This is a genomic window from Halovibrio sp. HP20-59, from assembly GCF_033052795.2.
Lineage (GTDB): Bacteria > Pseudomonadota > Gammaproteobacteria > Pseudomonadales > Halomonadaceae > Vreelandella.
The window spans coordinates 1-57,671 of the sequence record NZ_JAWJUW020000012.1 but is presented as its reverse complement, the minus strand read 5'-3'; the positions used below and the strand labels follow the sequence as shown (position 1 = coordinate 57,671).

55 protein-coding genes (1 of these 55 running past the window's edge) are annotated in these 57,671 nt (G+C 54.3%); 17 read left to right on the top strand and 38 right to left on the bottom strand.

Going from position 1 to position 57,671, the window contains the following annotated elements; translation table 11 throughout:
• Window positions 1-712, bottom strand: partial view of an MFS transporter gene (locus tag RZA33_RS13770; RefSeq protein ID WP_317508290.1) — the 5' portion only. The gene continues 668 nt to the left of window position 1, outside the view; 712 of the gene's 1,380 nt are visible here — the first part of the coding sequence; it begins with the start codon at window positions 710-712; its stop codon lies beyond the left edge, outside the window.
• A 196-nt stretch (window positions 713-908) separates the two neighbouring features.
• On the opposite strand from RZA33_RS13770, the gene uvrA reads away from it, so the two are divergent.
• A complete protein-coding gene (uvrA, locus tag RZA33_RS13765; RefSeq protein ID WP_317508289.1) occupies window positions 909-3,758 on the top strand; it encodes an excinuclease ABC subunit UvrA in 2,850 nt (949 codons plus the stop codon).
• A gap of 149 nt (window positions 3,759-3,907) precedes the next feature.
• Window positions 3,908-4,651: a Crp/Fnr family transcriptional regulator gene (locus tag RZA33_RS13760; RefSeq protein WP_317508288.1), complete on the top strand. Its 744-nt coding sequence runs from the start codon at window positions 3,908-3,910 to the stop codon at window positions 4,649-4,651.
• On the opposite strand, the gene RZA33_RS13755 is transcribed toward RZA33_RS13760, so the two are convergent.
• Complete coding sequence (locus RZA33_RS13755; RefSeq protein ID WP_317508287.1) at window positions 4,648-5,439, bottom strand: ribonucleoside-diphosphate reductase; 792 nt, start codon at window positions 5,437-5,439, stop codon at window positions 4,648-4,650. The two genes, RZA33_RS13760 and RZA33_RS13755, sit on opposite strands and share 4 nt — an antisense overlap.
• Before the next feature lie 67 nt (window positions 5,440-5,506).
• Window positions 5,507-7,618 (bottom strand): adenosylcobalamin-dependent ribonucleoside-diphosphate reductase, encoded by a 2,112-nt coding sequence (locus RZA33_RS13750; RefSeq protein ID WP_317508286.1) that lies wholly within the window; start codon window positions 7,616-7,618, stop codon window positions 5,507-5,509.
• Window positions 7,619-7,842: 224 nt separating this feature from the next.
• Between RZA33_RS13750 and RZA33_RS13745 the strand changes: the two genes are divergently transcribed.
• Window positions 7,843-8,376 (top strand): hypothetical protein, encoded by a 534-nt coding sequence (locus tag RZA33_RS13745; protein ID WP_317508285.1) that lies wholly within the window; start codon window positions 7,843-7,845, stop codon window positions 8,374-8,376.
• Window positions 8,377-8,387: 11 nt separating this feature from the next.
• Here the strand turns inward: RZA33_RS13745 and RZA33_RS13740 are convergent, their stop codons facing one another.
• From RZA33_RS13740 to RZA33_RS13615, 26 genes are all read right to left on the bottom strand, one after another.
• The gene (locus RZA33_RS13740; RefSeq protein WP_317508284.1) at window positions 8,388-9,059 is read right to left on the bottom strand and encodes an OmpA/MotB family protein; all 672 of its coding nucleotides are present in this window, start codon (window positions 9,057-9,059) and stop codon (window positions 8,388-8,390) included.
• 5 nt (window positions 9,060-9,064) lie between these two features.
• Complete coding sequence (locus RZA33_RS13735; RefSeq protein WP_317508283.1) at window positions 9,065-9,886, bottom strand: motility protein A; 822 nt, start codon at window positions 9,884-9,886, stop codon at window positions 9,065-9,067.
• Between the two features lie 37 nt (window positions 9,887-9,923).
• Window positions 9,924-10,628 (bottom strand): RNA polymerase sigma factor FliA, encoded by a 705-nt coding sequence (locus RZA33_RS13730; RefSeq protein WP_317508282.1) that lies wholly within the window; start codon window positions 10,626-10,628, stop codon window positions 9,924-9,926.
• A 26-nt stretch (window positions 10,629-10,654) separates the two neighbouring features.
• Window positions 10,655-11,062, bottom strand: a complete 408-nt coding sequence (locus tag RZA33_RS13725; protein WP_317508281.1) for a flagellar protein FlhE — start codon at window positions 11,060-11,062, stop codon at window positions 10,655-10,657.
• Window positions 11,063-11,087: 25 nt separating this feature from the next.
• Window positions 11,088-11,657, bottom strand: a complete 570-nt coding sequence (locus RZA33_RS13720) for a hypothetical protein (protein WP_317508280.1) — start codon at window positions 11,655-11,657, stop codon at window positions 11,088-11,090.
• Window positions 11,654-13,831 (bottom strand): flagellar biosynthesis protein FlhF, encoded by a 2,178-nt coding sequence (flhF, locus tag RZA33_RS13715; protein ID WP_317508279.1) that lies wholly within the window; start codon window positions 13,829-13,831, stop codon window positions 11,654-11,656. Before flhF ends, RZA33_RS13720 begins: the two co-directional genes overlap by 4 nt.
• Before the next feature lie 76 nt (window positions 13,832-13,907).
• Window positions 13,908-15,995, bottom strand: coding sequence for a flagellar biosynthesis protein FlhA (gene flhA / locus RZA33_RS13710; RefSeq protein WP_317508278.1), 2,088 nt, complete (start codon window positions 15,993-15,995; stop codon window positions 13,908-13,910).
• Window positions 15,992-17,158 carry a flagellar biosynthesis protein FlhB gene (flhB, locus tag RZA33_RS13705; RefSeq protein ID WP_317508277.1) on the bottom strand — a complete coding sequence of 389 codons (1,167 nt, stop codon included), beginning with the start codon at window positions 17,156-17,158 and terminating at the stop codon, window positions 15,992-15,994. The genes flhA and flhB overlap by 4 nt, the downstream gene beginning before the upstream one ends.
• A gap of 104 nt (window positions 17,159-17,262) precedes the next feature.
• Window positions 17,263-17,958 carry a protein phosphatase CheZ gene (gene cheZ, locus RZA33_RS13700; RefSeq protein ID WP_317508276.1) on the bottom strand — a complete coding sequence of 232 codons (696 nt, stop codon included), beginning with the start codon at window positions 17,956-17,958 and terminating at the stop codon, window positions 17,263-17,265.
• A gap of 42 nt (window positions 17,959-18,000) precedes the next feature.
• Window positions 18,001-18,390 carry a chemotaxis response regulator CheY gene (gene cheY / locus RZA33_RS13695; RefSeq protein ID WP_290951185.1) on the bottom strand — a complete coding sequence of 130 codons (390 nt, stop codon included), beginning with the start codon at window positions 18,388-18,390 and terminating at the stop codon, window positions 18,001-18,003.
• A 97-nt stretch (window positions 18,391-18,487) separates the two neighbouring features.
• A complete protein-coding gene (locus tag RZA33_RS13690) occupies window positions 18,488-20,185 on the bottom strand; it encodes a methyl-accepting chemotaxis protein (protein ID WP_317508275.1) in 1,698 nt (565 codons plus the stop codon).
• Between the two features lie 48 nt (window positions 20,186-20,233).
• A complete protein-coding gene (locus tag RZA33_RS13685; RefSeq protein ID WP_317508274.1) occupies window positions 20,234-21,295 on the bottom strand; it encodes a chemotaxis response regulator protein-glutamate methylesterase in 1,062 nt (353 codons plus the stop codon).
• 91 nt (window positions 21,296-21,386) lie between these two features.
• Window positions 21,387-22,259 (bottom strand): CheR family methyltransferase, encoded by an 873-nt coding sequence (locus tag RZA33_RS13680; protein WP_317508273.1) that lies wholly within the window; start codon window positions 22,257-22,259, stop codon window positions 21,387-21,389.
• Complete coding sequence (locus RZA33_RS13675) at window positions 22,256-24,427, bottom strand: methyl-accepting chemotaxis protein (protein ID WP_317508272.1); 2,172 nt, start codon at window positions 24,425-24,427, stop codon at window positions 22,256-22,258. Before RZA33_RS13675 ends, RZA33_RS13680 begins: the two co-directional genes overlap by 4 nt.
• 59 nt (window positions 24,428-24,486) lie before the next feature.
• On the bottom strand, window positions 24,487-25,767 hold the full coding sequence (locus tag RZA33_RS13670) for a methyl-accepting chemotaxis protein (RefSeq protein ID WP_317508359.1): 1,281 nt from the start codon (window positions 25,765-25,767) through the stop codon (window positions 24,487-24,489).
• A gap of 133 nt (window positions 25,768-25,900) precedes the next feature.
• Complete coding sequence (cheW, locus tag RZA33_RS13665; RefSeq protein ID WP_317508271.1) at window positions 25,901-26,398, bottom strand: chemotaxis protein CheW; 498 nt, start codon at window positions 26,396-26,398, stop codon at window positions 25,901-25,903.
• A complete protein-coding gene (gene cheA / locus RZA33_RS13660) occupies window positions 26,395-28,482 on the bottom strand; it encodes a chemotaxis protein CheA (protein ID WP_317508270.1) in 2,088 nt (695 codons plus the stop codon). Before cheA ends, cheW begins: the two co-directional genes overlap by 4 nt.
• A gap of 42 nt (window positions 28,483-28,524) precedes the next feature.
• Window positions 28,525-29,475: a flagellar motor protein MotB gene (motB, locus tag RZA33_RS13655; RefSeq protein ID WP_317508269.1), complete on the bottom strand. Its 951-nt coding sequence runs from the start codon at window positions 29,473-29,475 to the stop codon at window positions 28,525-28,527.
• Window positions 29,472-30,341 carry a flagellar motor stator protein MotA gene (motA, locus tag RZA33_RS13650; RefSeq protein ID WP_317508268.1) on the bottom strand — a complete coding sequence of 290 codons (870 nt, stop codon included), beginning with the start codon at window positions 30,339-30,341 and terminating at the stop codon, window positions 29,472-29,474. Before motA ends, motB begins: the two co-directional genes overlap by 4 nt.
• A 252-nt stretch (window positions 30,342-30,593) precedes the next feature.
• On the bottom strand, window positions 30,594-31,133 hold the full coding sequence (gene flhC / locus RZA33_RS13645; protein ID WP_317508267.1) for a flagellar transcriptional regulator FlhC: 540 nt from the start codon (window positions 31,131-31,133) through the stop codon (window positions 30,594-30,596).
• Window positions 31,130-31,462 (bottom strand): flagellar transcriptional regulator FlhD, encoded by a 333-nt coding sequence (gene flhD, locus RZA33_RS13640; protein ID WP_317508266.1) that lies wholly within the window; start codon window positions 31,460-31,462, stop codon window positions 31,130-31,132. Before flhD ends, flhC begins: the two co-directional genes overlap by 4 nt.
• Before the next feature lie 105 nt (window positions 31,463-31,567).
• Window positions 31,568-31,861 carry an EscU/YscU/HrcU family type III secretion system export apparatus switch protein gene (locus RZA33_RS13635; RefSeq protein ID WP_317508265.1) on the bottom strand — a complete coding sequence of 98 codons (294 nt, stop codon included), beginning with the start codon at window positions 31,859-31,861 and terminating at the stop codon, window positions 31,568-31,570.
• Complete coding sequence (locus RZA33_RS13630) at window positions 31,845-33,128, bottom strand: flagellar hook-length control protein FliK (protein WP_317508264.1); 1,284 nt, start codon at window positions 33,126-33,128, stop codon at window positions 31,845-31,847. The genes RZA33_RS13635 and RZA33_RS13630 overlap by 17 nt, the downstream gene beginning before the upstream one ends.
• On the bottom strand, window positions 33,125-33,520 hold the full coding sequence (locus RZA33_RS13625) for a flagellar protein FliT (RefSeq protein WP_317508263.1): 396 nt from the start codon (window positions 33,518-33,520) through the stop codon (window positions 33,125-33,127). The genes RZA33_RS13630 and RZA33_RS13625 overlap by 4 nt, the downstream gene beginning before the upstream one ends.
• A gap of 7 nt (window positions 33,521-33,527) precedes the next feature.
• Window positions 33,528-33,944: a flagellar export chaperone FliS gene (gene fliS / locus RZA33_RS13620; RefSeq protein WP_317508262.1), complete on the bottom strand. Its 417-nt coding sequence runs from the start codon at window positions 33,942-33,944 to the stop codon at window positions 33,528-33,530.
• A gap of 213 nt (window positions 33,945-34,157) precedes the next feature.
• Window positions 34,158-35,846, bottom strand: coding sequence for an HD domain-containing phosphohydrolase (locus RZA33_RS13615; protein WP_322976214.1), 1,689 nt, complete (start codon window positions 35,844-35,846; stop codon window positions 34,158-34,160).
• 322 nt (window positions 35,847-36,168) lie between these two features.
• Here RZA33_RS13615 and RZA33_RS13610 point away from each other — a divergent pair, with 322 nt between their 5' ends.
• Window positions 36,169-36,534 carry a flagellar protein FlaG gene (locus RZA33_RS13610; protein WP_317508260.1) on the top strand — a complete coding sequence of 122 codons (366 nt, stop codon included), beginning with the start codon at window positions 36,169-36,171 and terminating at the stop codon, window positions 36,532-36,534.
• Window positions 36,535-36,578: 44 nt separating this feature from the next.
• On the opposite strand, the gene fliE is transcribed toward RZA33_RS13610, so the two are convergent.
• On the bottom strand, window positions 36,579-36,911 hold the full coding sequence (gene fliE, locus RZA33_RS13605) for a flagellar hook-basal body complex protein FliE (protein ID WP_317508259.1): 333 nt from the start codon (window positions 36,909-36,911) through the stop codon (window positions 36,579-36,581).
• Between the two features lie 255 nt (window positions 36,912-37,166).
• Here fliE and fliF point away from each other — a divergent pair, with 255 nt between their 5' ends.
• The 13 genes from fliF to fliR all read left to right on the top strand — a co-directional run bounded on the left by fliF (window position 37,167) and on the right by fliR (window position 48,649).
• Window positions 37,167-38,930 (top strand): flagellar basal-body MS-ring/collar protein FliF, encoded by a 1,764-nt coding sequence (gene fliF, locus RZA33_RS13600; protein ID WP_317508258.1) that lies wholly within the window; start codon window positions 37,167-37,169, stop codon window positions 38,928-38,930.
• Window positions 38,923-39,930 (top strand): flagellar motor switch protein FliG, encoded by a 1,008-nt coding sequence (gene fliG / locus RZA33_RS13595; protein WP_317508257.1) that lies wholly within the window; start codon window positions 38,923-38,925, stop codon window positions 39,928-39,930. The genes fliF and fliG overlap by 8 nt, the downstream gene beginning before the upstream one ends.
• Entirely contained in the window at window positions 39,923-40,696 is a 774-nt protein-coding gene (locus RZA33_RS13590) for a flagellar assembly protein FliH (RefSeq protein ID WP_317508256.1), read from the top strand. Before fliG ends, RZA33_RS13590 begins: the two co-directional genes overlap by 8 nt.
• 10 nt (window positions 40,697-40,706) lie before the next feature.
• Window positions 40,707-42,101, top strand: coding sequence for a flagellar protein export ATPase FliI (gene fliI, locus RZA33_RS13585; RefSeq protein WP_317508255.1), 1,395 nt, complete (start codon window positions 40,707-40,709; stop codon window positions 42,099-42,101).
• Window positions 42,098-42,550, top strand: a complete 453-nt coding sequence (gene fliJ, locus RZA33_RS13580; RefSeq protein WP_317508254.1) for a flagellar export protein FliJ — start codon at window positions 42,098-42,100, stop codon at window positions 42,548-42,550. The genes fliI and fliJ overlap by 4 nt, the downstream gene beginning before the upstream one ends.
• A gap of 19 nt (window positions 42,551-42,569) precedes the next feature.
• Window positions 42,570-43,934: a flagellar hook-length control protein FliK gene (locus tag RZA33_RS13575; RefSeq protein WP_317508253.1), complete on the top strand. Its 1,365-nt coding sequence runs from the start codon at window positions 42,570-42,572 to the stop codon at window positions 43,932-43,934.
• Between the two features lie 161 nt (window positions 43,935-44,095).
• Window positions 44,096-44,572, top strand: a complete 477-nt coding sequence (gene fliL / locus RZA33_RS13570) for a flagellar basal body-associated protein FliL (RefSeq protein ID WP_317508252.1) — start codon at window positions 44,096-44,098, stop codon at window positions 44,570-44,572.
• Window positions 44,573-44,593: 21 nt separating this feature from the next.
• Entirely contained in the window at window positions 44,594-45,649 is a 1,056-nt protein-coding gene (gene fliM / locus RZA33_RS13565) for a flagellar motor switch protein FliM (protein WP_317508251.1), read from the top strand.
• Window positions 45,646-46,239 carry a flagellar motor switch protein FliN gene (gene fliN / locus RZA33_RS13560; protein ID WP_317508250.1) on the top strand — a complete coding sequence of 198 codons (594 nt, stop codon included), beginning with the start codon at window positions 45,646-45,648 and terminating at the stop codon, window positions 46,237-46,239. Before fliM ends, fliN begins: the two co-directional genes overlap by 4 nt.
• Window positions 46,236-46,679, top strand: a complete 444-nt coding sequence (fliO, locus tag RZA33_RS13555; protein ID WP_317508249.1) for a flagellar biosynthetic protein FliO — start codon at window positions 46,236-46,238, stop codon at window positions 46,677-46,679. Before fliN ends, fliO begins: the two co-directional genes overlap by 4 nt.
• 107 nt (window positions 46,680-46,786) lie before the next feature.
• The gene (gene fliP / locus RZA33_RS13550; RefSeq protein WP_416337871.1) at window positions 46,787-47,521 is read left to right on the top strand and encodes a flagellar type III secretion system pore protein FliP; all 735 of its coding nucleotides are present in this window, start codon (window positions 46,787-46,789) and stop codon (window positions 47,519-47,521) included.
• 62 nt (window positions 47,522-47,583) lie between these two features.
• Window positions 47,584-47,853 carry a flagellar biosynthesis protein FliQ gene (fliQ, locus tag RZA33_RS13545; protein ID WP_317508248.1) on the top strand — a complete coding sequence of 90 codons (270 nt, stop codon included), beginning with the start codon at window positions 47,584-47,586 and terminating at the stop codon, window positions 47,851-47,853.
• 4 nt (window positions 47,854-47,857) lie between these two features.
• On the top strand, window positions 47,858-48,649 hold the full coding sequence (gene fliR / locus RZA33_RS13540) for a flagellar biosynthetic protein FliR (protein ID WP_317508247.1): 792 nt from the start codon (window positions 47,858-47,860) through the stop codon (window positions 48,647-48,649).
• Between the two features lie 73 nt (window positions 48,650-48,722).
• On the opposite strand, the gene flgL is transcribed toward fliR, so the two are convergent.
• From flgL to RZA33_RS13500, 8 genes are all read right to left on the bottom strand, one after another.
• The gene (gene flgL, locus RZA33_RS13535) at window positions 48,723-50,030 is read right to left on the bottom strand and encodes a flagellar hook-associated protein FlgL (RefSeq protein ID WP_317508246.1); all 1,308 of its coding nucleotides are present in this window, start codon (window positions 50,028-50,030) and stop codon (window positions 48,723-48,725) included.
• 16 nt (window positions 50,031-50,046) lie between these two features.
• Window positions 50,047-52,029 (bottom strand): flagellar hook-associated protein FlgK, encoded by a 1,983-nt coding sequence (flgK, locus tag RZA33_RS13530; protein ID WP_317508245.1) that lies wholly within the window; start codon window positions 52,027-52,029, stop codon window positions 50,047-50,049.
• A 73-nt stretch (window positions 52,030-52,102) separates the two neighbouring features.
• Window positions 52,103-53,131, bottom strand: coding sequence for a flagellar assembly peptidoglycan hydrolase FlgJ (flgJ, locus tag RZA33_RS13525; RefSeq protein WP_317508244.1), 1,029 nt, complete (start codon window positions 53,129-53,131; stop codon window positions 52,103-52,105).
• Window positions 53,131-54,261, bottom strand: coding sequence for a flagellar basal body P-ring protein FlgI (locus RZA33_RS13520; protein WP_416337869.1), 1,131 nt, complete (start codon window positions 54,259-54,261; stop codon window positions 53,131-53,133). The genes flgJ and RZA33_RS13520 overlap by 1 nt, the downstream gene beginning before the upstream one ends.
• A 121-nt stretch (window positions 54,262-54,382) precedes the next feature.
• Window positions 54,383-55,072, bottom strand: a complete 690-nt coding sequence (locus tag RZA33_RS13515; RefSeq protein WP_317508243.1) for a flagellar basal body L-ring protein FlgH — start codon at window positions 55,070-55,072, stop codon at window positions 54,383-54,385.
• 35 nt (window positions 55,073-55,107) lie between these two features.
• Complete coding sequence (flgG, locus tag RZA33_RS13510; protein WP_317508242.1) at window positions 55,108-55,890, bottom strand: flagellar basal-body rod protein FlgG; 783 nt, start codon at window positions 55,888-55,890, stop codon at window positions 55,108-55,110.
• 48 nt (window positions 55,891-55,938) lie between these two features.
• Window positions 55,939-56,697, bottom strand: coding sequence for a flagellar basal-body rod protein FlgF (flgF, locus tag RZA33_RS13505; RefSeq protein WP_317508241.1), 759 nt, complete (start codon window positions 56,695-56,697; stop codon window positions 55,939-55,941).
• Between the two features lie 31 nt (window positions 56,698-56,728).
• The gene (locus RZA33_RS13500) at window positions 56,729-57,544 is read right to left on the bottom strand and encodes a flagellar hook-basal body complex protein (protein WP_317508356.1); all 816 of its coding nucleotides are present in this window, start codon (window positions 57,542-57,544) and stop codon (window positions 56,729-56,731) included.
• Window positions 57,545-57,671 lie beyond the last annotated feature (127 nt).

The following is a 57,671-nucleotide window of genomic DNA, read 5'->3' as shown; positions in this document are numbered from 1 at the left end:
GTACCGCCACGAAGATCGCCATCAGTACCAGGTGCAGGGCGAAAATCGAGACGTCCAGCCGCCATAAATCGGGGCGGGTTATCACGCTTTTGAACTGCTGGCGGTCCATGCCCACATCACGATGGCGTCGCCGCCGGGGCGCAGCTGGCACCCAGCGCCATAGCACCAGTAAACCCACCAGCGTCAACAGCGCGGTAAAGCCAAACACTCCGGCAAGCCCCGCCCAGGCAGCAAGCCATGGCCCCAGCACCATGGCGATGGCAAATGACATTCCAATAGAGAGCCCAATGGTGGCCATAGCGGCGGTGCGTACTTCCTCGCGGGTTTGATCCGCTAGCAACGCCATAATAGCCGCCGCGACGGCGCCCCCGCCTTGCAGCGCTCGTCCGGCTATCACGCCGGCAATAGTATCGGAGAGCGCCGCCACCACGCTGCCCAGGGCAAAAATCACCAGCCCCATGGCGATCACCCGCTTACGGCCAATGCGATCCGACAGTAAGCCGAAAGGAATTTGCAGCGTTGCCTGGGTTAATCCATAGATACCCAGCGCCACGCCCACCAATAGCGGGGTAGCGCCCTCAAGCGTGTCGGCATACAGCGCCAACACCGGCAGCACCATGAATAGCCCCAGCATGCGCGATGCATAAAGCCCGGCTAACCCGCTGATTGCACGACGTTCAGAGGCCAGCAAAAGTGCTAAAGCCTTGCGCATAATGCCCCTGTGTATGATGAAGAATAAATATTGGATGGATAAGCATGGCCTAAGACAGTTGTCTATTCTAGCGGTTTGGGCGGGCGCTGGAAACGGCTCAGGTTGCCGCATGTTATACAGGGTTATGAAAGCGGTTTTGCCGGGAGGGGCTCCGCAAACGTATAATCACGCTTTTGCCGCGCGATTCGAGGTGTTGATGGACAGCATTCTGGTCAGGGGTGCCCGCACCCACAACCTCAAGCAGATCGATGTGGAGCTGCCCCGTAACAAGCTGATTGTGATCACCGGCCTTTCGGGTTCGGGTAAATCGTCATTGGCGTTTGACACCTTGTATGCCGAAGGGCAGCGCCGCTACGTGGAATCGCTTTCCACCTATGCGCGCCAGTTCCTGTCGATGATGGAAAAGCCCGATGTGGATCACATCGAAGGGCTCTCGCCTGCGATCTCTATTGAGCAGAAGTCTACCTCCCACAACCCGCGTTCAACCGTGGGTACCATCACCGAAATTTACGACTACCTGCGCCTGCTGTTTGCCCGTGCAGGCACGCCTCGCTGCCCCGAGCACGGCGAAGACCTTGAAGCCCAGACCATTTCGCAGATGGTCGATCAGGTGATGAATCTTGAAGAAGGCACCAAGCTAATGCTGCTGGCGCCGGTGGTCAAAGGCCGTAAAGGGGAACATTTACAGCTATTGGCAGAACTGCGCGCCCAAGGTTTTGTGCGCGCGCTGATCGACGGCCAAGTGCTGGAGCTTGACGACATCGCCCCGCTGGATAAGCGCAAAAAGCACGATATCAGCGTGGTGGTTGACCGCTTCAAAGTGCGCGATGACCTGGCTCAGCGGCTAGCAGAGTCGTTTGAAACGGCGCTCAATCTTGCTGACGGCACCGCCATGATTCACTTCATGGACGGTGGCCATGAGGATATCGCCTTCTCGTCACGCTTTGCCTGCCCGGTGTGCGGCTACTCGTTAGCCGAGCTTGAGCCCCGCATGTTCTCGTTCAACAACCCAGCGGGCGCCTGTCCCACCTGCGACGGGCTGGGGGTCCAACAGTACTTCGACCCCGCGAAGTTAATCAGCCACCCGGAGCTTTCACTGGCCGAAGGCGTGATCAAGGGCTGGGATCGGCGCAACATTTACTACTTTACCCAGCTGCAGGCGCTCGCCAAGCATTACCGCTTTGAACTAGAAACGCCCTGGAATGAGCTTGCCCGTCACGAGCAAGAAATTATTCTCAACGGCAGCGGCGACGAGACGATTCCGTTCGTCTACGTCGGCGACCGCGGCCGCAAGGTGACCCGTGAACATGCCTTTGAGGGCGTGCTGCCCAACATGCAGCGCCGCTACCGGGAAACCGAATCCAATATGGTGCGCGATGATCTGGCCAAGTACATCGCCGTGCAATCCTGCGCGACCTGTAGCGGCACACGGCTGCGTAAAGAGTCGCGCCACGTTTATGTCGATGACCACAATATCGCCGAGATCGTGCGCTTCCCTATCGGCGATGCCTGGCGCTACTTTGCCGACTTGAAACTGCCGGGACGTAAAGGCGAGATCGCCGATAAAATCGTCCACGAAATTCATGCCCGGCTGGAGTTTCTGGTTAACGTGGGGCTGGACTATCTCAACCTGGAGCGCAGCGCCGACACGCTTTCCGGCGGTGAGGCGCAGCGCATTCGCCTGGCCAGCCAGATTGGCGCGGGCCTGGTCGGCGTCATGTACATTCTTGATGAGCCCTCAATTGGCTTGCACCAGCGCGACAACGACCGTCTGTTAAAAACCCTTGAGCGGCTGCGCGATTTGGGCAATACCGTGATTGTGGTAGAACACGACGAAGAGGCTATTCGCGCTGCCGACCACGTACTGGATATTGGCCCCGGCGCTGGCGTTCACGGCGGTGAAATTGTCGCCCAGGGCACGCCTAAAGACGTAATGGACAACCCTAACTCGCTGACCGGCCAATATCTTTCCGGCACGCGGGAAATTGCTGTGCCCCCCTACCGCATTCCCGGCAACCCGGAAAAGCAGCTGGTGGTACGCGGCGCCACTGGCAATAATCTTCAAGACGTAACGCTGTCGTTGCCATTGGGGCTATTTATTGCCATTACCGGTGTCTCTGGGTCCGGCAAGTCGACGCTGATTAACGGCACGCTAATGCCGATTGCCGCCCGCGAACTCAACCGCGCCACCACGCTGACCGCCGCGCCCTACGAGAAGATCGAAGGGCTCGACCAGCTGGATAAGGTGATCGATATTGATCAGAGCCCCATCGGCCGCACGCCGCGCTCCAATCCGGCGACCTATACGGGTATTTTTACGCCGATTCGTGAGCTGTTTGCGGGCACTCAAGAGGCGCGCTCGCGGGGCTACAAGCCTGGCCGGTTTAGCTTTAACGTCAAAGGCGGGCGCTGCGAGGCGTGCCAGGGCGAAGGTATGATCAAGGTTGAGATGCATTTTCTACCCGACATCTACGTGCCCTGCGACGTCTGTAAAGGCAAGCGTTACAACCGCGAAACCCTGGATATCCACTACAAGGGTAAAACCATCCACGAAGTGTTGGCTATGACCGTGGAAGACGCGCTTGAATTCTTCAGCCCCGTGCCCGCCATCGCCCGGCGTTTGCAAACCTTGCTTGATGTAGGCCTCTCCTACATTCGTTTGGGACAGAGTGCTACGACGCTTTCCGGTGGCGAAGCGCAGCGGGTTAAGCTTGCCCGTGAACTGGCCAAACGCGACACCGGCAAGACGCTGTATATTTTGGATGAGCCGACCACCGGCCTGCACTTTGAGGATATCCGCCAGCTGCTAACGGTCCTCCACCGCCTGCGCGATCACGGCAACACTATCGTGGTGATTGAACACAACTTGGACGTGATCAAAACCGCCGACTGGATTGTCGATCTCGGCCCCGAAGGTGGTTCCGGCGGCGGGCAGATTATTGCCGAAGGCACCCCAGAGCAGATCGCCAAGCAGGACGTTTCGCATACCGGCCGTTTCTTAGCACCACTGCTGGCGCGCAGCCAAAAACGCGCGGCTAAACGCTAATATAGCTGGGGTGAGTGAGAGTTCACCCCAGACTAAATAACCACGCATTTAAGTCTAGATAGCCAACACAAAAGACGATGACTGTGTTTATAGTAGCGAACAGAGAATAGTTAGCAATATTATGCAATCCTCTACTGGAGGGGTAAGCCGTGGGCCACGAAAAAAGCTGTATTATTAAACACTTTAGTCACTACTGCTCGTTAACCGAGGAGGAAAAAGAACTACTTATTACGCTTGAGAACGGCCCCACTGAGATCAAGTCAGGCACACTGCTCTGGGAGATGGGCGATGCGGCCAACGAGTTTTGCACGCTAAAAAGCGGCTGGGCTTACTCCTACCGCCACTTAGAAAATGGCAACCGGCAAATCCTCGAAGTCTTTTTGCCAGGCGATATTATTGGACTGCGCGAGTTTGCCTTCTCGCAACGGCTTGAGAACGTGCGCATGATTGACGATGGCGTAATCTGCCACTTCCCCCATAAGCGCATGCTAGACATATTCCGCCAGTCGCTGACCCTAACGTCGGTAATGTTTGCCATCGGTAGTCGCCAGCAGGCGCTGCTTACCGAACGGCTGGTCAACTTGGCTCGGCGCAGCGCTCGCCAAAAAGTAGCGCATTTTCTCCATGAGATGTACCTGCGGCTGCGCCAAACCAACGTCGATATTAGCGGCCAGTTTCGACTGCCCCTTTCCCAAGAGCAACTTGCTGATATCTTTGGCTTAAGCCCGGTGCATGTGAGCCGCACCTTCACGTCACTGAGCGAAGATGGCTTGGTCTTTCGTGACCGCCATCACGTTACCATTCCCGACCTGGCGGCGCTGGCGACCGAAGGTGAGTTCGACGACTGCTACCTCACCGACAACGTTAGACCACTGTTAGGCGAAATAGCCTAACCGCACTTTGACCAACCACAGCCTGCGTAACAGGTGGGGCAGCCATCCATCATGATGAGCTCGCCGCGGCACTCGGGGCAGTGGCCCACAATGGCCGGGCCACTGCCTTCAGGCTTTTTTTGCGCTGCGGCCGCTCCGCTGATAGGCGCTACTGCGTCTGCTCCCACGGTTGCATCGGCGCTATTTTCATCGCTACTGGGCTGCCAGGCGTGGCCATGAGTCATGCGGTGAGCGTAGCGCTCGACCAACTGCTCAACCGGCACCTGATTACCGTCCTGATCCAAAAAGCCGCGACGATAGAGGATCTGCTGAATCGACCAGGCAATCGCCGCGACTTCCGAATCGTGGAACATAGGTTTGTTCCAGCGATTCATCCCGCAGCGTACCAAGCCTTTATCCCAGGCCACTTTGCGCAGGTCCGCCACCGCCTGGGTGGCATAACCGCCGCGGGCCGCTAGCGAGAGATTGCGCATGGTGGCGGTGATCCACTGGTGTTCGCTGGAGAGCTGCCCTGACGGAAAAAAGAACTCCACCGGGCGCTCGATCACCACGCGCTTGCCACCGATAACCCCCTCCACCGGCATAAATGACACCAGCAGATAGACTTTCTTGCGCCCCTCCGCGCCCACGTAAGAGATCTTTTCGGACACCGCTTCCAGGGTGCCTTCCGGGCGCGACGGAATGCGCACCGTCAGCGGGTTTTCATCCTGCAGCTCAGCAGCGGGCGCGGCCGGCTCCTTCTGCTTGATACGATAACCCACTATTTTTGAAGTAATTTCTACAGCCATAGTGTTCTCCACAAAGCGACGGCAATGCCAAGTTAGTCAGAGGTGTATTCGTCAGCGCAGCCCACCGCTACCATTTGCCGTAGGTGCCTTCTTTTAAGCCATCAAAGAGGTTAGCGGCGTTATGCGCTTCCCCGTCGTAAATCACCGTCTCATCCCCGGTAAGCTCAAGGGTTTCGCCGTTTTCCAGCTCAAATACATAGGTGGTATTTTTGAGGTCGTCTTCGCGCACCAGCACGCCTTGGAAAGCTTCGGGGTTAAAGCGAAAGGTAGTGCACCCTTTTAGGCGGCTTTCATAGGCCTGCAAATAGAGGTCCTGGAACTGTTCAAAGGGAAACTCGGTAGGTACGTTGACCGTTTTCGAGATCGCCGAATCCACCCAGTGCTGGGCGGCAGCCTGAACGGCCACATGCTGTTCGGGAGAGACCGCATCGGCAGTGACAAAATAATCGGGTAGATCGCTGTCCACCGCATCAGATGCAATAAAGTGACGGTAGGCGGCCAGCTCAAAGGAGACGACTTCGACCTGTTCCTTGGTTTTCTTACCCGACTGGATAATATTGCGGAAGTACCGGTGCGAGAACGAAGGCTCAATGCCATTGGACGCATTGTTACCCATCGACAGCGAAATCGTCCCGGTCGGTGCAATCGAGCTGTGGTGGGTAAAGCGCGCGCCGTGCTCGGAAAGCGCAGCCACCAACTCCGGCTCAAGCGCGGCCACTTGGGCCATGTACTGGCTATAACGGGCGTGCAGGATACGCCCCGGCACCTGATCGCCCACTTCGTAGCCATCATTGGCCAGCTGTGGCCGCTCACGCAGCATTTTGGGCGTAATGGTGTGCTCCTGCTCAAGCACGGGTGCCATGCCTTTCTCTTTAGAGAGCTCCAGTGCCTGTTGCCAACCTTCTATCGCTAAATGGCGACTGACTTCCTCGGTGAACACCAGCGACTGCTTAGAGCCATAAGGGATTTTGAGCATGGTGAGCGTTGACCCCAAGCCCAAAAATCCCATCCCGTGGCGGCGCTTGGCTTCAATTTCGCGCTGCTGCTGGGGTAGCGGAAGCCCGGCAATTTCGACCACGTTATCGAGCATACGGGTGAAGATCGCGACCACTTTGCGGTAGCGCTCCCAGTCAAAGCGCGGCTCGGCACCGAAAGGGTCAATCACAAACTTGGTCAGATTGACCGAGCCTAGCAGGCAGGCACCTTCCGGCGGCAGGGGTTGTTCGCCACAGGGGTTCGTCGCACGGATATCTTCGCAGAACCAGTTATTGTTCATGCGGTTAACCTGGTCGATCAGGATAAAGCCGGGTTCGGCGTAGTCGTAGGTGGAGGACATGATGGTGTCCCACAACTCCCGCGCTTTAATCACTTCGACAATGCGGCAGGCGACGCGGCCTTCGGCATCCACCGTGTAGCCCTCTTCAACCACCGGCCAGTCGCGGTAGATCAGGTCTTCCGCTTTAACGTCGTCTTTCTCACCGGGGTGTAGCGGAAAGGCCAGCGGCCAGTCGGTATTGTCTTTCACTGCCTCCATGAACTCGTCGGTGATCAGTAAGCTAAGGTTAAACTGACGCAGACGTCCCGCTTCGCGCTTAGCCTGAATAAACTCGTGCACATCCGGATGGCCGACATCGAAGGTGCCCATTTGGGCACCACGGCGGCCACCGGCAGAAGCCACGGTAAAGCACATTTTGTCGTAGATATCCATAAACGCCAGCGGGCCGTTAGTGCCCGCACCAGCGCCAAATACAAAGGCACCCTTGTGGCGCAGCGTCGAGAAGTCGTAGCCGATACCAGCCCCGGATTTCAGCGTCATGCCCGCATCGACGACGGAATCGAGAATATCGCGCATCGAGTCACGAATGGTGCGCGAGACGGTACAGTTAATCAGGCTCACCGCGGGCTTGTAGGCCTCAGCGCCCGCGTTGGAAAGAATACGCCCGGCGGGAATGGCGCCGTTTTCCAACGCCCAGCGAAATTTAGGCAGCCACTCTTCGGCTTTATCACCTTCGACCGCTGCCAGGGCGCGAGCAACCCGTTCAAACGTGGCGCCGACATCCTGATCGACAGGTTGGCTATGGCGATCTTTAAGGCGGTATTTGGCATCCCAAATCTCCCGCGAGGGGGCCTGCATCGGGACATCATTCGAAGTCTTCACAGCCTTAGCAGCGGTGCTCATGTCGCAAAACTCCTTCACAACGGGGTGACAATAGCGCTCAAACAGGCGCACTTTTGATGGCGTTGGAGTGCAGTATAGACACGGCTTTACACAATATGCGGCTATTTTTGGGAATTTTTCTACCAGATATAGAAAAATCAGCGCGTTACTCTTCTGCCAATCTCGCACTCGCTATACACTGAGGATTTGGGTTAATCACTATGCTAGTAACGATGTTAAGAACAATGGCAGTGGCCGTTTCATTGATGGTCATAGCGCCCATGGCTAACGCCGCCACGTTTAATAACGACGATGTGGTTAGCCACGACCATTGGCAGTCAATGGTGCTCTCACTGGGGGACGAACGCCACTACCGCGCGATAGAAACCCACAGTTACTCGGACGCCACGCTGAGCCTGAATGCTACCGCAGGAGTTTGCGACTTACCCTGGCTGGAAATGCGCGTCACCCTTGAACAGCACCAGGGGGAGAGCCGTACGGTAAACCTAGTGCCCGCCCGGCTGCGTATTGATCAACAGCCGGTGATCGACACCATGGCGGAATTTATCACCGAGCGCGGCGATGACGGCTTTTATGCGCATTTTTACTTAACTGACATGCAGTCGCTGATGGCGGGTATGCGTGAAGGCGAGCAGCTGTTTATCAGTTTTGACCAACAAGAGCGGGAACCGTGGTACATGACCTTTAGCCTGCAAGGCGCCGACGCGGCAATTAACCGGATGCTTAGCCAGTGTGAAGGCAGCGGGTCAACGACTTAAAGCGCCCTCGGCTATTCGCCTTCGACCTGCTGCCTAAGCAACAGCTCCACACGCCGATTGGCCGCTCGCCCAGCTGCCGTTGCGTTTGCTTCTATGGGCTGAGTATCGGCGTAGCCTACGGCCCGGGTCTGCGAAACGTCGAACCCTTGGCGCTCTAAATGGCGCACAACGGCAATCGCCCGAGCGGCTGAAAGTTCCCAATTAGAGGGGAAGCGGGCCGTTGAAATAGGCACGCTGTCGGTATGGCCTTCCACTGAGATCTCACCGCCAAAACTGGCCAGCACCTCAATCAGGCTTTCTACAACGCCTCGCCCCTGGGTAGTGAGCACGGCTTGGCCACTGGGAAACAGAAGGCTGGTATCAATTCGCAACGTGACCCCTTCGCGCCCTTGCGAAACATTCACCCCGGGGATATTGAGCCCTGAAAACTGCGGCTGCAATCCTTCGTGGCGCGGCTGTATGCCGGTGGCCAGGGACGCCAGCGGCAGTGATGACACAGCGCTGGCGCTACGCATGAACGCCGTATCGGCGGCTTCACCGCCACCCGGCGGGGTCAGTGAAAGCAGCAGTACAAACAGCGTGATTAACAGCGTCAATACATCCAGGTAGCTGGTTAGCCAACCATCATCCTCACTGGCCGAGACCGGTATTTCCAGAGCATGACGGGTATCACGGTCTAACATGATAGCTATCCCTTCGCTGCCGAGCTCACCGAAGAATCAGGTCTCGGCTTGACGTTATTATCCCGAATTTCATCGTGGTAGTTGGCGACGAAGGAGTTGAGCGTCTCTTCGATAAACGACGGTAACCGACGCTTGGTAATCAGCGAGATTCCTTCGAGCACCATGTTCATGGTGATCAGACGCTCTTCGGTGCGGCGCTCTAGTTTTACGGCGATCGGCTTAAACACTAAGTTAGCGAGTAAAATACCGTAGAAGGTAGTGAGCAGCGCCACCGCCATGCGCGGTCCGATAACCTGCAGGTCGCCCGCATCCATCACTTCCAGCATGTTCACAAGCCCTACCAGGGTGCCGATCATGCCAAAGGCGGGCGCGTAGGTGGCCATGGTGCGAAATATTTGCGCTTCGGCATGTTCGCGGGCTTTAAGGCGGGCAATCCGCCAGCGCAGCATGTCAAAAATTTCGTCTTCCTTGGTGTTGGCAATGACCAGCTGTATCCCGGTGCGCAGGAAAGGGTTGCGGGTGTGCTCAAGCTCGCGCTCCACTGCCCGCACGTCGCCTTTAAACCAAAGCCGCGACATATCCACCAGTTCGCGGATATCGTCGCGCATATAGGTATTTTCGCGCCGAAACACCAACCCCACCAAGCGCACGACGCGCAGCACTTCTCTCAGCGGGTAGCTGATAAAGGTAGCCGCCAAGGTGCCGGTGATCACGATCGCCAGGCCCGGTAAATTGACAAAGCTCTCGGGAGACTCTGCGGTAAAAAACAGCACGCTAACCAGCAGTAATATGCTGGCAAAGATGCCAATCAACGTTGAAGGGTTCATTCACGGTTCCTTGCCGGTCACAAGTGAGTAAAAGTTGCTATTCCAACGAGTCGTGTAACCGCGCGCGTAAACGACTCACGGCCTGACTGTGCAGTTGAGAAACGCGCGATTCCGTCACGCCAAGCACCGCGCCGACTTCCTTGAGGTTAAGCTCCTCTTGGTAGTACAGCGCCATTAGCAGCTTTTCACGTTCGGGCAGCGCTTCAATCGCGTCAACCAAGGTTTGTCGCTGCTGGCCATCCAGTAATTGCTCAAACGGCGAGTTACCCGGCTCATGGTTGATGGGCTCTCCACCCTCAGCGACCAGTTCCTCAAAAGGCAATAATTGGCCGCTGTTAGTGTCGTTGAGAAGCTGTTGGTATTCACTCAGCGGCATCTCAAGGTGCTGGGCAATTTCTTGCTCTTCCGGTGCCCGCCCTAGCTGCTGCTCTAGTTGGCGAACAGCGCCATCGACCGCACGTGCTGAACGGCGCACGCTGCGCGGCAGCCAGTCACGGGTGCGCAACTCGTCCATCATCGCGCCACGAATACGCTGGCTGGCAAAGGTGGCGAAGGTGGCGCCTTGGTTGGCATCGAAACGACCAAGCGCTTCCAGCAACCCCACCATCCCCGCTTGAATAAGGTCATCGAGCTCAATGCTGGCGGGCAATCGGACCTGTAGCGTCAAGGCCTGACGTCGCACCATGGGCATATACTGCGTCAATAGCTCGCTTTGTTTGATCCTACCCTGTGCTGTGTACATTCTCTCGCCTCGCGGCTAAACAGCCTTCACTGATAGTTCACAATCATCTGCAACCCCTGCACCCGAACAGGCCGCTGACCTGGGTGTAAGGCGAAGCGAAAATGTAACGGCGCATCGGCTACTTGTCCCGCTAGTGCGCGGGTAGAACCACGCATCCCGGTTAACGCAACACACTGCTCTGGGTGGCACAGCCAGGCGTTTAAGCGCGCACCGGGAGGGTACTGAAACTGCCACTGAACACGTTCAATCTGGCTGGCCTCTACGTTGGCCGCTGCCGGTGGCGCGACCTCTTGTGTGGCGCTGGCCCGATCACTCATCGCCACCATCAGCCCGGGGACCTGTGTACTCCAGCTCCCCGCTACCGCGTGTGCGTTACCCAGTTGTGTTATCAATAACACAACCCAACCTAGCGTTTTGACAGGCCAGCTTAGCATGCTTGTTGTCCTCGGCCGAGTGAGCTCATCGTGCCAGTACCAGTAATTTCATACTTAAGTAATAGTCGGCAGCTTCCCGCAAGTTATCGAGCAATCCTTGGCGCGGCAAGTGCGGTTCGTGAAGAGCCAGTACACGGTCCGGCCCGCCGTGCTCACGCAGCAAGCGCAACGTACGGTACATCGCGGCAAAAGCGTCGGCGTCACTATCGATCCACAACGCCCACCGGCTGTATTCATCGCGCAACTGGGCGAGATTGGCAGCCTCGGCCTTGACGATATGAATGTCCCAATCGTCGGGGTCACCGGCCCAGCTGCGACCTAGCACTGACCATTGCCCCAGGCGAGCCCTGACCTTGCTCACCTGCGCCGCACCGCTACCGGACAGCCCGACCACCACCAGGGGAATTTTGGGCCCGGGCGGTTTGGCTGCCACAGGCGTCACCGCCGCAGACGCCGCCGCAACTAGCGACGGCTCCTGGACGCTTTCTGCGACATACTCCGCCGCGGCAACATCCCCAGGCGCATCGGCCTGCTGCTGTTGACGCTGCAAATTTGCCCACTTGCGCAGCCCTGAGGCTTGATCTTGTTCGCTCACGCCACACCCTCTCGACTGATACTGCCCATTTGGCGAATCGCATCGCGGGCCATAAACACGTAGACCAATGCATCCAGCATACCGCTATCGCGACGCCGCCGACGGGCACCCAATAGGTTGAGCAGATCCCCGCGCAGCGTTTGGGCGTCGTCATCGTCAGCCACATCAAGGTGCCCGGCGACCGCTGCCACACCGCTGGCCATGAGCAGGCGCACGTCGGCGTTGACATCGCCGCTATCGGCGTCTTTCAGCTGCTGCCAAGCGCGCCGTGTCAACGGCGCCAGCCCTTCGCTGTGTAGCTGGGTAAGTAGTAACGACAGCACCTCCGAGCCCAGGCGTGCGGGAGTGAGCCAATAGCGGCGCGTTACCACCTTGGCGCTTTCAGGGTTACGTACTTCGCCATACCACGCCAAAAGCGCGAGGCCAGAGGCGTCCTCAACTTCAGCATAGGCGGTCCACAACTGCATGGATTGACCACGAAAACGCACACTTACGTGATGGGTTAGCACGCTGTCGTGAAACAGTTGGCGCAGCGTCTGGCGTTCGCGGTAAGCGAATATACGCTGACTGGCAGCGACCTGGCTGATCCAGGTCAAATGCTGGGCCTCTAGCCACCCGAGCGCATCCGCCTCGGGCAAGCGTGGCAATAAGTGCACCGCGACGCCGTTTGAGGCTGACAGCGCGGCCAAGCGCGGCTGCCAACCGGCCACATGGCGATGCTGCAGCCACGGTAACGCCAGCCACGCGCCCTCTGTGTCCAAGCCTATATCGGGCATTGCCCAGTCGCAGCCACGCTCATTGCGTCGCGCTGACCACGCCATGCCCAGCATGGCGTCGCTCGGTGGGTAGTCCGCCAGCAGGGCATTAAGGCGCTGGTCTTGCACACTGCTCGGCAGTGCGGCTAGGTTCCAAAGTTCTTCTAGTGCGGCAAATCCCGTCACACGCTGGCGCAGCCGTGCCAGCAGCGACGATAAACGCCGCCCTTGGCCCAGCACATCCCGCGACCAGCGCGGCATGCCCATCGGCGCATCGGCAGCTTGCACCCGTTCACGCTGTGGTGTCGCGGTACTCAGCGCTTGATCCACTAGTGCACCGGGGGCGGCAAGGGCCATGTCTTCGGGCACCTGCTGCCCGTAGGAGCCAAACAACACCCGCATGCCATGACGCATTACGATATCCAACACTGGCGCTAGGCAACCCGCCTCATCCTGCTTGGTAATAATGCAATCATCTAATTCAGCGCCCGCTGAGCGCGCGGCCTGCCGGTAGCGCAGCACCACTTCTTCGAGGGTTTCCGGCTGGCTGGCGGCGTTGAGTAGTAACACCAGTCGCACCCGCGAACGCCCGCCCTGAAGGTGGGCGATTTGCTCAATCACCCGCTGGTCACGCTGGCTCATGCCCACGGTGTCGATAATTACCCACTGTTTGCCCTGCAAGCGTCCCAGTAAATCGTCGATGGGTTGCTCGGCATCCAGCGCGTACATGGGGGTATCCAGCAGGCGCGCATAAATCCGCAATTGCTCGTGGGCACCGATCCGGAAGCTATCGGTGGTCACCAGCGCCACCGGGCGCGTGCCGTGGCGCATCACAAACCGCGCGGCTAGCTTGGCGGTGGTGGTGGTTTTACCCACGCCCGTTGGCCCTACAAGCGCCACAATACCGGTTTGATCAAAAAAGCTCGCTTCATCGCTAAGCACACTAAGCCGCTGCATTAACTGCTTGCGCAGCCAATCCAGCGGCGCTTGGCTATCGGCGTTTAAGCCCGCCAGCGGCTCGGGAAGCCCGGTTAGGAGTTCATCGGCAAGCTCGCTACTAAAGCCCACCTTGCATAGCAATTGGCGAAGTCGTTCAACGGTGCCCGTTGGCGCCGCCTGGATGGGCGCAGCGGCTTTTGCAGGCTGGCTGGCCAGTAGCTCTCGCATGTCCTGCATTTCGCGCAGTAAACGCTCACTCATTGCCTGCATCGTATCTTGCGGCGGCGCTGCCGGGGCTTCGGGCGGCAAAGGCTCGGGTGAGGGATCAAAATGGTCAATAGCTTCGTCCGCCATGGCCAGAATTTCTACGCCGCCTTCGGTACGCCGATTGGCCACGATCAGAGCATCTTCACCGAGCGTTTCGCGCACTTGGCGCATTACATCGCGACTATTGACTCCCACGAAACGTCTCACACTCATGACTCACCCTTTACCTATTCTAGAAATGGTCGACGCTCTAAGCTATGCCTTAGCATGACCCTAGCACGGTGTGTGATTACCTACCGCCCACCACCGTGGTCACTTTTAGCGTGCGGTCATCGGGAATTTCTGCCTGAGACAATACCGCCATATGACGTAGACGACGGCGTAAGAAGCGTGACAGCACCCCACGCAGTGAGTGTTGCACGACCAGCACCGGTGGTTCGCCTAAACTTTCGTGGCGCTCCAACGCCTGCTGCGCCTGGGTCATTAGTGTTTCTGCCAAGCCTGGCTCCATCGCGCCGTTGCCGTTCATGGCCTGCACCAGCACTTGTTCCAGCTGGGCATCCAATCCCATGACGTTGAGCGTCTCCTGACCGGCAAACCACTGCTGGACAATCGCGCGCCCCAGCGACACGCGCACTAGCGCCGTCAACTCGTTGGGATCTTTTTGCTGCTGGGCGTACTCCGCTAGAGTATCCAAAATAGTGCGCATATCGCGGATAGAGACGTCTTCGTCCAACAGATTTTGTAAAATACGCTGTAACACGGTCAGCGAAATCGCTTTGGGAATCACCTCTTCGACCAGCGCTTTTTGATCATCGCCCATTTTATCCAGCAGCTTCTGGACTTCTTGGCGGCCCAGCATCTCTGGCGAATGGCGATGCAACAGGTGGTTTAAGTGGGTCGCTATCACGGTACTGGCGTCGACCACGGTGTAGCCATACACCTGGGCATGCTCTCGCTGGTTACTATCGATCCATATAGCGGGCAGGCCAAAGGCGGGGTCTTCGGTATGGGTTCCCTGCAATTCACCCGAGACCTGGCCGGGATTAATCGCCAGCCACTTGCCTGGCTGCGCCTCGGCGCGGCCAATTTCAGCGCCTTTCATCGACAGCACATAGGCGTTAGGCGGCAGCTCTAAATTATCGCGGATGTGCACCACCGGCGGCAGGAAGCCGACCTCTTGGGCAAACTTCTTACGCACGCTTTTAATTCGCCCGAGCAGCTCGCCTTTTTGGCGCGAATCAACCAGCGGTATTAAGCGGTGCCCCACCTCTAAGCCGAGTGTATCGACCAGCTGTACGTCTTCCCAGCTCGCTTCGGGGGTCTCTTGTAAAGGCACCGGCGCGGCGGCGATTTCCTCCTTGACCATTGAGCGCTCTTTTTGGCGCATAATAAACCACGCCAGACCCGCCAACAGCGCGGTAAAGAATAAAAACACGAAATTGGGCATGCCGGGCACCATGCCCAATAGCCCCATCACGACAGCAGCCAATATCAGTACCTGGGGATTAACGAACAGTTGGCTGATCATTTGCTGGCCAATGTCTTCGTTCGTGTCGGTACTTACCCGCGATACCGTGACACCCGCGGCGGTCGAGATCACCAGGGCAGGAATTTGCGCCACCAGGCCGTCGCCGATCGCCAATAGCATATAGGTCTGGCCAGCAGCGCCAAAGCTCATATCGTGCTGAAGCATGCCGATCATCAGCCCGCCGATGATATTGACCACCATAATCACCAAGCCGGCGATGGCGTCACCGCGGACAAACTTGCTTGCGCCATCCATGGAACCGAAGAAATCGGCTTCTTGGGCGACTTCTGCGCGGCGCTTTTTGGCGTCGTCTTCACCGATTAAGCCGGCGTTCAGGTCGGCATCGATGGCCATTTGCTTACCGGGCATCGCATCCAGCGTAAAACGGGCACCGACTTCGGCAATACGGCCGGCACCTTTGGTAATCACCATAAAGTTGATGATGACAAGAATCAGGAAGACCACCAAACCAACGGCGAAATTGCCGCCGACCAGAAACGCCCCAAACGCTTCAATGACCTTACCCGCAGAGGCGCCGCCTTGGTGGCCCTCCATGAGCACCACGCGGGTAGACGCGACGTTAAGCGACAGGCGCAGCAGCGTGGTAAATAGCAACACCGCAGGAAACGCCGCAAAATCCAGCGGCTTCTGGGTAAACATGCTGACCATTAGCACCATAATGGCCAGCGCGATATTGAAGGTGAAAAGTAAATCGAGCGCGAAAGGCGGCAAGGGCACAATCATCATGCCCAAGATCATGAGGATAAGCAGCGGCCCAACCAGCAGCTTCATGCGTACATCGTTCATCCAGTCGCGCTTACCCACTAGCTGACTCAAGCCTTTCATGGTTGCGCCTCATTACCACCGGGGCTGTGCCCAGGGTTTTCCAGCTCCGGCGGAACCGGCAGATTATCAGGGGTTGGGGGCACCTCGCCTCCTTGTTGAGCGACTTGCTTAAGGCGGTAGGCCCAGGCCATTACTTCCGCCACGGCGGTATACAGTTCAGCGGGCACTTCTGCTTCTAGGTCCACGTGATGATACAGGGCACGCGCCAGCGGCGGTGCCTGCAAACGGGCAACACCGGCTTCTTCACCAATTTCACGAATCCGCGCAGCCACCGCATCGGCGCCTTTTGCCACTAGCCGCGGCGCACCCATACTGCCTTCTTGGTAGCTCAGCGCTACTGCATAGTGGGTCGGGTTGGTAATGATCACGTCCGCCTGGGGCACTTTGCTCATCATTCTGCCGCGCGCCATGGCCTGCTGCTGCTGGCGAATGCGAGCTTTTACCTGAGGGTCACCCTCAGACTCTTTATGTTCGCGCTTGACCTCTTCCTGAGTCATGCGCAGCTTCTTGGCATTGCTCCACAGCTGGTAAGGTACATCGATCAAAATAACCACGATGAGCGCCAATATCATTAGCCCTGCCGCTTGGGCCGCCATCTGCAGCGCATTGGCGAGCGCTTGCTGAATCGGCTGATTCATCAGCGCCATAAACTTGCCGATGTTGAAGTACAGAAATAGCGCTGCAATCCCCCCGACCAAGACCGATTTGGCAATGGCCTTAGCCAACTCGATCAACGCCTGGCTGGAAAAAAGGCGCTTTACCCCCGCAATGGGGTTTAACTTGGATAATTTAGGCTGCATCGATTTACCCGATATCAGCCAGCCTCCCAGCAGCGCTGGCGCGACAATTGCGATGACCACTAACAGTAAAAATAGCGGCATCATGGCAAACAGCGTCCGCTGACCCAAATCAAGCGCGTTCACCAGCATCGGCGTGCTTTCCATGGCCTCACGACGCTCGAACAAAAACGCCTGCTCCATGACGATGCCCAGCTGGTTGTAGAGCATTCTGCCCATGCTCCACAGGCCAATCACCCCACCCATGAGAAGTAAAAACGTGTTCAGTTCGCGGGAGCGAGGAACCTGCCCCTCCTCGCGCGCTTTTTCCATTCGCCTGGGCGTGGCCTCTTCGGTCTTTTCCTGGTCGCTATCGTTCTCTGCCATGTGGTCATCCGGCCAGGTGAAGCGAAGCTTAACACGTATTCAGCCGTCCATAGGGACGGCTGAATGGCGTACTTTCTTGCCCACAGGGCTTTTAAAAAAGAGCGTTAAAAGCCTAACTCGTCCAATAAATCGTCCACTTGGTCTTGCCCAGAGACGGTATCGGGTCCATTGTCCTTCACTTGGGGTCCATTCAAAAGCTCTTCGTTGCGCCGTACACTGTCGCTTTTCCACTGATCCTCAGCCTTGCGCTGCATCGTTTCTCGTGCATGGGCGCTCGGCACGTTGTCAATTAGCACCTGAACCAGCTGATGTTCGATCTCATGGATCACATCCATCATCTTCTTAATCACTTGGCCGGTCAGGTCTTGGAAGTCCTGGGCCATCATGATTTCCATCAGTTCTTTGTTGGTAGCCGCCGCCATATCGGGTACATCGCCCAAATATGTCCGCGTCTCTTTGACCAACGCTTTGGCTTCATCTAACTCTTTCGGGGCTTCAAACCACTCGGCCCAGCGCTTGTCCAGCCCGCTGGCACGGTCCGCTAACTGATCCTGTATTGGCTGAGCACGATCGACCGCATTCAGTGAGCGATCAGCCGCCTGCTCTGTCATAGCAGCGACGTAGTGCAAGCGGTCACGTGCATCAGGAATGGCGACTGCCGCTTTTTCAATCTCTTTGTCTAACCCTAGCTCGCGCATATTTTCGCGCAGCATACGGGTCAATTTGCCAATGCGGTGAAGCAGGTCTTCAGCGGTTTCTTCAGACGACTGGGCAGAATCGGACTGCTCATTCTGACTCATTTTGCTGTCTCCTCGCTAACCAGGCACCCGGGCCTAGCCGCTTCATTTGCCCATTTTATCGAAGATCTTGTTGAGCTTTTCTTCTAGGGTTGCGGCAGTGAAAGGCTTGACGACATAGCCGTTGGCGCCCGCTTGTGCAGCCGCAATGATATTTTCCTTCTTGGCTTCAGCGGTCACCATTAGAACAGGCAGGTCTTTCAAGGCGTCATCCTGGCGGATCTCCTTGAGCATCTCCAGACCATCAAGGTTAGGCATGTTCCAGTCCGACACGACGAACTCAAAGTTGCCAGCGCGCAATTTATTGAGCGCATCTTGCCCGTCTTCCGCTTCATCCACGTTGGTGAAACCTAGTTCCTTCAGTAGGCTACGTACGATCCGACGCATGGTAGGAAAGTCGTCTACAACCAGGAAACTCATATTCTTATCTGCCATCGGTCATCCTCTAATCAGTAAATGGCACGGGGGAGACTGAAAAGTACAGTCAGGTGGTTTAAAACGTTTACTTAAATCTTGGTATTAAAACCGCTCTTTAAAACTCTTCCCACTCTTCGTGGTCGTTATGCTTGGCGGCAGGCGGCCTTGCTTGCGAGTGGTTAACACTGGGCGGCGACACCGCCTTGGGGCTTGTCGACCCAGGCGCTAGCGCTTGGTGTGACGCTGCCTGCTGCGTGCCTACCAACTTGAAAACAGCGACCGCTTGCTCTAAACGATTGGCCTGCTCTTCGAGAGAGGCCGCCGCTGCGGTGGCTTGTTGCACCAGCGCGGCGTTTTGTTGGGTAACTTGATCCATCTGGCCCACGGCTTGACTAACCTGTTCAATGCCATCGCTCTGTTCTTGGGAGGCAGCGGAAATCTCATCCATGATATCGGTTACCCGGCGTACTGCGGTGACCACATCCGACATCGTGGTGCCCGCTTGCTCGACCAGAGTAGAGCCTTGCTTAATCTGCGTCACCGAGGCGTCTATCAGGGTTTTAATCTCTTTAGCAGCATCCGCGCTGCGGCTTGCTAAATTACGTACTTCGCCCGCTACTACCGCGAAACCACGGCCTTGCTCTCCAGCGCGGGCGGCTTCTACCGAGGCGTTGAGGGCCAAAATATTGGTTTGAAAAGCGATTGAGTCTATCACGCTGGTAATATCGGCGACTTTTTTCGAGCTGGTCGAGATGCCGTGCATGGTCTGCACTACTTGCGCGACCACATCGCCGCCACGTTCAGCCGTGGTAGAGGCATCCGCTGCCAAGGTACTCGCCTGGCGTGCGTTATCGGCATTCTGTTTTACTGTCGCGGTCATCTCTTCCATGCTGGCCGCGGTTTCTTGAATCGACGCGGCTTGCTGCTCGGTCCGCGAAGAGAGGTCGGCATTGCCGCTGGCAATCTCGCGGGTGCCGTGGTGAATCTCGTTACTGCCTTCACGCACACGACCGACAATATTGGTCAGGTTCTGTTGCATGGTGCCCATGGCACCCAATAAACGGCCAATTTCGTTTTGACCCGCCTCTGGCAATGGATCGGTTAAATCTGCCTCGGCAATCGCATCCAGGCGATCAATGGCGCCTTTGAGCGGGGCAATGACTACGCGGCGTAAGCCCACGTAAATCACCAAAGTCATTAGCAGCGCAAAGATAACCAACGCCGCTTTGATGATGGCAAATAGCGTGCTTTGCGCCTCAACGTCGGCGCGAATGGTATCTACCCGTTCAAAACCGTAGCTAACAAACGCGCTCATGCTGGCCGATAAACGGCTTAATGGCTCAGCCATCTCATCGCGCAGCGAGTTATAGGCGGTTAAGTTCATAGACTCAAAAGTTTCATACTGCTGTTTAACCAAATCCAGCACCACTCGAAAATCTTCAGCCAAAGCATCCCCGAGCGCCTTACCTTGGGGGGTAAGCGGCTGCGCAGCAAAGCGTTCAAAGTGCTGTTCGGCGCGCTCAATGCGCTCACCAGCGGCGGTAATTTGCTCGTTTGATTGCTGTGTTTTGCCGACCATAAGATGGTTCGTGGCCGTTTCCATTGCCAGCATGGCCTGATTTAACAGCGAGTCGGCACGGTTAACCTCATTTAGCTGCGCATCGCTAATATTACTGAGCGTTGCTAAGTTATTTTGGACACTACGATCAGCCACAACCCCCAAGCCTGCGATCACTAAAATCAGGGCGGCAAAGCAAGCCAGTGCAGAAACCACAGTGGCGTGGATACTCAAGTTGCGCAGCAAACGATTCATGGTGAATTCCCCTGTGTCATCGACAATTGTTTATATTTATAGCTAACACTAAACACGCTGCGCGCGGCCAGAGGCAGCAATAAGCGCCATCATGCGTGCTGGAATGTCGTCCAACGCCACCACTTCAACGGCGCCACCCACGGCGATTGCTTCTCGCGGCATACCAAAGACCACACAGGTTTCTTCGTTTTGTGCCACGGTGGGCGATCCAGCTTGGCGCATTTCTAGCAGCCCGGCGGCGCCATCTTTACCCATGCCAGTAAGAATCACACCAATGGCATTTTTTCCGGCGTGCTGAGCTGCCGAGTGAAACAATACATCCACAGACGGCCGGTGGCGGTTCACCGGGGGGCCATCATCTAAGCGTGCTACATAGTTTGCACCGCTCCGGGCTAATTTAAGGTGCTGATCGCCAGGGGCTATATAAGCGTGCCCGGGTAGAATCCGCTCCCCATCGGTGGCTTCTTTAACGGTAATGCGACACAGTCGGTCTAATCGCTCGGCAAACGACCGGGTAAAACCACCGGGCATGTGCTGGGTAATCAAGATCGCCGGCGCGTTAGCGGGCAGTGGCTCAAGCACCGCCCGAATGGCTTCGGTACCGCCAGTGGATGCGCCGATAATAATCAACTTCTCGCTCGAGACTAACGGCGCTTTTAAGGCAGTAGGCGGCGGGGTATTTTTGTGACGCGCCTGACGGGGTCGTGAACGTGCAGCGGCACGAAGCTTTTCGGCAATCTCGTTGGCGTACTCCATCATGCCGTTGCGGATACCGAGACTCGGCTTGGCGACAAAATCGAGCGCCCCCAGCTCCAGCGCACGCAAAGTAATTTCCGAGCCACTTTGAGTTAACGATGACACCATCAACACCGGCATGGGACGCAGACGCATTAAACGCTCAAGAAAATCCAGGCCGTCCATACGCGGCATCTCTACGTCTAGCGTTAACACATCCGGATGGTGCTGCTTGATTAAATCCCTCGCTGCAATGGGGTCCGGCGCCACTGCAACGACTTCCATATCAGGCTGAGAATTAATAATTTCCGTTAACAAATCACGGATTAGCGCCGAATCATCGACGCAGAGTACTTTGATCTTGGCTGCGCTCAAAGCACGCCTCCTATGGCTCTAGACGACTGATGTGTGATTGCAACCGCCGGAGCTACAGCGCCTATCGCGATTAAAAAAACACGTAAATTGTTCATTTTTTTGCCAGCGTATAGATGGTCTGGCCGCGCAATTTGAATGCGTCCGTTATGTACGAGAAATTTTCTGAATGGCCTGCAAACAGTAAGCCATCGGGTTTCATCAGGGGCGCAAACCGTTTAAGAATCTTTGCTTGAGTATCTTTATCAAAATAAATCATAATATTTCGGCAAAACACCGCATCAAAAGGGCCTTTAATCGACCATTGCGGCGCTAACAAATTAAGCGGTAGAAACTCGACAAGTGCCGACACCTCTGGACGAATTCTGGCAAACCCCGCGTGCTGACCCGTGCCTTTTTGGAAAAAGCGTTTAACGCGCGCGTCGTCGAGCTTGCGCACCTGCTCTTGGGGGTAAACGCCAGCGCGCGCCCTGGTCAGCGCATCGGTGTCAATATCGGTGGCAATCACTTTGGCCTGTGATGCTTTAGGCCCCAGCGTTTCCAGTAGCGTCATGGCCAACGAGTAGGGTTCTTCCCCCGTCGAGGCTGCCGAACACCAGATAGTGACCGGTTCCTGAGCATTTTTAATGTGTTCAGCCAACAGCGGAAAATGGTGCCCTTCACGAAAAAAAGCCGTTAGGTTGGTGGTCAACGCATTGGTAAACGCCTCCCACTCTTTAGCCTCTGGCTGACGCTCCAGGCGTACTAAATAATCGGTAAAGCGTGTCATACCATGGTGACGCAGACGCTTCGCCAAACGGCTGTAAACCATTTCACGTTTGTGTTCGGCCAGCACAATACCGGCGCGCTGATAAATCAGCTCGCGGATACGCGTAAAATCCGCATCCGTTAATATCAAATCACGTTCAAGCTGATTACCAGAGGACCACTGGCCTGTATCGGCAGCCCGTTCTCGTTGTTCGGTCAAAACTCTCCCCACTCCTCTACAGAGGCTGTTTGCCGTTTAACGGGCGGATTTGGCGACGTCTTACCCTGCGCTTGAGGAGCAAGCCTGTTGGGCGTTTGTGCCACGCTGCTTGCTACACTCGCTGCAGGTGGACGTAGCGCCCCCTGACTGTTTAACCGAAACGCCTCTACCGATAGCGCTAATAGGCCAGCCTGCTTTTCCAAAGAGCCTGCTGCGCGGGCCGTTTCTTGCACACGCACGGCATTGCGCTGGGTGGCTTGATCCATTTCGGCGATGGCTTGATTGACCTGCGTGATACCACTGCTCTGTTCTTCGGAGGCCGCTGAAATCTCGTGCATAATTTGCGTCACGCTGCGCGCCGCTTCGGCCACCTCGGCAATCGCGACTTCGGCTTTTTTCACGGTCACAGCACCCGAGTTCACTTCTTTGTTAGAGCCATCGATCAAGCCACGAATTTCTTGGGCAGCCCCGGCGCTGCGTCCTGCCAAATTACGCACCTCGTCGGCAACAACTGCAAAGCCACGACCATGCTCGCCAGCGCGCGCCGCTTCTACTGATGCGTTCAAGGCCAAAATATTGGTTTGAAACGCAATTGAATCGATCACATTGATAATGTCGGTCATCTGCTGGGAGCTTTGGGTGATCCGCTGCATGTTGTCGACTAGCTGTGTCATCAATTCGCCCGTGTTCGTTACCTGCATAGCGTTGTTATCGGCTAGGCGACGAGCTTCTTGAGCGTTATCGCTGTTTTGCCTTACCGTCGCGGTCATTTCTTCCATGCTGGCGGCGGTCTGCTGTAACGACGCGGCTTGCTGCTCAGTACGCGACGATAGCTCTTCGTTACCGTTGGCAATGGCTTGTGCCGCGGGAGTAACGACATCGATACCACTTTTAACATCGCCAATGATGCTGCTGAGGCTTTTACGCATGGTATCTAGTGACACCATCAGCTGGCCCACTTCATCGCGCCGCCGAGCCGGGACTTTAGCGGCTAAATTGCCGCCTGCAATTTGCAGTGTGAAACGCGCCGCACTGTTTAACGGACGCACAATGGCGCGCAGCGTAACGACGCCAATAAGAATAAGCAGCAGTAAGCCAATCGCCAGTACAATGGCTTGCGCACCCAGCATGGTGGCTTGGCCTTGTTGTGCTTCATCAGCCATTGCTTCGGCGGCTTGCTGCTTCTGGGCAATCAGCTGGTTAACCATGCCTGACAGGGCGCGCCCATCGTTGGTCATCACCTGGATAACCGCGTCCAAACCGGTAAACGCCTGGTAGGTTTCTTCGGCCTGAAGCACGCTGGCGGCTTGCCCCATACCATTTTTCAGGAAGGCCTGGAGCTGTTGGTCAAACGCTGCGGCGAGTTCGGTAGCATTTACCTCGCGTGAGTAGTAAGCCTGCCAGACGGCGGCAATTTCCTCGGCGCTTTGGGCAATGCTCTCGCCCATTTCAAAGCGCTGATTGATCAGGTCCATGCGCTCCGGCTCGATCATCGCCTGACGAGTTTGAGCAATGGTCTGATCAATTTGCTGCAAACGAATAACATCGCCCAGGCCATCATTATTCAACTGTCCTAACCGCTCGCCCGCCACATTCAGGCCATACAGCCCCAACCCGCTACTAATCAACAGCAGTAGCCCGGCGACGACAATCATGCCTGCCAACTTGGCGCGGATGGTATCGAGACGTACCCGGGACAACCGTGAGATCACCCCTTTTTGGCGCAACCGACCTTTATCTAAATACAGGCGCTTATTGCGGCCTTCGCGTATTTCAGCATAAGCCTGCTCTGCCCGCTCGATAGCTTCGCGGCTTGCCTGCACGCGAACAGAGGTATAGCCCACGACCTGCTCGTCTTCGATAATTGGCGTCACATTGGCGTCTACCCAGTAGTGATCGCCATTCTTACAGCGGTTTTTAACCAGCCCTCGCCAGGTTTCCCCCGTCTTGACTGTGTGCCAGAGGTTCTCAAATGCCCCGGGAGGCATATCGGGGTGACGTATCAAGTTATGTGGCGCACCGATCAGCTCTGCGTGCTCAAAGCCACTAATAGCGATAAAAGCAGGATTGGCATAGGTGATACGCCCTTTGGTATCAGTTCGTGAGACTAAAAAATCGTCTTCTTTTAACTCGACTTCACGCTGAGTGACTGGCTGGTTGTTGCGCATGAGCTGCCTTTTTTAGTGTTTTATTTATCTAAAAGAATTCCCCGGGCCTAGCAAACAAATTAAAACGACTCCCACTCGGTGGTCTGCTCTGCTGGCGGCTTGTGTATTGCGCGCGGGGGTGACGTTGCGGGAGGCAAGGCAGTCGAGGAAGAAGAGTGGTGGCTGGCGTGTTGGCTAGAGGGGGCTGCGATACGAAAGCGCTCGACTGCTTCGCGTAAACGAGCCGCTTCGCTTTCCAGCTCATTGGCACTGCGCGCTGCCTGCTGAACCAGCTGGGCATTCTGCTGGACAACTTGATCCATTTGCGCGACGGCCTGATTCACTTGGCCAATGCCACTGCTTTGCTGCTCAGACGCGGAGGCGATTTCGTCCATAATGTCATTAACCCGCTGGACAGCCGCCACCAAGTCTTGCATGGTTTCCCCGGCTTGGTTAACGCGCTGGGTGCCCGCATCAACTTTGCTAAGCGAGGAGTCAATCAGCGTACGTACCTCTTTTGCGGCCCCGGCACTTCGGCTCGCCAAGCTGCGTACCTCTTGAGCAACCACGGCGAACCCTCTGCCATGCTCTCCGGCTCGCGCCGCTTCTACCGAGGCATTGAGCGCTAAAATATTGGTTTGAAACGCGATGTTATCAATAACGGTAATGATATCAGCGACTTGATTAGAACTGGCGCTGATATCCTGCATGGTCTCAACGATTGCCCCGACTTCTTCACCACTGCGCCGTGCTGTCAACGTAGCACTGTCTGCCAGCTGACTGGCTTGGCGAGCATTATTGGCATTGTGGCCTACCGTGGAGGCTAATTGCTCCATGCTGGAAGCCGTCTCCTCCAGTGAGGATGCCTGCTGCTCTGTGCGCGAGGAAAGATCGTTATTACCGCTGGCGATTTGCTGGGAGCGCTCAAAAATCGACGTGCCGCTGCTACGTACAGTGCCGACCGTTTGCGAAAGAGAGTGCTGCATATGCGCCATAGCACTATAAAGCCGCCCTATCTCATTGTTACCCGGCGATGCGATGATTTGGCTTAAATCGCCCTGCGCCATCTGCTCAAAATGGCCCACCAAGCGATCCAACGGGCGCAGTACATTCGCCGTTACACCCCAAATAACCACGATAACCGTCGCCACCGTCATCATCACAATGCCCAGTAACGCCCACCGAATCGTGGCGGCAAAGGCGCTGAAAGCCGTCTGCTGGGCTTGTATATCGCTCGTTTCCTGCACAATGGCGGCGCCATGATGCAGTGCATAAAGGCCAATACCGCTGGCAATTAACACCAGTATCGAAAGCGTCGCTAACACTAGCCCCCAGCTTAGGCGCACCGTCATATTGTTCATTAATTGCCGTATACGCTGACTCACGCACTTTTCTCCACGCACGAACGGCACTCGCCAGCACTTTCCTTAGCGCGAGAATGCATTCTTTAGGTAGGACGGATCAGGCACGTTCCTTGTGCCAAGGTACTTTGAATCAGTGGCTGCTAGTACTATCAACCAACGCCATCTCTTCGCTAGTCAACAGCTTATCGATATCCACGAGGACCAGCATGCGGTCGTCTAAACTGCCTAAGCCGCTCAAGAAGTCAGACGAGAGGGTGACACCAAATTCCGGTGCGGGCTTGATCTGATCGGGCGTCAACGTCATCACGTCGGAAACGCCATCCACTACGATACCGACCACTCGATCGGCGACGTTGACGACGATGACCACCGTTTGGCCACCGTATTCGACGCTTTCAAGGTGAAACTTAATGCGTAAATCAACGATCGGCACAATAACGCCACGTAGATTAGTGACGCCTTTTATAAAATCGGGCGCATTGGCAATCCGAGTTACATTTTCGTAACCGCGAATTTCCTGCACTTTTAAAATATCGATGGCGTACTCTTCTTCACCCAAAGAGAACACCAAAAATTCGCGGCTTTCTGCTTCTGCGGCTAATACCGCCCCACTATTGGCTTGACTCATGACGTCTCAGCCTCCTTATAAAATGAAAAATTCTGGTTGTTGACGACTTTTTTACCCGCTTCTTTCTTGAACCGACTTAAACGATGTAGGCCGGTAATATCGAGAATTAGCGCAACACTGCCGTCGCCTAAAATCGTCGCGGACGAAATGCCTGGCACTTTACGGTAATTGTCTTCCAGGTTTTTAACCACGACCTGCTGCTGGCCGATCAGCTCGTCCACCAACATGGCATAGCGGCGTCCTTCCCCCTGAACAATGACGGCGATACTTTTGGTTGGATCAGTAATCGCATTTTCGACGTCCAGCACTTCATGAATAGCGATGACGGGCAGGTATTCGTCGCGAACCTTGATGACCACATCGTCGCCCGCCATGGCATACATATCGTCTTTAGACGGCTGGAGCGACTCAAGCACGGTTGATAGCGGCAGAATGAATGTTTCCCCACCGACTTTAATCGACATGCCGTCCAGAATCGCCAATGTCAGCGGCAGTACAATACGTGTATTGGTGCCTTCGCCTAGCTTCGACTGAATTTCGACGCGCCCCCCCATGCTTTGGATGTTTCGCTTCACCACGTCCATTCCCACCCCACGGCCCGACACGTCGGTTACCTCGTTGGCGGTTGAAAAACCGGGAGCGAAAATCAGCTGGAAAACGTCTTCGTCGGACATGGTGTCAGAAACATTGAGGCCGTTTTCACGCGCTTTGGCGAGCAAACGATCACGGTCCATGCCAGCACCATCATCACGCACTTCAATCAGGATATTGCCGCCCTGATGACGTGCAGATAGGGTTAACTTACCCACCCGTGGTTTGCCAATCGCCTCACGTACATCCGGCATCTCAACGCCGTGGTCAAGGCTATTGCGCACAAGGTGAGTCAGCGGGTCGGTGATCCGCTCTACCAGGCTTTTATCCAGCTCGGTCGACTTACCTTCGGTAATCAACTCGATCTCTTTGCCCAGCTTACCGGCGGTATCCCGCACTACGCGGGGAAAACGGCTAAATACGAACTCCATAGGGATCATACGAATCGACATGACCGACTCTTGGAGATCTCGCGCGTTGCGCTGCAGTAGGCTCATGCCGTTTTGCAGTGAACTATTGCCCACCGACTGGTCTTCCAAATCGCTGACCGTTTGATCAAGCATCGACTGGGTGATGATCAACTCACCTACCAAGTTGATAATTTGGTCGACTTTATCCACTGACACACGAATGGATGACGACTCAGCGGCGGCTTTTTTGGGCTTCTCTTTAGCGGCCGCCTTTGCTGGACTCGCTTCAGTGGTTGGCTGGGGAGCTTTGGGCGCCGGGGCAGCGGCGGCTTCAGGAGCCTCTTGCTCTGGGCTGGCGGTGTCAACAACGCTTGGCGCTGCCGCGACGCTCGCAGTAGCATTAATTTCAATTTGATCCGGCTCGATAATAAAGCACATAACGGCTTCAATATCGTCAGCACTGTCGCTGCTTTTCAAGGTTACTTCGTAGCGCTTTTCGTCGCCCGACTGGGCGAGGACTTCGCCTAACTGCTCTAACTCTTCGACCAGCAGGGTGCGATCTTTTTCAACGACATTCAGCAGCGCCACCACGAGGTGGTTCCCGCCCGACGGCTCGTCACCCTCAGTACCAGAAGAGGCCGCTGGGGTTGCTTTAGGTTGAGCGGCAGGTGTCGGCGGTGCGTCCAACGGTGCACCAATTTCATCGAGGGCAATCTGTTGCAGGGTTTGGCAAATACGCTCAAACGCCTCTTGATCAGGCTCTTCTTCGCTGCGGTAGGCATCGAGTTGCTCGTGCATGATGTCTTTAGCCTCTAAAAAGGTATCTACGAGGTCGGCTCGCAGCGTCAATTCGCCTTTACGTGCGTAATCAAGCAGGTTTTCTAAAATGTGAGTGGTCTTTTGCAACACGCTAAAACCAAACGTGCCCGCTCCCCCTTTAATCGAATGGGCGGCACGGAAAATGGCATTCAGCTGCTCACTGTCCGGATCGTCCACATCCAGCTCCAACAAGTGCTGCTCCATATCCGACAGCAGCTCTTCGGCCTCTTCAAAAAAGGTGTCATAAAAATCCGCTATATCCATACACCGCTCCACCTTAACGTCGTATTTTGTGACAAACTCAGACTATTGTGCTTCTTGCGCCTGAGGCTCGTCTTGTTGTGTTGATTCTATTAGCGCTTCGGGTAATTCAGGCAACGTGTCGGCTTCAGCTTCTTCCGGCAAAGAATTATCAGATTCCATAATGACTGGATTGCGAATAGTGTCAGCAATTTCAGGAAACAGTACGACCAATTCTATGCGCCGATTGATAGGACTCGTGGGTGCAGTGTCAGGTAGCTGCACCCTGTCTGCAAAGCCCGATACCCGCAGCAATTGATCTGGATCAAATCCGCCGGCAATAAGCTCGCGCCGGGAAGCATTAGCACGGTCATTTGAAAGCTCCCAGTTACTGTAGCCGCTATAGCCACCGGCATAGGGAATGCTATCGGTATGGCCGCTGATACTGAGCTCATTGGGAAGCTCATTCAGAAGCGGTGCGATAGTGCGCAACAAACTACGCATATAGGGCGCAACTTGATCACCGCCGAGCTCAAACATGGGACGCTGGTCGGTATCTAATAACTGTATGCGTAACCCTTCACGGGTTAAGTCAAAACGCATTTGGTTACGCATCTGTCGTAACTCGGGATCACGTTCAATGGCGCGTTCAATGCGTTCTTGCAGGTTTCTGAAGAAGTTGCGCTCCTGCATGCTAGGACGCGTACGCTGCAGGGCATCAATGCGCGCGCGCTCTCCATCGCTATGCGTCGGATCCGGCCCGCCGCCGGGAATCACGCTAGTACTGCCGGATCTATCGCCGCCGGTGATGGCTGTTACCAAAGGGGTGCTGAAGTATTCAGCCACGCCCCTGCGCGTCTCCTCACTGGAAACACTTAAAAGCCATAGGACCAAAAAAAAGGCCATCAAAGCGGTCATAAAATCCGCAAGAGCAATTTTCCATGCACCGCCGTGGTGTGAATGAACGACTTTTTTGCGCCGAATGACAATCGGGCGCTTGTCACCGCCCTTACTCATGCATTACCGCCCTTTTTGGCATCTTTCACGTACTCTTCAAGCTCTATAAAACTTGGCCGTTCTGCGGCGAAGAGTGCTTTACGACCAAATTCAACGGCCAACTGAGGCGCGTAGCCGTGTAAACTTGCCAGCAACGTAATGCGAATACATTGCAACATTTTTTCGGCTTCTTTAGCTTGCCGTTCAATGTAGCTTGAAAGAGGGCTTACAAAGCCGTAACCCAGCAAAATACCTAAGAAAGTACCCACCAGCGCTTGACCAATCATTACGCCCATCTGAGCCGGCGTAGCGTCGGCATAGGTGAGTGTTTTAACCACCCCCATTACTGCCGCCACAATACCGAAAGCGGGCATAGCATCACCGACTTTGGCGATAGCATCGATAGGGATATGCGCCTCTTGCTCAAAGACCTCAATCTCATGGAGCATCAGCTCGTCAATTTCCATGGGCTCCATCCCGCCGCTTACCATTAAGCGTAGGTAATCGGTTAGGAAGTTCATGATATGAGGGTCGGCCAGTACCGTAGGATGCTCTTGGAACAGAGGGCTCTCTTCCGGGTTATCAATATCCCGCTCAATACCTAACATCCCTTCACGGCGAATTTTGGACAGTAGCTTGTACTGCATCGCCATTAACTCCATGTAAAGCGCTTTGTCGTATTTTTTGGCACGCTTGAGCCTGGGCAGGATTTTAAATGTCGCCTTGATCGCTTTACCATTATTAGCGGCAATAAATGCACCAACAGCCGCCCCGCCAATGATAAGAAGCTCTAGCGGCTGGTAAAGAGGACCTAGGCTGCCACCTGCCAGCACATAGCCACCAAAGACGGAGAGCAACACAATTACATAGCCTAGTGGTATCAGCACACGCAGAGTCCTTACGGTATATCAGTATAATTAAGGGAACCAAACCTCGGTCATCCGTCCTGATGATTCGGGGCTGCTCCAGCCTCAGCATTACTTAGCCTTATCATACTAGGGCTGAGATGCTTTTTAATGAAAAAGTATCACTGGCTTTTGCGCTTATCTATGCCAATGCACTCATTCGTAATCGTTAAGCGCTCACTGCTATGTCTTATACCTCAATGCTAGGCAGGCGTACTGTTCGAGCTGACGATGTTACATTTTTTCACTATCTTGCTGTGCTTTGCGCGTCTTGCCTGCCCGCGAAGGTGGCTGACATATGCCACATACATAATGCTGGGCAGGGCTATGCGCATGCGCCACAAATTGTCCATTACAGCGTGTGCAGCGATTTAGTTGGAGCAAATCGCTCTCAAAAAAACGCACCAGCGTCCAAGCACGTGTGAGGCCGAGCACCGGCTCCATATTTTCAAGTGCCATTTGTTCGCCATAAAGCCGATATGCTTTTACAAACGCATCGATGCGATCGCAATCAGCTAGGTCTTTTAAACTTACATAGATATTGTAAAAAAGTGACGAATGGACATTCGGTAGCCAAGTAATAAACCAGTCGGTGGAAAATGGCAGCATGCCCTTAGGCGGTGACACTCCACGCACTTCTTTATACAGCTTAATTAAGCGTGTTCGGCTTAATTCAGTTTCCGTTTCAAGCACCTGCAAACGCGCACCGAGCTCAATTAATTCAATGGCCAGCTGCACTTGGTGCATTTCATCAACCAAGCTTTTCTGGCTCACGTCTCTTCTCCTGGCGGCATTGGCTCTAGCGAGTCGCAAGCGAATAAAAGTGAGGCATGCAAACCTGACAACCCCTGATCGCGGGGATTATCGGTGAGTTGACGCAGCCGCTCGGCGCTAGCCTGACTAAACCGGCACAATAGCTGATTAGTTCGCGCTAATTTTGTCAGTTGACGAGCATTAAGCGACACAACTAGCTCGGCGACCTCGCTATCTATTTTTAAGCGAAACATAGCAGCCTCACGATCTTCATCGAGCAATCGTTGCGCAAGCAGCAAATAAGCTAAATTTATTTCCTGAATTTCGTCGAGAAAGTTAGTTTGACTCATGATGTTCCATAGAAGACTTAGACGCGACATAGTGACCATTGTACTGGCGTCATTAATGACTTTTTATTGCCTAGCCTTATGGTTGCATAGATCAACTGTAATTGGCTACTTGGGCATATCACGATAACTTATACCATCGTCAGATAGCTCGAACACCCATACCAGAAGCTCCGCGACGATTTGGTAGAGCCCCGCGGGAATTTCCGCGTCCAAATCAAGCTGCATTAACAGCGCGACCAGCTCGGGGGCGTCGTGCACATAAATACCCTGGCGCTGAGCTTCAGCCATTATGCGCTCGGCCAAATCGCCGTAACCTTTTGCCACGACACGGGGCGCCCTGTCATTGTCTTGATAGGCCAAGGCTACTGCTTGGCGTCGACGCTCACCCGAAGTTGCCATGCACATCCTCCGACTCAAGATAGCGAGCCCGCAGCTGCACTTTTTGTAAGTCCAAAGCCCCCAGGCGTTTTTCTAACGCCGGTAGACCTGCATCGATACGCTCATACGCTTTGGTACTTTCAGTAGTAAAATCGATACTTAACGCATTTTTATACAGCCACAACGACGCGTTGAAGGCGCCTAGATTAGGGACTTCCAGCTGCATATCGGAACGCCAACCGCCATCTGGCTCACCTTCTTGCTGCCCTCCCTCCTGCCCTTCCTCGCGAGCCGGCAGGTTAATCACTAGAGCCATAAAAATACCGGCCCATACATCCCCCTCCCAGCGAATAGTAGGCATTACCAGCATTTCTAGCTGCTGGCGCACCAAACTCTGCAGACTTTCATGCACAACGTCGCGACCCGATCGGTTAGCCATCAACTCGGTCATTTCCCTTGGATGACTAAGATCGACTCTTGATTGACCATTTTCACGCCCCTCCCCTGCCATAGAAACGGTTGTTTGGGGCGCAGCAGCAGGCGCCTGGGTGGAGCCAGCAGGCGGCTGAGTGGAAGCTGTCGCAATCCCCGCCCGAGAAACCAAGCCAGCTTCACTGGCAATCGGTACTAACGGTACGTTCGGAAGGATAGACATGCCCCCTTGACCGCTCATTGACGCGCCCGGCGTAGCCAAGGGCGCCAACCCATTGAGTGCCTGCGAGACATTCAAACCAGTAGGCAAAAGAGACGCGGGCGGAGCGGGTGGGCGTGGCCCAGCTTGCATTTGCGGCTCATTTAAGAGCTGCTGGCGAGTGCCAGCGCCTTGAAACCAACGCTTTAAATGCGCTTCGTAAAACAAACCGCTGTCGCGAATGCTCGCTTCTAGGCGTGTCGCGACAGCACTCGCTGACGGCGCTTCCTGACTGGTAACGAGAGGCGCCTCGGGTCGCATCACCGAAGGGGGAGCGGGAAACCGTAACAAAACGTCGGCGATAGTTCGTGCAGCGGGACTAAAGTGCGTCTGCGTCGAGCCCGGTGGAGATGTCAGCGCATCACCGCGGGGTAACGTTCGCCCACCCTCTCCCGGCAGAGGTAGACGCTTTAAATCGTTTAACGGTGAGGTCGAGGGGCGTCCATCCAAGTTCGCGTCGCCCTTCAAGGCACGCGGCCCTTCGCCTGGCGGAATAGGCTTCACGGGCTGTTCAAGCACCCGCTGCAACGACACCTCGCCTTGACGCCCTAGCACTTGGTGCAAGAGCGTATCAATAAGCGGGTTAATACCGCTCACGTCGACCTCGCCTCGTCGTCAGTGCCATCCGTTGAATAGCGACCCTCGGGCCCTTGCTGAGGGGCATACGCTCGATGCAAATCACGCTGACGCTGCGTGACGCTGATGAGCTTACCCAGCTCATCGCGACGCGAGACTAAACGGCGGCGAATATCCACGTCGTGCTCTAGGATACGCTCCAACAGCTCTGCCTTACGCTGCTGGGCAGGTCCGTCAAGCACCGCGGTTGCATCCAATTCACGGAGTTGCTCAACCAGTACAACATAGTGAGTTCGCTGATCAATCAGTTCCGCCCACTGCTCGGCATCGGCCAGTTCGTGCATATGTGTAACGCGACTCAAAAGCGTTTCATAGCTATCTAACAATGCCTTTTGAGCGTTTTCAGATGACATTATTGCCTCACGCGCTCTGTTGTTGACCAATATCGCGCCATGCTGACGCTATGTCTTCAAGTAGGGACTCAGCCTGATTCAGGCTCTCTTCATCATTGCGCAGATTAGCAGCCAACAGCAGGCGGACAATATAATCGTAGAGAGAGGCGAGGCGTTCGGCAATTTCTCCGCCTTTTTCTTGATCAAGAGCGGCAGAAAGACCGTTATTAACGATATCCAGTGCTTTAGAGATCGATTTCCCTTTCTCGCCGATATTGCCTGCTTGCATATGAATGCGCGCGGCACGAATAGCGGCCTGGGCACCGTCAAATAACATGACGATAAGCTGATGAGGATCTGCCGACATCACTCCGCTTTCTACGCCAACGCGCGCATAAGCATTTGCCCCTCGACCATAGGCGGCGCCACCGCGAGAGTAAGTCATAAGCGAAACTCCTGTGCGTGGCTTTGCTATCCCTTTATCAATGGGTTGCCACGGATATTAAACAATCAAAAGAGTGGCAAACTGCCCTCTGCTATCTTTATGTATCGGCGTAACGTCGGCTGACTTTAATGCCGTGCGGCGCTTTTTTATGTCGAAAACCTGAAACCGTAAAGCTAGCCGCTTAGGCGCTCGCGCCTTGCGGTCTTTACACTTTCAGGTAGACACAGCAACCTCGCTTAAGCATCGCCCAAGCCGCTCAGTCACGTTATTGCTCACCACTTCTCCCACATTGTCACGCATGGGGGCTTCAACCTGCGACGTAAGCAGCACTTCGGTGGGATTGCCCTTAGTGTCAAGGCGCAGAATCCAGCCCTGCTGCTGACTGGAAAAACGCGCCAGCGATCCCACGGGCAGTACCTTGAAGTGTTCGATATAACGTTTGATCCAACGCATATCGAACTGGTGAGGATGCTGTAATAGATGGCGATATATCTGCTGCACCGTCTTCGCTGGCCGATCAGAACGGTCACGTCGCATTGCTTCGACAACGTCAACAATGGCACTGGCCTTGGCCAGCTCGCTAAGATCAGCCCCACTGAGACCAGCGGGATAGCCGCTACCATCCAGGCGCTCATTAATCCCCCCAACAACGGCCTGGACAATCCCCGCCGACAGCCACTGGCAGCTATTTAGCCGGCCAAGCAGCAACTGGACATGCTCACTAACTGCTTCGCGATGACCTGCTTCAAAGCGAGGGGCCTTGAATAAAACTTGAGGAACCAGTGCTTTACCAAGGTCGTGAATGAGGCCGCTGGCAACAATCGCCTTACGCAACTCGCGCGGCATGCTTCCCCCAACGAAGTCGAGCAGGTAAATAGCCACTGCAATACCGTGGCGCACCACTAAAGGCTCAGGAAACAAGCAGCGCGAAGCGAATAATAGCGCCTCACGATCCTCTTCATGAAAATCCAACACACGGTCGGCATAGCGAGAAAGTTGGCGACCATCGATGTCGCTACCTTGCTGTAGCGACAACAACTGAGCGTCTAAATAGGCAGCTACTTTAACCAATCGACGCGCCATGGGCGTCGCATAGCGCTGGATATCGCGCCTACCCAGGAGCTCCTTTGCTCCCTTGCGGTTACTCGGCCGGGCGAACAGTGGTGAAGGCTGGCGCTCGCCCTGCTGCTCTTCCTGATAACGGGCCGATTCACGTTCAATCTCGCACACAAAGTACCAGATTTGCCGCTCTTGCTCGGCACTGCAGCCAGTAAAGCGAAAACCTACGCGGAGCAGATGCTTCTCGGCATCTGCCTTTTGATGGCGCGCATTAGCCAGCACTTCAAAAGACGACCCATTGGGGAAAGTAAAAGCTAATTCTAAGGGGTCTGAGGCTTCAGACAACAAGCCACTGGCCGCTAATGGCAACTCCAGTTGACAGCCATCCTGAGACAGGTCACACAACTCCCCCTCCACCGCATTATCGCCAACGCCTAAACGGGCAGGGACATGCATTCCCATACGCAGCTCGGCACGAAAAGACTCCCGGCGCTGGAGCACATCTAAGGTTGCTGGGTAATCACTGCAACAGAGAAAACGCCCTCCTGCTTGGCGGGTTTCGGTCAGCTGCAATAGCGGCGTCTTTATCACCTTACCCTGCGCCTGCCCACGCAGATAGAAAGCGGCACCCGATTGAAGATGACGGAGCAAATAATCGACCGAGGAAAGATCCATCACTAACGTTTGGGCTAAATGCTGCTCCATCAAGACGATAGGCTCTGGACGCGCATCAGCGGTGGCAAGACACAGCGAAACGCCGCCCGATTCGATTAACGTATTCAGCAGGGACTCAATCATTGCTGCGTTTGCTATTGTTTCAAACTCATCCTGCTGCGCTACCATTGCTAGCCTCACTCGCTTTAACGCGTTAATTAGCCCATCGCAAAGCGAAGAAGCATATCAGAAGCTAGCAACAGGGCGTAGACACAATAAGTCATCATTACGATGCTTAATACGCAGGTTCAGGCGAGAGGAAAAGTTCGTTACGTATCCGATACTATTAAGAAGACACACGTTGACTGCTAGTGATGTAAAGTTTTTCACAGCCCCGCCGATAGGATCGTAGAAGAGTAAATTAATTGTTAGAAATCCAAGCCATGGCTGCCGCTTTGCTCTGTTGGACTAGAATCTGGCGCCAAGGCTGACCCCAAAGAGGAACGTGCCCATGAGCTCTATACCCGCAGAAACAGCAACAGCCTTGTCGTCGAGTTTAATGAACCTGACACCCAAACAACGCCTGGACAGCACTCTGGTTCAACTAGCCACACCAAATAGCCAACTGACAAACATTGGCGAAGAAGACCGGGAAATTACCCATGGCGAGCTTGTGGAACCTATACAGCGCATCAATGAAGTAATGCGCCCACGCGGTTTAGAGTTTGAATTAAGCGAAGACACATCGCGCGTCATTACTCGCGTTATTGACCGGGAATCAGGGGATGTCATTCGCCAGATCCCTGCCGAGGAAGTCATTAAAGTTGCTGAACGCCTGGAGGAGATGCAGGGACAAATGATTTCCCTAGAAGTCTAAACAATGGCGCCCCACCGTCACATGGCTCTCAAAAAAATAAACAGTTAGACTTGCATGTTCATAACGTCCCGATATGCAGATACTAAGCGATTGCGAACTTGGAGCCCCATTTGAAACGCCACGCTAGCTTTCTGCATATCGACCATCACATCGTTTAGCTCTAAATTAGGGTCGCCCGCCTGAAAAGCCATTGCCTGGCTATTAGCCGCCTGTTGGAGCCGGTTGATGCGCTGAATAGAAGCCTGAAGCTCGCCACCAAAACCGCCCTGCCTCACTGTCGCTGAAGCCTGGGCACCACCAATTGGCTGCGCAGACGCCGCCTGATTCGCCAAGCCCTGCATCTGCTGCAGCGTGGACTGGATTGCGGGAGTGCTCATAAGCGTACCTTTTCGCAAAAAATTAACTAATACAAAAAGCTTAACATCGAACAGCACCGCCTCATACGGACAAATAAGCATAAAAAGCCAAGCTTATCGTTCCTTTAGGCTCGACTTGTCACCGGATAATGGCCCCCATCATAATTCCGACCCATTTTCTGGGGCGGACAACCGCGATAGACGGATATAGCCTATGCCTTCTTTGGTGATGCGCCTGGGCCGACACCTGATTTGCCTGCCCCTTTGGAGGGATGCATGAGCGAAACCGGTGCAACGGCAGGCCGTCAAAACAGCACGTCTCAAACCGCTCCCCGTAGTGGCAACTCAGGCAGTGGAAACACTCAGCAAGATAGCGCTGGCGGCTCTCCCGTTGAGCGCACGCTGAAACAACTGCGTGGCAATCCGTTAGTCGCCCTGCTTATTGCGGGCGCAGCCTCTATTGCTATTGTGGCAGCGCTTTTTATGTGGGCAAGCAGTCCTGATTACCGTGTTCTCTACAGCAATCTAAGCGAAGCGGATGGCGGCAGCATCATCGCTGAACTCGACACCCGCGGCGTTGTTTATCAGTTTAGCCAAAATGGCCAAGCGATAATGGTGCCTAGCGACCAAGTTCACACGCTACGTTTGCAGCTTGCTGAACAGGGTTTGCCGCGTGGCGGCAATCTTGGCTTGGAGCTGATGGAAAGCCAAGCGTTTGGAATTAGTCAGTTTGCCGAACAGATTAACTACCAACGCGGTTTGGAGGGCGAGCTGGCGCGCTCAATTGAGTCGTTAGGTCCCGTTGAAGGAGTGCGGGTTCATCTATCGATGGCCAAGCCGTCGGTCTTTATACGCGATCGCGAGCAGGCTAAAGCATCCGTGGTGCTCACCCTTTTACCCGGCCGCGTTCTGGGTCAAGGCCAGGTCAACGCCATCGTTCATATGGTTTCCGGTAGCGTGCCTGAATTAGCTGCTGATGATGTCACCGTCGTCAATCAGGATGGCCGCTTGCTGTCGGCAGAGACTAGCAATGGTGGTGATCTGGATGGCTCCCAACTTGAGTATATCGCTGAGGTAGAACGCTCTTACCAGCAGCGTATTGAAAACATTTTAACGCCGATTTTAGGCGCCGATAACGTGCGCGCCCAGGTTGCCGCACAAATCGATTTCTCGCGGCGCGAGCAAACGTCCGAACGCTACGGCCCTAATCAACCGCCCAATGAAGCGGCAGTACGTAGTCGTCAGCTCAGCCTCGCTTATGATGGTGAAAACCCTCTGGCCACGGGGATCCCGGGGGCACTCAGCAACACACCACCAGGCACCGCCCCGTCTCCAATCAACCAGCCAGACGCCGAAGACCAACAAGAGGAAACTCCCCCTGAGGCGCTGCGCAACCTGCGCCAAGACGATGTTATTAACTATGAAGTTGATCGCAGCATTGAGCATGTTCAGCACCGCCTCGGCCAGATAGAGCGCCTGTCGGCCGCGGTCGTGGTGAACTTTCGTACAGAAATGGATGACGAGGGCGAGTGGGTCGATGTTGCCTTGACCGACAATGAAGTGGCGCAAATTGAACGCTTGGTTCAACAAGCGATGGGCTTCTCTCAGCTCCGTGGCGATGAAGTTGAAGTCGTCAATACGCCCTTTGCGCGTAGCATTGAGGAAACGCAGGAAGTTGAGTGGTGGCAAGACCCGACCGTTCTTTCACTGGCAGCCAACGTTGGCCGCTACCTACTCGTCGCACTTGCTATCTTATTGCTCTACTTGTTGATTTTACGCCCGCTCATTAAGCGCTACACCCAGTCGCCGACCATGGCAGCGGCAGTACCCGGCAGCATGCTTGAGGCTCGCGTGGGTAGCGATGATGAAGACGAAAGCGAGACGCCCTCCGAAGAGGCCGATAAGACCTACAACAAGCCTAAGCGTCGCCGTAAAACGTCACTGTACGAGCATAACCTTAACGATCTGCGCGAAATGGCCCAAGAAGACCCCCGCATGATCGCGATGATACTCCGTGGCTGGATGAATAATAATGAGTAGTTCAATTACTGGAATGAGCGGCGCTCGTAAGAGCGCTATCTTATTGCTTGCCCTTGATGAAGACAGTGCGGCCGAGGTCTTTAAATACCTCAGCGCTGGTGACGTACAAGAAATTAGCATGGAAATGGCCCGCTTGAACCAGGTCTCCCATGACGATATGAAAGCAGTGCTTGAAGCATTCCACGAAGAAAATGAAGAGTTTGTAGCACTTAACCTTAACTCTAGTGATCATATCCGATCGGTGCTAACCAAAGCGCTGGGCAGTGATCGTGCTAGCAGTCTCATTGAAGATATTCTCGAAACAACCGGCAACAACTCGGGTATTGATACGCTCAACCTGATGGAAGCCTCCATGGTGTCCGAGCTGATTCGCGATGAACACCCGCAGATTATTGCCACCATTCTTGTTCATTTAGAGCGTCATCAAGCTTCCGACATCCTTGAGCTGTTTGAAGAAAAACTGCGCAACGACGTGGTCCTGCGTATCGCCACGTTTAGCGGCGTTCAGCCAGCTGCCTTGCAGGAGCTGACCGAAGTGCTCACCAGCATGCTAGACGGCCAGAACCTAAAACGCAGCAAAATGGGCGGGGTAAGAACTGCGGCCGAGATACTCAACTTGATGAACTCCTCCCAAGAGGAAACCGCCATCGAGACTGTCCGCGCGCACAACGAAGATTTGGCCCAGAAAATTATCGACGAAATGTTTCTGTTCGAGAATCTGCTCGACCTCGACAACCGGGCAATTCAAATGGTGCTGCAGCAAGTCGAGACCAATTCGCTGGTGGTGGCACTCAAGGGTGCTCAAGATGAGCTGGTAGATAAATTCCTGCGCAATATGTCACAGCGTGCCGCTGATTTAGTCCGCGAAGATATGGAAGCCCGCGGCCCCATCAGGGTTTCCCAAGTCGAGACAGAGCAGAAAACCATTTTGCAAGTCGTGCGGCGTTTAGCTGACTCGGGTGAAATCGTTCTGGCTGGCGGAGATGATGAGTATGTCTGATACTCACTCACCAAAATTCGATCGCCATGGCGACTGGCGACGTTGGCAAATGGAAGAGCTGGGCAGCAGCACAAGCCAGCATGCTAGCGATAACGCTGTACCGACGGCCCATCAGCGTAAGGTTCAGGCCGCACAAAAAGCGGCCGAACAGGCTCGCCAGCGTGAAGAGCAAGAGCGTCAAGCCCAGTACGAACGCATTCGCCAGAAGGCAGAGGAAGAAGGCTACAAAGCAGGTTTCGAACGCGGCCAGCAAGACGGCTTGGCTAAGGGCTTGGATGAAGGTGCCACCCAAGCGCAAGCTGAGTTAGCAGAACAAGTTCGCCTGACCGTGACACCGCTGCAAACGCTGGCCAAACAGTTTTCCGAGGCGCTTGAACGTATCGACGAAACGATCGCCCATGACCTCGTTGAGCTGGCCTTGGCAACGGGCAAACAGCTGGCTAACGAGGCCTTGCAGGAATCGCCCGAGCAGGTTCTTACGATTGTGCGTGAGTTATTGCACACTGAGCCACCGCTGGTCGGCCAACAACGGCTATGGCTCAATCCAGAGGATCACGCCTTAGTCGAACAGCACTTAGGCAGCGAGCTGCATGCGGCGAACTGGAAACTGCAGCCCGACGATCAGCTTGCCCGCGGGGGTTGCCGGGTCACCAGCGCCCAGGGTGAAATCGATGCGACCTTTGAAAGTCGTTGGCATACGATTCAAGCGCAATCACGCAAAAGAGGCGTCAGCGCTTATCCACCGTCAAATGCTCCGTCATCGTAGGGGATACGCTATGTCAGAGGCCATCTGCCCTCACCAACATCGCTGGCACAAGGCGCTAAGGCGCACACAGCAGCGAGTTAGCTATTTGCCCCGCTACCGCAACAGCGGCCGCGTGGTCCGCGCGACGGGGATGGTCATTGAGGTGGTGGGGCTAAGAGTCGCCGTGGGTAGCGCGTGCCGGATTGAACTACCGGGTAGCGATGGCCGTTTAGCCGACAGTGACAGACATGCTGAAGCCGAGGTCGTTGGCTTTGCCGGTGACAAACTGTTTCTGATGCCGCTTGAGGAAGTCATAGGCCTGATGCCTGGCGCTCGCGTATCACCGCTTGATGAAGGCAATGGCAGTAGCGCGCGTCGCTTTCCCGTGGGCGATAGCTTATTGGGGCGGGTATTGGACGGTAACGGCAATCCCCTGGATGATCGAGAAAACGTTGAAGAAGCCCCCCGTGCCACGCTGAGTGCACCGACGCTCAACCCCCTCTCGCGGGCCCCGATTGACGCGCAAATCGATGTCGGCATTCGCGCCATTAACGCGCTGCTAAGCGTAGGCCGTGGTCAACGGATGGGGCTATTTGCTGGCTCGGGGGTCGGCAAGTCGGTACTGCTTGGCATGATGGCCCGCTACACCAAGGCCGATGTCATTGTGGTGGGCTTGATTGGCGAGCGGGGGCGTGAAGTACAGGATTTTATCGACAATATTTTAGGCCCAGAAGGTCGTCGTCGCGCGGTGGTGATCGCCGCTCCCGCCGACACCTCGCCGCTACAACGCCTGCAAGGCGCCGCCTACGCAACACGCCTTGCCGAAGGCTTCCGCGATGAGGGCCGCAACGTCCTGCTGATTATGGATTCGCTCACGCGCTATGCCATGGCGCAGCGGGAAATCGCTCTAGCCATCGGCGAGCCACCCGCCACGAAAGGGTATCCACCCTCTGTGTTTGCCAAGCTACCCAGCTTAGTTGAGCGTGCTGGCAACGCCGAGCGTGGTGGCGGCTCAATTACCGCCTTTTATACCGTTCTGACGGAAGGCGACGACCAGCAGGATCCCATCGCTGATTCTGCTCGCGCCATTCTTGATGGCCACATCGTACTGTCGCGAACCTTAGCGGAAGCTGGCCACTATCCAGCGATTGATATCGAAGCCTCGATTAGCCGCGCCATGACCTCTATTACCAGCCCTGAGCAATTACAGGAAGCGCGTATTTTCAAGCAGATGTTTTCTCGCTACCAGCGCAATCGGGACCTTATTAGCGTAGGGGCCTATAGCCCTGGTCACGACCCTCAGTTAGACGAAGCGGTTAACCGATTCCCATCGCTAGAGCGCTTTTTGCAACAAAACATCGAAGAGTGTGCAACGCTTACGGATTCTCGTCAGGCGTTACACGCACTGGTTGGAGCACGTAAATGAGTACATCGCAGCTCGAAATGTTAACGGATTTAGCCAGAGGCGCGCGCGACGAAGCAGGCAAATTGCTCGCCCAAGAGCGACAAACTGAAAAGCAAACCAGCGCTCAGTTACAGTCGCTTTTAGGCTACCGTGCCGAATATGCCGAGCGCCTACAGAAGGCAATGCGCGACGGCATTGATCCTGCGACGATGTACAACTACCAGCAATTTTTAGCCTCGTTAGATGCTGCACTCGGCCGGGCACGCCAAGCGTTAGCGGCCCAGCAGGCAAGCGTTCAGCAAAGCCAAAAGAACTGGCAACAAGAGCAGCGCAAGCTCTCTTCCTACGATACACTGGCGTCGCGTCGGCTGTTAGAAGAGCACCGCCGCAGTGAGCGTAATGAACAAAAAACGAACGATGATCTGGTGACTAGCCGCTTGGCTCGTCAATATAACGACAATCCGCAGTAGCGGTGTCAAGGAACTGTATATGAATATTCACCAGTTGCTATCGGCTAGCTCAAGTTCACCTCAGGCCCAGCCTCAAGGTGCTCTTGGCCGCCAAGACTCGTCCAACGGTTTTTTTAAACAGGCGCTTTTACAAGCCTCTGGTGCGCAAGGAGCGTCGCAGACCGACTCACTGCAAGGACGGCTCAACGCTCTGAATAATGCCTCACTTAAAGAGGGCGAGATAGATAGTGAAAAGTTGAGCACCGCCCTAGAGGCACTCGGCATCGATATCAGTCAACAAGACTTATCTGCGCTGTTAACCCAGTTGCAAACGTCAAATTCAGATATGACTGATATTGCGCTAGCGCTGGGTGACCCTGAGACGTCGACACCGCTTGACGAGATAGCCTCACGCCTTACGTTAATCTCATCGTTTACCGATAGCAGCTTTTCGGCGCAACCCCACGCAGGACAGCTGGACACTCAATCGTTACAGGGCGAACAACTTAAAGCGCTGCAAGCCCTTGCCGAACAACTCGGCATCAGTCAGTCACAAACCGAACCACGCCTAGCCCTTGAGGCCATCGCCGATCAGCTGAATATTGATCAAAGTGAAGCGGCTCAGCTGGTTTCGGCATTGAGCGCGCTCGTGTCCCAGCCACAAGGCACACAGCCGCCGCTAGCCATTGATACAGCTCGCTTGACCAGCGCTAGCGCGGCTTCCGCTGGTCTCAATGCACCGCGCACTCAGGCTGATAATATTTTTACTCAAGTCAGTGCTAATAGTGCCTCAACGCAGATCAGTAGCGAGGCTCTCATGGGGGCTCTACTAACGGCAGAGGGAACTCCTAGAGGAAATGCCACGGGTGAACACTTGCTGGCTGGGCTGTCATTAAATGCGGGTCATAGCTCGCAGGGTACGGCCCAACCTGCCCAAGGTTTTGCCCCCTCGGTACCGCCGAGCCAAGCTATTTTAACTACCCCCATCACGAGCACCGCATGGCCACAGCAGCTAGGCCAGCAACTGGTACAGATTTCACAGCGTGGCGGCGAACAGCATGTCCAGATGCAGTTAAACCCTGCCGAGCTTGGCCCATTGTCTATTTCACTAAAATTTGGCGAGCAGGGAGCACAGGCACACTTCTTATCAGCCCATTCACAGGTACGCCAAGTGCTCGAACAGGCCATCCCACAGCTGCGCGAGGCATTGGCTGAACAAGGCATTTCGCTAGGCGAAACCTCCGTTGGCGAACAGCGTAACCCCAATGAACAGGGCTTTGCCCAAACAGGGGGCCAGCAAGGGAGTGGGTTAGGCGACGGCGATATCAATGCCGATGAACCGCTCAATCAGGGTATTGAAAGCAGACCCCTTGCCCTAGACGGACGGGTTGATCTTTACGCCTAAGCGCTGAGTGCTACCCTTTAATGCTATCCCTAGCGCTACCAGTACTAGATAGCTAAACCAAAAGATAGGCTTGCCTAGTAAGCCTGTTCATTTCATCACCCGCATTCGCTTTAGGCATAATACTTTGCAAGCGACACGCATGGAGTTCACAGGAATCGCAAATGGCAGAAACAAGCGGTGGGTCCAAGAAACTGCTCTGGATAATGATTATCCTCGTCTTGCTTTCATCAGCAGGAGCGGCAGCGGCTATCTATATGGTTATCGACCAGCGTGATGACACGGCGGCTGAGGGCGATGTGGCGCAAGAAATGGAGCCAGAAGCGCCGATTTTCATGAGTATCGAGCCCTTTACCGTTAATCTCGCCGATGATCGCCATGGCTCACGTTTACTCTATACGGGCATCACTCTCCGCGTGGGTAATGAAGCGAGCAAAACGATTCTGGAAGAACATATGCCCCAGGTGCGCAGCCGGTTACTGATGTTGCTATCTGGCAAACAGGCTGAAGAACTTACCTCGTCTGAGGGTAAGCAGCAGCTTGCCCAAGCGATTGTTGATCGACTGAATGCGCCGCTAACAGAAAATCAACCACCGCTTGATTTGCGTGAAGTTTTATTCACCGAATTTATTGTGCAATAACCTCGGGAACTGGAGCCGTTCATGTCGCAGGACGATCTACTGTCCCAGGACGAAATTGACGCCCTACTGAAGGGCGTTAGTGGTGACGATGAGCCGTCGGGTTCATCGCAGCAAGAGCCTGCCGAGTCAAAAATCCGGCCTTACGATCCCTCGACTCAGCATCGCGTGATCCGTGAGCGTCTGCATGCACTGGATTTTATTAATGAGCGTTTTGCACGTTACTTCCGTAACGGCCTGTTCAATCTATTACGTCGCAGTGCGGATATCACCGTAGAGTCGGTTCGCTATCAAAGTTTTAGTAATTTTTCACGCAATGTTCCCGTACCCACGAACTTAAACATTGTCTCGATGAAGCCGCTGCGCGGATCAGCACTGGTGGTGTTCCCGCCTAATCTTGTTTTTATGGTGGTTGACAATCTGTTTGGCGGCGACGGCCGCTTTGTAACAAAATCGGATGGTCGCGAGTTTACCAACACCGAACAGCGCATTATTCAGCGGCTGCTCAATCTAGCTATTGATGCTTACCAAGAAGCCTGGAAAGTGGTTCATCCGCTTGAAGTTAGCTTTTTGCGCTCAGAAGTACAGTCAAAATTCGCCAATATCACTAATTCACCTAATGAAATTGTGGTGAACACTAAATTTAATATCGAAGTGGGCAACTTATCTAGCAACTTTCAGATATGTATGCCTTACGCCATGATTGAGCCACTGCGGGACTTGTTGGCGAACCCCATTAACGATAGTAACCACGACCAGGATGGTAGTTGGTCGCGCCGCATGGCGAGCGAACTACAGCAATCGGAAGTCGAATTAGTCGCGGAGTTTGCGCATATACCCAGCCGTATCTCCCATGTGATGGGGTTAAAAAAAGGCGATGTACTGCCTCTCGATATACCCAGCACGATTACCGCAAGTGTCGATGGCGTGCCTGTCATGCAGTGTGAGTACGGTAGCCAACGTCAGCAACACGCCCTGCGTGTGCTACATATGATCGACCATGCTGCTATGAATAACGCATCGTCCAAGGACTTTATTAAAGGTTCTGTGCGACAGAAAGCCAAGGAATCCAAAGCATGACTGATCCCAATAAACCTGATCAGAACGTCTCTGACGACGATTCAGCGGATGCCATGTCTGAGCCAAAAGAGACATCTTCAAGTGCCGACGCTGCCAGCGAAGAGGAAGATCCCTGGGCAGCCGCTATGGCTGAGCAAGAAGAGGCTTCTTCGGGTGCTGATGCCAGTGAAGAGGAAGAAGACCCTTGGGCAGCCGCTATGGCTGAACAGGAGGCCGTTGAAGAAAGCCAGCAAGAAGCTGCCGAGCCCGAGCGTAAGGCACCTGCTGCAAAAGCCGCGAGTGACGAAGTTTTTCGCCCCTTGACTCCGAATAGCGGCAGCTCACAGGCACGCGAACTAGAAATGGTCATGGACATCCCGGTGAAACTCACCGTGGAATTAGGCCGTACTAAGCTAACCATCAAACAATTGCTGGAGTTAGCCCAGGGGTCTGTAATTGAGCTTGAAGGCCTAGCTGGCGAGCCAATGGACATCTTGATTAATGGCTACTTAATAGCTCAAGGGGAAGTCGTTGTTATCGAAGACAAGTATGGTATTCGTATTACTGAAATCATCACGCCTTCTGAACGTATTCACAAACTGAACCGATGAGCGTTGCAACTACATCAACGCAAAATGGCTCGCTTGATGCGCTAGGTAACGGCGGTGAATCGTTAATCGGCATGGCCGTTTTAGGTAAAACGGCGGCCGCATTAGCCTTAGTTATTGCGATCATTTTAATTTGCACTGCGCTGCTAAAACGCTGGGGCAACCTTCGCTCGCCTCATGGAGCCCACTTGCGCGTCGTGGGCAGCACTGCGGTGGGGAATCGTGAACGCATTGTGATTGTCGAGGTGGAAGATACTTGGCTGGTCGTCGGCGTTGGCGGTGGTCGTATTACTAAATTGCACGAGCGCCCAGCGCCAGAGGAACGCTCACCAACCACGGCGCCTCCCTCTTCCTCTCGTTTTGCACAACGCTTATCAAAAGCACTGGCTTCTGGTCGTCGCAGCGACTCATCCGCGCCCTCCGATCCACACCAGACGCCATGAGGCAATGGATGCACTTTTCTTGGCCCTGGTTTTTTAAAGCCTGCTCTTCTTCTATGCACCCTACCGCTTCCAAGGCTTCAAAGAGCGATGGTCAGCGCTGGCTATGGCTGGCGTTGGCGCTGGGCGTTTGTTTTATTTTGGTAGCCGGCCCTGCCCACGCTCAACAGATACCCGGCATTACGACTCGGCCGCTAGAAGACGGTGGTCAGCAGTGGTCACTCTCTCTGCAAACGCTGCTGTTTTTAAGTTCGCTAGCGTTCTTGCCTTCGATGCTGCTGATGATGACGAGTTTTACTCGGATCATCATCGTGCTTAGCCTACTACGTACGGCAATGGGGACCCAGGCAACGCCCCCCAACCAAGTGTTATTAGGCATCGCGCTGTTTTTAACCTTTTTTATTATGTCACCCGTATTGGCGCAAGTTTACGATAATGCCTGGGTACCATTGACTGATGAAACGATTAACTTTGAAGAGTTTTTGCTCCTCGCCCAGGATCCATTTCGCGAATTCATGCTTGCGCAAACCCGCGAACCTGACTTAGCGCTGTTCGCCCGCTTAGCCGAGGTCGGCCCCATGCAAGGTCCGGAAGAGCTACCCATGCGGGTATTGCTGCCTGCTTTTGTTACCAGCGAGCTGAAAACGGCTTTTCAAATAGGCTTCACTATTTTTATTCCGTTTTTGATCATTGACCTTGTCGTGGCTAGCACGCTGATGGCATTGGGGATGATGATGGTGCCCCCCATCACGATTTCATTACCTTTCAAGCTGATGCTATTCATCTTAGTCGACGGCTGGCAGCTGATTATAGGCTCAATGGCCGAAAGCTTTTACATGATATAGCTTTCCATAAGATTGTTTTTATATCAGACCTGCGTCGTTCTAACGCCGCAAAGGAACCGATTATGACACCCGAAATGGTGATGAGCATTGCTTATCAGGGCATGCGAGTAACACTTTTACTTGGCGCCCCTATCCTATTGGCAGCGCTTTTTACCGGCCTTATTATCAGCTTATTTCAAGCGGCGACCCAGATTAATGAAATGACGCTGACGTTTATTCCAAAAATTCTAGCCGTTTTTGCGGTGCTGGTATTTGCTGGCCCCTGGCTGCTTGGACTGATTACCGACTTTACCCACCGGTTATTTACCAACATCCCCAATATGGTGATGTAACGCGATGGTAGAAGTCACTTTCGCGCAGCTACAAGGTTGGCTAGTGGCTTTTTTATGGCCGTTTGCGCGCATCACAGCCTTTATGGCCGCTTCCCCCCTCTGGGGGCACTCGAGTGTACCTAACCAAGCCAAAGTGGGTCTTGCTGCCCTTATTGCCATTGTCATTGCGCCTATTCTACCGGCCATGCCGGATATCGCCATTATGTCCTGGGCGGGGGTCGGCGTTATCATCGAACAAATTCTGATCGGCTTAGCCATGGGCATGGTTATGCACATCATTTTTGCGGTTGTTCAAGCGGCGGGCGATTTTATCGGGCTGCAAATGGGCCTGGCCTTTGCCAGCTTTTTTGATACAGCGAGTGGTACTAATATCATGGTGCTGTCGCGTATCCTCTATATGATCACCCTGCTTATGTTCTTGGCCATGAATGGTCATCTCATGGTGCTGGAAACGCTAATAATGAGTTTCCAGACGTTACCCATTGGTATTGGCACCTTTAACCCTGGCGCTTTTGAGTTGATCGCCCGCTATGCAGGCACGATATTCGCTTCGGGTATGTTATTGGCGTTACCACTGGTCGGTTCCCTGCTGACCATCAACCTGGCACTGGGCATACTTAACCGGTCGGCTCCGCAGCTCACGGTCTTTAATATTGGCTTCCCCACTTCTCTGATTGTGGGGCTGATCTTAATGATGGTACTGATGACCGACCTTAGCCGCTTTCTAGAACGTTTGTTTAGCCAGGGAGTAGCGTTTATGCAGGGGTTAATCGAAACCATGGCGCCCTTAAGCTAAAACCCCCATGCTTCACGAAGAAGCATGGGGATAGCGAGGCATACAAAGTACGACGGTATTTAAATGACAGTAGTTACATGTAGTTAAACAGCGACAAGCCCTTAATATCAACAAACGCCTTTTGAGCCGCTTGAAGACCTACTTGACGTAAGCTGTACTCAGAGATGGCTTCATTGTAATCAAGGTCTACCAAGTCTGACAGGGTCTGCTCGTAGTTCAGCATTCTATTACTACCCACAGCGTCAACCACGTCAAGTTCGTTGAGCCGCGCGCCCGCCGAAGCACGTACCGTTAGAACGTTATCCAGTGCGTTATCCAAATCACGCATAGATGTGTTCAGGGTGTTGCGCAAGTCAGCCTTTTTGGTGGCATCATCAGCAGGGCTTTCCAATACACGAATGGCTTCTTCCATGGTGCGAAAGAGATCTGGCTCGCGCTGCTCGCTACCGGCTTTTGCTACCAGAATTGAATCATTAATTGCTGGCGTTCCCTCAAGATCAATCGACAAACCACCAAACTCTAATGAGACAGAGCCTTCTTCGTTCATACCAGCGGTCCAATTACCTGAAGGTAAAGTATCTCCCGCCGTATCGTTGGAATCCCACGTTGTACCGTTAAATCGTTCAACCTGATACGTAGGATCATCCGCGTCGCCACCAAAACTGACCCGGTAGTCGCTGCCATAATCTTCGTTATTCACATCCCGTATCTGAGGCCCGCGAAATGTCACATTGCCACTATTAAGATCAGAACGGTCAAATTTATCAGTATCTGCGTCAAAGGTGTATTTACCTGACTCAGCTATATAACCCGCACCACTAGGCACGCTTTTAAAGATAGTCTCGCCATTATCATTAACCGGCATCAGCCGCGATGCGTCCACACGCTGTTCGCGTACATTACTGTCGCCCTGATACTCCACGCTGCCATCGACTGACTTAACGAACGGCGGGGCATTATCTTTATAACCACCAAAAAGATAACGACCGTTACCATCGGTGGCATTGGCCTGACCCAACATCGTTTCATAAACGCCTTTAAGCTCGCTGGCGATTGACTCGCGGTCGACGTCGCTCAACGTATCGCTTGATGCCTGGATCAAGAGCGTTTTGGCGCTGGTGACTGCATCACTGACGCTGTTTAAAATGCTTTCCGTTTGCGACAGCGAATTTCGCGCCGAAACCCGTGCATCTGAATACTGCTCGATCACCGCCTTGGCTTGGTCAACGCCAATCGCGCGCGAGGCTGCCTGGGGGTCGTCGGAGGGGTTAACCACGCGCCGGCCGCTAGCAATTTGCTGGCTTATGTTCATCAGGTCGCTTTGCTGGCGATTCATAGACGCCGTGCTTTGCTCGAACATGGTGACAGTACTAATACGCATGACTTAAGCTCCCCAATTAACCGCGCAGGTTCAAGATGGTATCCATCAGCGTTCCTGCGGTGTCGATCACACGCGCATTGGCCTGATAGTACTGTTGGTAACGAATCAAGTTAGCGGCTTCTTCGTCTAAATTAACCCCTGATTCTGACTGTTGTACCGCGCGCAATTGATCGGTCAGCCCTTGGCGCGCGTCCAAATTAACTTCTGTAATGTTGGTACGGTTACCCACGTCGCTGACCATGGATGCATAGGCACCGGTAACCGTCGCGCTAGCACCGACTATTGATTGGGACTGCAGGTTTTGCAACGTCAAAGCGTTACGGTTATCGCCAGAAGAAGCTCCTCCCTGCTCTAACTTTAGCGTTGAGTTGGCAGTGTCTCCAAGGGACAGGCTAATGCCATCGACTGTGATAACATCTCCAGGTTGCATAGCTAGGGCAGTCCCTGGTGTTAATGAATCTTGCACGACCCCTCCGGCATCAAGGGCTCGCTCTTCGCCATTGACGAGTATGGTACTACCGCTGCTAATGTTGCTGATGGTCAAATTTCCACCTGCTAGCTCAAGATTTAACGCAGGGCTTTCAAATGGAAGAGCATTGGCACCATCTACACGAACATCACTCACATTCATATCGCCAGTTTGGTCAATATCAAAAAGACCCGCTGCAATCTTGTCTACATCGGCAATATTAGTATCCATGCCTGCGCCCGCGCGTCGCACCGGCTGGATTTCAAAGCTATCACCTACCTCGACAGGATTGGCACTATTAAACGAAACCGTCACACCACCAAAAGTGATTTCACCCTTACCTGTGCCTGAGTCCCAACCACTTGTGTCAACAAAGTCGGCAGCTTCAGAATCTGTACCACTGAGCACTTCACCGTTGTCGTTACGTGTCACGACGGGAGTAGGACCCGCATCAAACGAGACGGTGTAGTCAGTGGCACGCAGCTTATCAACCATTTCTGGATCAAACTCCACCGACGTTAATAGGTCAGGGTCGCTATTGCCTTTATGACCATAACCTTGCGGAGAGCGGATCGTGAAGAAATTTTCACCTTGGTCACCGTTAAGGTCCACCCCTTGCTTATGCTGCTCATTGAAAGCAGTCGAGAGAGACACGGCTAGCTGGCCGATCTGATTTTGCGTCTTATCCAGGGTTTCTGAACGGAAGGTCATCAATCCGCCCAATGCCCCGCCCGTTATTGTCGACTCGTCTAGTTGAACCTCGTTGTTACCGCCGTCGATATAGGCGACAACGGTACGCTGGGGATCATTATCAGACTGTACAGCTTTTAGTTGGAACGAGTTGGTGCCTGTCACCAGCGGCTGGCCATTGGGCAGGCTAACGTTGTATGTTTTGCCATCCTGAATATTCAGGCGCAGGTCCATACGCTCGTTAAGTTGGGAAATCATGTGGTCGCGTTGATTCAACAAGCTATTGGGGGCTTCACCTGTACGCGCTCTGGCCAGCGCAATTTCTTTATTTAAGCCCGCGATCTGCTCGGTCGTATTATTAATTTGCGTCACTTCATCTTTAATTTGGCCATTAATATTGCCCTGCATATCTTGCAGGTAGCCATCAAAAGAGCGGAACTGCGAACTCAGCGTATTGGCTTGACCCAGTACGCCCTGGCGAGCCGCCGGGTCAGAGGGTGAGGCCGCCAGATCTTCTAGCGATGAGAAAAATCCCTGCATCAGTGGCGCCAGACCCGCCGCACGATCTGCGAGTAGATTATCAATTTGGGTAACTTGGCTGTAATAAGTATCCAAAGCGCTCGATTGTGTTTTAGCACTATTTAGCTGATCGGCCACATAGGTATTAAATTGCCGCTCAATATTATTGACCTTGACCCCGCCGCTCGCACGCCCCTCACCTAGCTGCGGTAGCTCACGGTTATAGCCAGGTGTGTAGACATTACTGATATTATTGCTGCTGGTATTAAGGGCATTCTGCGCGGCATTGAGGCCGCTTAAGCCGATCGAAAACATGCTCATGGTTCAATTCCTTAGGCCATTACCTATCTATGTTATAAGTATCGGCACTGCGCAGAAAAACTTGAGAAAAGGGCTAGCGAGAATCCGCCAGGAAATCGCCACCAGCGTTGAGCGGCCCAATACTGTTCATTACCGCTACCAATTTGTCCGCATAGAGAGGATCCGTGGCATAGCCACCACGCTGCAGCTCGCGCGCGGCGTGCTCAGCAGTTGGCGCATCTACCACACCGGCATAGCGCGGGTTATTTCCGATTAAGCTGGCATAGTCGGTAAATGCATGCTCATACGAATCGTAAACACGGAACGAATCGACTACCTGCGTTCGACGCCCGTCAATGTATTCGTGGGTCACGATATCAGTTGTTTCGCCCTGCCACTGGCTGCCGGCTTTAATGCCAAACAGGTTATGACTATTAGCACCGCTGCGAGTTGCGATTTCATGGCGCCCCCAGCCTGTTTCAAGCGCCGCCTGAGCCAAAATAAGTTCAGCAGGCACTCCAGTGGTCGCACTGGCCGCCTTCGCGGGAGATGCTAATGTTTGCATAAACTGGTCGACGTGGGGCGGCTGATTACCCACGGGGCGCTTTGTCTCCGGCTGTGCAGGCGCTGCTTCCGGTCTTTGGTCTTGGCGCACAGCCGCTAGCTCTGTCAAGAAGCGACTTTCCGAAGCTGACTCGGGAACGGGTCCATCCCCAGGGTTCAGAGGGCTATCCAAGATGCGCGGCGTGCCTCGCGGAATGCCCGCGATTAACGCCTGCGTCTGTTGGTCGGCAGAGGGCGCACCGTCACTATTGGAAATCGCCCCTTCCCGTTTGAGTTGCTCAATCAAAACATCCGCGAGCCCCACGCCTTTGGACGAAATGACCTGCGACCACTGCTGGTCCAACATCTGTTGGTAGGTATCCGTCGCGCTGCTGTTCATCAATCCGGATGTCGGGATTGCATCGCGCATACTTTTCATCATCATCTGCACAAAGAGCGCTTCAAACTGCTGGGCTGCGCCATTTACACCCGCTTCCGGGTCGACTCTTGCCGTGTGTTGCAGCCGCTGAAAGCCTTGCACATCAAGCGCGAATTGATTGCTCATATCCGTCGCATTCATTAGATGACCTCCAGCTCGGCGCGCAGCGAACCCGACGCTTTTAACGCTTCCAAAATTGACATCAAGTCTTGAGGGGTGGCACCTAATGCATTTAACGCATTGACCACTTCGTTAAGCTGCGCGCCCTCAACAATCTGCAGGTAAGCTTCCTGCTGCTCAATATCAATATCCGTGTCAGGTACTACTACTGTCTCGCCCTCCCCAAAGGGACTAGGCTGGCTAACGCCGAACTGCGTATCAATCATGATCGATAAGCTACCGTGGGCTACCGCCGCCTCTCGCAGGGTGACCGCGCTGTTCATTACGACTGAGCCAGTACGAGAGTTCATCACAACGCGTGCAGGTGCTTGCGTGGGCGTCACCTGAACGTTTTCGACCCGGGCCATAAAGTTGACCCTTGCGTTGTCATCGGCAGGACCATCAAGGGCGATTACCCGACCATTGCGTGCGTAGGCAACCGACTGGCCAAACTCATTGTTAATCGCCGTTACCATTCGCTGGACGGTGCCAAAATCGGAATCGTTGAGCTGTAGTTCTAATATGCCGCCGTTGCCGCCCAAATTAAGCGGTACTTCTTTTTCGACCAGGGCGCCGTTGGGAATCCGCCCCGATGCCTGCTGGTTAATCTGAACGCTACTACCACCGGCTTGGGCGCCCGCCCCACCTACTAGCATATTGCCTTGGGCAATCGCATAGGTATCCCCATCGGCACCTTTTAAAGGTGTCATAAGCAGCGTACCACCGCGCAAACTGCGCGCATTGGCAATCGACGAAACCACGATATCTAAACGCTGGCCTGGCTGGGAGAACGGCGGCAAGTTAGCCGTCACCATCACCGCTGCTACATTGCGTAATTGTAAATTTGTGCCTGCAGGAACGGTCACTCCAAGCTGGGAGAGCATGTTGGTCAGACTTTGGCTAGTGAAAGGTGCTTGGGTCGTTTGGTCACCGGTGCTATCCAAACCTACGACTAAACCATAGCCCACTAGTTGGTTATCACGGACACCTGCAAAGCTCGAAAGCTCGCGGACACTCTCCGCCCGGGCAGGGAATGCCAATGCGCACACCAGCAATAAAACACCCAGCTGAATCACTCCAGCGCGGAGTACTCGATAGTTATTTATCCACAACTTACTGATCCTCACGTTACTTGCCGACATCACTATTGCCCGCCGTCGCTCTCTTGTTGAACGACTTGTTATCAAGGGGTTTTGGCCACTATCGAGGCTGTCATTGGTCGCTCGCATAGCGCTAGAACGGCGAGATATTTAAGAAGAAACGTTGTAACCAACCCATGTGTTGCGCTTCATTGATATAGCCGTCCCCCACATACTCTATACGCGCATCCGCCACCTGGGTGGAAGGCACGGTATTTTGCGCGGTAATCGTGCGCGGATTAACCACTCCGGAAAAACGAATGAATTCCGTCCCCTGATTGATGGCAATTTGCTTCTCACCACGCACGCGTAAATTGCCGTTGTTCATGACTTCTAATACCGAGACCGTGATGGTTCCGGTAAAGGAATTATTGGCCTGGGAACCACCACTGCCGGTAAAGTCGTTCGCACCAGAAAGATCAAAGCCATATTCTGCAAGCGTGTCGAGTGCATCTGGGAGCTGGGTCAAGTCAAGGCTGGCGCTACCGCTACGCCCTGCATTGGATTGCGAATTTTTGCTCGCACTGACTTCCTCATCCAGCACAATCGTTAAGATATCGCCCATGGCACGCGGACGGCGGTCTTCAAAAAGCGGCTGATAGCCTTGTCTTGCCTGATAAATAGAGCCATTGGGAATAGGCGGAGGGCGATCCGCGATGCTGATCTGCTCTTGCTCCCCCACCACAGAAGCCCGCGGAATTTGCGCACAGCCGGCAACCATCAGTATTAAGAGCGCCAAGCCAGCTAGTGCAATACGACGTAACATTGGGTGCAACTCCAGCATGACGCAACCTGTTAGTAAACTATATTGGAAAACCGTTACAGCTGGCTCAACCGCGCCAACATTTCATCACTGGTAGAGACCGCTTTACTATTAATTTCATAGGCGCGCTGGGTCTGGATCATATTGACCATTTCCTCAACCACATTGACGTTGGAGGTTTCCACGTAGCCTTGGAACAACCGTCCGGCGCCATTCATACCGGGCATGTTTTCGTTAGGCGCACCTGAAGCCCCCGTCTCTAGATAGAGGTTGCCACCCACACTCTGTAAGCCGGCTGGGTTAATAAAGGTGCTGACGGTTATCTGCCCCACCTCATTATCAATCGCGACGCCGGGTTGGCGAACGCTTACCGTGCCGTCTTCGCCGACGTTCACCGACAAAGCGTTCTCAGGCAAAAAAATCGCGGGTTCAACCGGATAGCCATTGGCAGTCACCATCTGGCCATTTTCATTTAGCTGAAAGCTGCCGTCACGGGTGTAAGCCGTCGTACCGTCTGGCATCAGTACCTGAAAGAATCCTTCGCCATTGATCGCCAGATCGCGTGAATTTTCAGTCTGTTCTAATCCGCCTTGGGTATGCAGGCGTTCAGTGGCGACAGCGCGCACGCCGGTACCAATCTGCATACCGGAGGGTAGGCGGTCCTGAATATTATTCTGAGCGCCTGGCTGACGCATGTTCTGATACAACAAGTCTTCAAACACAGGGCGTGAGCGCTTGAAACCATTAGTGCTCACGTTGGCTAGGTTATTTGAAATTACATCGAGCTTGGTTTGCTGAGATTCCAAACCCGTTTTAGCAGTCCACAAGGACTTAATCATATTTGCTCCCTTGACCGACTGACTTACATCAGCGCTGAATGGCCAACATCAACCTTGGATAGATAGGATACCGTTGGCGCGCTGAGCATTTTCGTCAGCGGTACTCAGTACCTTCATTTGCATATCGTAGCGACGGGCCACATCAATCATGGAAACCATGGCATCAATGGCGCTGACGTTACTGCCTTCCAATGCACCACTCACCAGCTTGGCATCTTCATCAGCGGGCAAGGCCCCAGGCTCGCCTTCCTCATTAGGTGGCGCACGAAACAGACCGTCTTCACCACGCGATAGCGCTCCCTCGTCAGGTGTCACCAGCTTAATACGACCAACTTCGACCAGCGCTTCAGGGCCCACGCCTTCAGGAATAGCACTAATCGTACCGTCAGCACCGATGGAGACTTGTGCGCCCTGAGGCACAGCAATGGGACCGCCTTCGCCCATTACGGGACGCCCGACGTTGAGCAGAACGCCATCGCTGTCGATCTGCAAATCGCCCCGCCGCGTGTAAGTTTCGGTACCGTCACCCGCCTGGACCGCCATCCACGCGTCGCCCTGCATCGCGACATCAAGGGTGCGCCCCGTATACTCAACGGGGCCCTGGGAAAAATCGCTACCCGGCGTCGTCGTCACCGCTGAGGTACGCGTTGCCAGTAACGCTTCGCCCTGCACGGGCACGGAACGAGCGGCCTGTAGCTGGGCGCGAAAACCAGTCGTGGTGACATTCGATAGGTTATTACTCACCACCGACTGCTGATCCATACTGTTTTTGGCGCCACTCATGGCGGTATAGAGCATTCGATCCACGGTACTTACTCCTTACTCAAATGACCGATTATTAAAGGTTAATAATGGTCTGCAGGAGCTCGTCCTGGGTACTGATGGTTTGTGAATTGGCCTGGTAGGCGCGTTGAGCGATAATCATATCGACTAGTTCGCTAGCCATGTCGACGTTGGAAGTCTCAATAGCACTTGCCTCAATCAGGCCGCGCTGACCAGTGCCGGGAGCGCCCACCAGCTCTTGACCGGAGGCACCGGTAGCAGTCCATAGGTTATCACCTGCAGGGCTTAGCCCTTCGGGGTTGCGGAAGCTCACCATCGCGATTTGGCCAGCAGCGCGTGACTCTTCGTTGGAATAGTTACGCATTACCGTGCCGTCGTCTTCGATGGTTATACCTACTAGAGAGCCAGAGGTGTAGCCGTTTTGGCTCACATCATTAACCGTCGAACTAGCAGCATATTGTGAAGATTCATTGCTAATAGAGAAGCCAAACTGAAGTGGCTCAAACAAACCGTCAGCATCGGCGAACTCATCAGTGGCAAAAGAAACTAGATTCTCTCCGTCCACATCTGTCACTAAATCATTGGCATCGTCTAGAGTAAGGTTTGTAAAGCGACCACTCTTGTCAAACGACAAAGTGCCTAAATCTCCTTCATATGTACCGGCACCATCAGGCCCGCCACTCATACGAGCATGAACTTTCCAAGTATTGCTTGAAATGACATTTCCCTCAGCGTCAGTTTCAATGTCGCCAGCACCATCTAATGATGGTTGACGCTGAAAATATAGACTCAAGTTCCTAGCATTGCCCTGAGAATCATAAATAGATGCATTTGTCGAATAATTATAAGTGGTTGAATCTCCAGCATCTATCTCAACAGGGTCAAAACCTGTTGCGCTAGGTGTAACAATAGGAGGCTCGTTAAGTGATTACCCAAAAGTAATCGAATATTCGTGACCGTAGCCCCTACACACTTTGTTGACCGCTTCACAGAGCCTG

Coding starts and splice junctions, on each gene's coding strand:
- uvrA (WP_317508289.1), top strand. CDS start 909: ATGGACAGCATTCTGGTCAGGGGTGCCCGCACCCACAACCTCAAGCAG.
- RZA33_RS13755 (WP_317508287.1), bottom strand. CDS start 5,439: ATGGCTGTAGAAATTACTTCAAAAATAGTGGGTTATCGTATCAAGCAG.
- RZA33_RS13750 (WP_317508286.1), bottom strand. CDS start 7,618: ATGAGCACCGCTGCTAAGGCTGTGAAGACTTCGAATGATGTCCCGATG.
- RZA33_RS13745 (WP_317508285.1), top strand. CDS start 7,843: ATGGCAGTGGCCGTTTCATTGATGGTCATAGCGCCCATGGCTAACGCC.
- RZA33_RS13740 (WP_317508284.1), bottom strand. CDS start 9,059: ATGTTAGACCGTGATACCCGTCATGCTCTGGAAATACCGGTCTCGGCC.
- RZA33_RS13735 (WP_317508283.1), bottom strand. CDS start 9,886: ATGAACCCTTCAACGTTGATTGGCATCTTTGCCAGCATATTACTGCTG.
- RZA33_RS13730 (WP_317508282.1), bottom strand. CDS start 10,628: ATGTACACAGCACAGGGTAGGATCAAACAAAGCGAGCTATTGACGCAG.
- RZA33_RS13725 (WP_317508281.1), bottom strand. CDS start 11,062: ATGCTAAGCTGGCCTGTCAAAACGCTAGGTTGGGTTGTGTTATTGATA.
- flhF (WP_317508279.1), bottom strand. CDS start 13,831: ATGAGTGTGAGACGTTTCGTGGGAGTCAATAGTCGCGATGTAATGCGC.
- flhA (WP_317508278.1), bottom strand. CDS start 15,995: ATGAAAGGCTTGAGTCAGCTAGTGGGTAAGCGCGACTGGATGAACGAT.
- flhB (WP_317508277.1), bottom strand. CDS start 17,158: ATGGCAGAGAACGATAGCGACCAGGAAAAGACCGAAGAGGCCACGCCC.
- cheZ (WP_317508276.1), bottom strand. CDS start 17,958: ATGAGTCAGAATGAGCAGTCCGATTCTGCCCAGTCGTCTGAAGAAACC.
- cheY (WP_290951185.1), bottom strand. CDS start 18,390: ATGGCAGATAAGAATATGAGTTTCCTGGTTGTAGACGACTTTCCTACC.
- RZA33_RS13690 (WP_317508275.1), bottom strand. CDS start 20,185: ATGAATCGTTTGCTGCGCAACTTGAGTATCCACGCCACTGTGGTTTCT.
- RZA33_RS13675 (WP_317508272.1), bottom strand. CDS start 24,427: ATGCGCAACAACCAGCCAGTCACTCAGCGTGAAGTCGAGTTAAAAGAA.
- RZA33_RS13670 (WP_317508359.1), bottom strand. CDS start 25,767: ATGAACAATATGACGGTGCGCCTAAGCTGGGGGCTAGTGTTAGCGACG.
- cheW (WP_317508271.1), bottom strand. CDS start 26,398: ATGAGTCAAGCCAATAGTGGGGCGGTATTAGCCGCAGAAGCAGAAAGC.
- cheA (WP_317508270.1), bottom strand. CDS start 28,482: ATGGATATAGCGGATTTTTATGACACCTTTTTTGAAGAGGCCGAAGAG.
- motB (WP_317508269.1), bottom strand. CDS start 29,475: ATGAGTAAGGGCGGTGACAAGCGCCCGATTGTCATTCGGCGCAAAAAA.
- flhD (WP_317508266.1), bottom strand. CDS start 31,462: ATGAGTCAAACTAACTTTCTCGACGAAATTCAGGAAATAAATTTAGCT.
- RZA33_RS13635 (WP_317508265.1), bottom strand. CDS start 31,861: ATGGCAACTTCGGGTGAGCGTCGACGCCAAGCAGTAGCCTTGGCCTAT.
- RZA33_RS13625 (WP_317508263.1), bottom strand. CDS start 33,520: ATGTCATCTGAAAACGCTCAAAAGGCATTGTTAGATAGCTATGAAACG.
- fliS (WP_317508262.1), bottom strand. CDS start 33,944: ATGACTTACTCTCGCGGTGGCGCCGCCTATGGTCGAGGGGCAAATGCT.
- RZA33_RS13615 (WP_322976214.1), bottom strand. CDS start 35,846: ATGGTAGCGCAGCAGGATGAGTTTGAAACAATAGCAAACGCAGCAATG.
- RZA33_RS13610 (WP_317508260.1), top strand. CDS start 36,169: ATGAGCTCTATACCCGCAGAAACAGCAACAGCCTTGTCGTCGAGTTTA.
- fliE (WP_317508259.1), bottom strand. CDS start 36,911: ATGAGCACTCCCGCAATCCAGTCCACGCTGCAGCAGATGCAGGGCTTG.
- fliF (WP_317508258.1), top strand. CDS start 37,167: ATGAGCGAAACCGGTGCAACGGCAGGCCGTCAAAACAGCACGTCTCAA.
- fliG (WP_317508257.1), top strand. CDS start 38,923: ATGAGTAGTTCAATTACTGGAATGAGCGGCGCTCGTAAGAGCGCTATC.
- RZA33_RS13590 (WP_317508256.1), top strand. CDS start 39,923: ATGTCTGATACTCACTCACCAAAATTCGATCGCCATGGCGACTGGCGA.
- fliI (WP_317508255.1), top strand. CDS start 40,707: ATGTCAGAGGCCATCTGCCCTCACCAACATCGCTGGCACAAGGCGCTA.
- fliJ (WP_317508254.1), top strand. CDS start 42,098: ATGAGTACATCGCAGCTCGAAATGTTAACGGATTTAGCCAGAGGCGCG.
- RZA33_RS13575 (WP_317508253.1), top strand. CDS start 42,570: ATGAATATTCACCAGTTGCTATCGGCTAGCTCAAGTTCACCTCAGGCC.
- fliL (WP_317508252.1), top strand. CDS start 44,096: ATGGCAGAAACAAGCGGTGGGTCCAAGAAACTGCTCTGGATAATGATT.
- fliM (WP_317508251.1), top strand. CDS start 44,594: ATGTCGCAGGACGATCTACTGTCCCAGGACGAAATTGACGCCCTACTG.
- fliN (WP_317508250.1), top strand. CDS start 45,646: ATGACTGATCCCAATAAACCTGATCAGAACGTCTCTGACGACGATTCA.
- fliO (WP_317508249.1), top strand. CDS start 46,236: ATGAGCGTTGCAACTACATCAACGCAAAATGGCTCGCTTGATGCGCTA.
- fliQ (WP_317508248.1), top strand. CDS start 47,584: ATGACACCCGAAATGGTGATGAGCATTGCTTATCAGGGCATGCGAGTA.
- fliR (WP_317508247.1), top strand. CDS start 47,858: ATGGTAGAAGTCACTTTCGCGCAGCTACAAGGTTGGCTAGTGGCTTTT.
- flgL (WP_317508246.1), bottom strand. CDS start 50,030: ATGCGTATTAGTACTGTCACCATGTTCGAGCAAAGCACGGCGTCTATG.
- flgK (WP_317508245.1), bottom strand. CDS start 52,029: ATGAGCATGTTTTCGATCGGCTTAAGCGGCCTCAATGCCGCGCAGAAT.
- flgJ (WP_317508244.1), bottom strand. CDS start 53,131: ATGAATGCGACGGATATGAGCAATCAATTCGCGCTTGATGTGCAAGGC.
- RZA33_RS13515 (WP_317508243.1), bottom strand. CDS start 55,072: ATGCTGGAGTTGCACCCAATGTTACGTCGTATTGCACTAGCTGGCTTG.
- flgG (WP_317508242.1), bottom strand. CDS start 55,890: ATGATTAAGTCCTTGTGGACTGCTAAAACGGGTTTGGAATCTCAGCAA.